Source organism: Clostridium sp. CX1 (genome assembly GCF_025398335.1).
GTDB lineage: Bacteria > Bacillota > Clostridia > Clostridiales > Clostridiaceae > Clostridium_AM > Clostridium_AM tanneri.
This window is the reverse complement of record NZ_JAODOO010000008.1, coordinates 115,344-173,014: the sequence shown is the minus strand read 5'-3', so window position 1 is coordinate 173,014 and position 57,671 is coordinate 115,344. Positions and strand designations below refer to the sequence as shown.

The 57,671-nt window shown below is 31.6% G+C and carries 60 protein-coding genes, 1 tRNA gene, 1 pseudogene and 1 riboswitch (1 of these 63 only partly in view); of the genes and pseudogenes, 41 read left to right on the top strand and 21 right to left on the bottom strand.

Annotated features, from left to right (window positions below; all coding sequences use genetic code 11):
* Together N4T77_RS11090 and N4T77_RS11085 are read left to right on the top strand one after the other, a co-directional pair.
* A protein-coding gene (locus N4T77_RS11090; RefSeq protein ID WP_261671856.1) for an ATP-binding protein crosses the window boundary here: on the top strand, window positions 1-459 show its end. The gene continues 2,895 nt to the left of window position 1, outside the view; only the last 459 of its 3,354 coding nucleotides appear in the window; its start codon lies off the left edge, out of view; it ends in the stop codon at window positions 457-459.
* Between the two features lie 152 nt (window positions 460-611).
* Entirely contained in the window at window positions 612-1,469 is an 858-nt protein-coding gene (locus N4T77_RS11085; protein ID WP_261671855.1) for a recombinase RecT, read from the top strand.
* A 150-nt stretch (window positions 1,470-1,619) separates the two neighbouring features.
* On the opposite strand, the gene N4T77_RS11080 is transcribed toward N4T77_RS11085, so the two are convergent.
* Complete coding sequence (locus tag N4T77_RS11080) at window positions 1,620-2,405, bottom strand: Cof-type HAD-IIB family hydrolase (protein WP_261671854.1); 786 nt, start codon at window positions 2,403-2,405, stop codon at window positions 1,620-1,622.
* 326 nt (window positions 2,406-2,731) lie between these two features.
* On the opposite strand from N4T77_RS11080, the gene N4T77_RS11075 reads away from it, so the two are divergent.
* From N4T77_RS11075 to lon, 3 genes are all read left to right on the top strand, one after another.
* Window positions 2,732-3,316 carry a hypothetical protein gene (locus N4T77_RS11075; RefSeq protein WP_261671853.1) on the top strand — a complete coding sequence of 195 codons (585 nt, stop codon included), beginning with the start codon at window positions 2,732-2,734 and terminating at the stop codon, window positions 3,314-3,316.
* 191 nt (window positions 3,317-3,507) lie between these two features.
* Complete coding sequence (locus N4T77_RS11070) at window positions 3,508-4,071, top strand: TetR/AcrR family transcriptional regulator (RefSeq protein WP_261671852.1); 564 nt, start codon at window positions 3,508-3,510, stop codon at window positions 4,069-4,071.
* 169 nt (window positions 4,072-4,240) lie between these two features.
* The gene (lon, locus tag N4T77_RS11065) at window positions 4,241-6,619 is read left to right on the top strand and encodes an endopeptidase La (RefSeq protein ID WP_261671851.1); all 2,379 of its coding nucleotides are present in this window, start codon (window positions 4,241-4,243) and stop codon (window positions 6,617-6,619) included.
* Between the two features lie 113 nt (window positions 6,620-6,732).
* On the opposite strand, the gene N4T77_RS11060 is transcribed toward lon, so the two are convergent.
* Together N4T77_RS11060 and N4T77_RS11055 are read right to left on the bottom strand one after the other, a co-directional pair.
* Window positions 6,733-7,257 carry a DUF3231 family protein gene (locus N4T77_RS11060; RefSeq protein WP_261671868.1) on the bottom strand — a complete coding sequence of 175 codons (525 nt, stop codon included), beginning with the start codon at window positions 7,255-7,257 and terminating at the stop codon, window positions 6,733-6,735.
* A 12-nt stretch (window positions 7,258-7,269) separates the two neighbouring features.
* Window positions 7,270-7,746 (bottom strand): annotated as a pseudogene (locus N4T77_RS11055) (DUF3231 family protein); the annotation flags it as partial.
* A gap of 140 nt (window positions 7,747-7,886) precedes the next feature.
* Between N4T77_RS11055 and N4T77_RS11050 the strand changes: the two are divergent.
* The gene (locus tag N4T77_RS11050) at window positions 7,887-9,224 is read left to right on the top strand and encodes a protease complex subunit PrcB family protein (RefSeq protein WP_261671850.1); all 1,338 of its coding nucleotides are present in this window, start codon (window positions 7,887-7,889) and stop codon (window positions 9,222-9,224) included.
* Between the two features lie 136 nt (window positions 9,225-9,360).
* Window positions 9,361-10,287, top strand: a complete 927-nt coding sequence (locus N4T77_RS11045; protein ID WP_261671849.1) for a glucosaminidase domain-containing protein — start codon at window positions 9,361-9,363, stop codon at window positions 10,285-10,287.
* Window positions 10,288-10,406: 119 nt separating this feature from the next.
* On the opposite strand, the gene ytaF is transcribed toward N4T77_RS11045, so the two are convergent.
* Complete coding sequence (ytaF, locus tag N4T77_RS11040; RefSeq protein ID WP_261671848.1) at window positions 10,407-11,030, bottom strand: sporulation membrane protein YtaF; 624 nt, start codon at window positions 11,028-11,030, stop codon at window positions 10,407-10,409.
* Window positions 11,031-11,550: 520 nt separating this feature from the next.
* On the opposite strand from ytaF, the gene N4T77_RS11035 reads away from it, so the two are divergent.
* Window positions 11,551-11,721 (top strand): hypothetical protein, encoded by a 171-nt coding sequence (locus tag N4T77_RS11035; protein WP_261671847.1) that lies wholly within the window; start codon window positions 11,551-11,553, stop codon window positions 11,719-11,721.
* 269 nt (window positions 11,722-11,990) lie between these two features.
* On the opposite strand, the gene N4T77_RS11030 is transcribed toward N4T77_RS11035, so the two are convergent.
* Window positions 11,991-12,572 carry a DUF6143 family protein gene (locus N4T77_RS11030; RefSeq protein ID WP_261671846.1) on the bottom strand — a complete coding sequence of 194 codons (582 nt, stop codon included), beginning with the start codon at window positions 12,570-12,572 and terminating at the stop codon, window positions 11,991-11,993.
* A gap of 206 nt (window positions 12,573-12,778) precedes the next feature.
* On the opposite strand from N4T77_RS11030, the gene N4T77_RS11025 reads away from it, so the two are divergent.
* The 8 genes from N4T77_RS11025 (at window position 12,779) to N4T77_RS10990 (ending at window position 18,629) form a co-directional block, all read left to right on the top strand.
* Window positions 12,779-13,096 carry a hypothetical protein gene (locus N4T77_RS11025; RefSeq protein ID WP_261671845.1) on the top strand — a complete coding sequence of 106 codons (318 nt, stop codon included), beginning with the start codon at window positions 12,779-12,781 and terminating at the stop codon, window positions 13,094-13,096.
* A 217-nt stretch (window positions 13,097-13,313) separates the two neighbouring features.
* Window positions 13,314-13,460 (top strand): aspartyl-phosphate phosphatase Spo0E family protein, encoded by a 147-nt coding sequence (locus N4T77_RS11020; protein WP_261671844.1) that lies wholly within the window; start codon window positions 13,314-13,316, stop codon window positions 13,458-13,460.
* Between the two features lie 334 nt (window positions 13,461-13,794).
* A complete protein-coding gene (locus tag N4T77_RS11015; protein ID WP_261671843.1) occupies window positions 13,795-16,062 on the top strand; it encodes a type IA DNA topoisomerase in 2,268 nt (755 codons plus the stop codon).
* 225 nt (window positions 16,063-16,287) lie between these two features.
* On the top strand, window positions 16,288-16,641 hold the full coding sequence (locus N4T77_RS11010; protein ID WP_261671842.1) for a DUF4363 family protein: 354 nt from the start codon (window positions 16,288-16,290) through the stop codon (window positions 16,639-16,641).
* A gap of 83 nt (window positions 16,642-16,724) precedes the next feature.
* A complete protein-coding gene (locus N4T77_RS11005; protein ID WP_261671841.1) occupies window positions 16,725-17,396 on the top strand; it encodes a DUF421 domain-containing protein in 672 nt (223 codons plus the stop codon).
* A gap of 126 nt (window positions 17,397-17,522) precedes the next feature.
* Window positions 17,523-17,599, top strand: a tRNA-Ile gene (locus N4T77_RS11000).
* A gap of 98 nt (window positions 17,600-17,697) precedes the next feature.
* A complete protein-coding gene (locus N4T77_RS10995; RefSeq protein WP_261671840.1) occupies window positions 17,698-18,177 on the top strand; it encodes a PTS glucose transporter subunit IIA in 480 nt (159 codons plus the stop codon).
* A 158-nt stretch (window positions 18,178-18,335) separates the two neighbouring features.
* Complete coding sequence (locus tag N4T77_RS10990) at window positions 18,336-18,629, top strand: hypothetical protein (protein WP_261671839.1); 294 nt, start codon at window positions 18,336-18,338, stop codon at window positions 18,627-18,629.
* 82 nt (window positions 18,630-18,711) lie between these two features.
* Here the strand turns inward: N4T77_RS10990 and N4T77_RS10985 are convergent, their stop codons facing one another.
* Window positions 18,712-18,993, bottom strand: coding sequence for a DUF503 domain-containing protein (locus N4T77_RS10985; protein WP_261671838.1), 282 nt, complete (start codon window positions 18,991-18,993; stop codon window positions 18,712-18,714).
* A gap of 110 nt (window positions 18,994-19,103) precedes the next feature.
* Here N4T77_RS10985 and N4T77_RS10980 point away from each other — a divergent pair, with 110 nt between their 5' ends.
* Window positions 19,104-19,730, top strand: a complete 627-nt coding sequence (locus N4T77_RS10980) for a hypothetical protein (protein ID WP_261671837.1) — start codon at window positions 19,104-19,106, stop codon at window positions 19,728-19,730.
* Between the two features lie 48 nt (window positions 19,731-19,778).
* Here N4T77_RS10980 and N4T77_RS10975 read toward each other — a convergent pair whose 3' ends face one another.
* Both N4T77_RS10975 and sigI read right to left on the bottom strand, forming a co-directional pair.
* Window positions 19,779-20,762 (bottom strand): anti-sigma factor domain-containing protein, encoded by a 984-nt coding sequence (locus N4T77_RS10975; protein ID WP_261671836.1) that lies wholly within the window; start codon window positions 20,760-20,762, stop codon window positions 19,779-19,781.
* The gene (sigI, locus tag N4T77_RS10970; protein WP_261671835.1) at window positions 20,755-21,438 is read right to left on the bottom strand and encodes an RNA polymerase sigma-I factor; all 684 of its coding nucleotides are present in this window, start codon (window positions 21,436-21,438) and stop codon (window positions 20,755-20,757) included. Before sigI ends, N4T77_RS10975 begins: the two co-directional genes overlap by 8 nt.
* Before the next feature lie 206 nt (window positions 21,439-21,644).
* Here sigI and N4T77_RS10965 point away from each other — a divergent pair, with 206 nt between their 5' ends.
* Window positions 21,645-22,736, top strand: coding sequence for a DUF5667 domain-containing protein (locus N4T77_RS10965; protein WP_261671834.1), 1,092 nt, complete (start codon window positions 21,645-21,647; stop codon window positions 22,734-22,736).
* 808 nt (window positions 22,737-23,544) lie between these two features.
* On the opposite strand, the gene N4T77_RS10960 is transcribed toward N4T77_RS10965, so the two are convergent.
* The 3 genes from N4T77_RS10960 to N4T77_RS10950 form a co-directional block, all read right to left on the bottom strand.
* On the bottom strand, window positions 23,545-24,393 hold the full coding sequence (locus N4T77_RS10960) for a methyl-accepting chemotaxis protein (protein WP_261671833.1): 849 nt from the start codon (window positions 24,391-24,393) through the stop codon (window positions 23,545-23,547).
* 58 nt (window positions 24,394-24,451) lie between these two features.
* A complete protein-coding gene (locus tag N4T77_RS10955) occupies window positions 24,452-25,324 on the bottom strand; it encodes a fumarylacetoacetate hydrolase family protein (RefSeq protein WP_261671832.1) in 873 nt (290 codons plus the stop codon).
* Between the two features lie 213 nt (window positions 25,325-25,537).
* Window positions 25,538-26,818, bottom strand: coding sequence for an Nramp family divalent metal transporter (locus N4T77_RS10950; protein ID WP_261671831.1), 1,281 nt, complete (start codon window positions 26,816-26,818; stop codon window positions 25,538-25,540).
* A 203-nt stretch (window positions 26,819-27,021) separates the two neighbouring features.
* Between N4T77_RS10950 and mntR the strand changes: the two genes are divergently transcribed.
* Complete coding sequence (gene mntR / locus N4T77_RS10945; protein ID WP_261671830.1) at window positions 27,022-27,501, top strand: transcriptional regulator MntR; 480 nt, start codon at window positions 27,022-27,024, stop codon at window positions 27,499-27,501.
* A 178-nt stretch (window positions 27,502-27,679) separates the two neighbouring features.
* Window positions 27,680-27,949, top strand: a complete 270-nt coding sequence (locus N4T77_RS10940) for a hypothetical protein (protein WP_261671829.1) — start codon at window positions 27,680-27,682, stop codon at window positions 27,947-27,949.
* Window positions 27,950-28,031: 82 nt separating this feature from the next.
* Here N4T77_RS10940 and N4T77_RS10935 read toward each other — a convergent pair whose 3' ends face one another.
* Window positions 28,032-29,159: an aldo/keto reductase gene (locus N4T77_RS10935; RefSeq protein WP_261671828.1), complete on the bottom strand. Its 1,128-nt coding sequence runs from the start codon at window positions 29,157-29,159 to the stop codon at window positions 28,032-28,034.
* 153 nt (window positions 29,160-29,312) lie between these two features.
* On the opposite strand from N4T77_RS10935, the gene N4T77_RS10930 reads away from it, so the two are divergent.
* The 6 genes from N4T77_RS10930 to N4T77_RS10905 all read left to right on the top strand — a co-directional run bounded on the left by N4T77_RS10930 (window position 29,313) and on the right by N4T77_RS10905 (window position 33,537).
* The gene (locus tag N4T77_RS10930; RefSeq protein WP_261671827.1) at window positions 29,313-29,801 is read left to right on the top strand and encodes a molybdenum cofactor biosynthesis protein B; all 489 of its coding nucleotides are present in this window, start codon (window positions 29,313-29,315) and stop codon (window positions 29,799-29,801) included.
* A gap of 29 nt (window positions 29,802-29,830) precedes the next feature.
* A complete protein-coding gene (locus tag N4T77_RS10925) occupies window positions 29,831-30,499 on the top strand; it encodes an ABC transporter permease (RefSeq protein ID WP_261671826.1) in 669 nt (222 codons plus the stop codon).
* A 34-nt stretch (window positions 30,500-30,533) separates the two neighbouring features.
* Window positions 30,534-31,235: an energy-coupling factor ABC transporter ATP-binding protein gene (locus N4T77_RS10920; protein ID WP_261671825.1), complete on the top strand. Its 702-nt coding sequence runs from the start codon at window positions 30,534-30,536 to the stop codon at window positions 31,233-31,235.
* 2 nt (window positions 31,236-31,237) lie between these two features.
* Window positions 31,238-31,720: a cyclic pyranopterin monophosphate synthase MoaC gene (moaC, locus tag N4T77_RS10915; protein ID WP_261671824.1), complete on the top strand. Its 483-nt coding sequence runs from the start codon at window positions 31,238-31,240 to the stop codon at window positions 31,718-31,720.
* Window positions 31,721-31,766: 46 nt separating this feature from the next.
* A complete protein-coding gene (locus N4T77_RS10910) occupies window positions 31,767-32,198 on the top strand; it encodes an MOSC domain-containing protein (protein ID WP_261671823.1) in 432 nt (143 codons plus the stop codon).
* A gap of 292 nt (window positions 32,199-32,490) precedes the next feature.
* Window positions 32,491-33,537 (top strand): HD-GYP domain-containing protein, encoded by a 1,047-nt coding sequence (locus N4T77_RS10905; protein ID WP_261671822.1) that lies wholly within the window; start codon window positions 32,491-32,493, stop codon window positions 33,535-33,537.
* A gap of 137 nt (window positions 33,538-33,674) precedes the next feature.
* Here the strand turns inward: N4T77_RS10905 and N4T77_RS10900 are convergent, their stop codons facing one another.
* Window positions 33,675-34,688 carry an AI-2E family transporter gene (locus tag N4T77_RS10900; protein ID WP_261671821.1) on the bottom strand — a complete coding sequence of 338 codons (1,014 nt, stop codon included), beginning with the start codon at window positions 34,686-34,688 and terminating at the stop codon, window positions 33,675-33,677.
* Between the two features lie 341 nt (window positions 34,689-35,029).
* Window positions 35,030-35,875: a DegV family protein gene (locus tag N4T77_RS10895; protein WP_261671820.1), complete on the bottom strand. Its 846-nt coding sequence runs from the start codon at window positions 35,873-35,875 to the stop codon at window positions 35,030-35,032.
* A gap of 219 nt (window positions 35,876-36,094) precedes the next feature.
* Between N4T77_RS10895 and N4T77_RS10890 the strand changes: the two genes are divergently transcribed.
* Window positions 36,095-36,760 (top strand): GlsB/YeaQ/YmgE family stress response membrane protein, encoded by a 666-nt coding sequence (locus N4T77_RS10890; RefSeq protein WP_261671819.1) that lies wholly within the window; start codon window positions 36,095-36,097, stop codon window positions 36,758-36,760.
* A 96-nt stretch (window positions 36,761-36,856) separates the two neighbouring features.
* On the opposite strand, the gene N4T77_RS10885 is transcribed toward N4T77_RS10890, so the two are convergent.
* Window positions 36,857-37,543 carry a DUF554 domain-containing protein gene (locus N4T77_RS10885; RefSeq protein WP_261671818.1) on the bottom strand — a complete coding sequence of 229 codons (687 nt, stop codon included), beginning with the start codon at window positions 37,541-37,543 and terminating at the stop codon, window positions 36,857-36,859.
* Between the two features lie 224 nt (window positions 37,544-37,767).
* Here N4T77_RS10885 and N4T77_RS10880 point away from each other — a divergent pair, with 224 nt between their 5' ends.
* The 5 genes from N4T77_RS10880 to N4T77_RS10860 all read left to right on the top strand — a co-directional run bounded on the left by N4T77_RS10880 (window position 37,768) and on the right by N4T77_RS10860 (window position 43,404).
* A complete protein-coding gene (locus N4T77_RS10880; RefSeq protein WP_261671817.1) occupies window positions 37,768-38,028 on the top strand; it encodes a hypothetical protein in 261 nt (86 codons plus the stop codon).
* 188 nt (window positions 38,029-38,216) lie between these two features.
* Window positions 38,217-39,023 carry an amino acid ABC transporter substrate-binding protein gene (locus N4T77_RS10875; RefSeq protein WP_261671816.1) on the top strand — a complete coding sequence of 269 codons (807 nt, stop codon included), beginning with the start codon at window positions 38,217-38,219 and terminating at the stop codon, window positions 39,021-39,023.
* A gap of 704 nt (window positions 39,024-39,727) precedes the next feature.
* The gene (locus N4T77_RS10870; RefSeq protein ID WP_261671815.1) at window positions 39,728-39,883 is read left to right on the top strand and encodes a hypothetical protein; all 156 of its coding nucleotides are present in this window, start codon (window positions 39,728-39,730) and stop codon (window positions 39,881-39,883) included.
* Between the two features lie 94 nt (window positions 39,884-39,977).
* Complete coding sequence (locus tag N4T77_RS10865; RefSeq protein ID WP_261671814.1) at window positions 39,978-41,783, top strand: sigma 54-interacting transcriptional regulator; 1,806 nt, start codon at window positions 39,978-39,980, stop codon at window positions 41,781-41,783.
* Window positions 41,784-42,132: 349 nt separating this feature from the next.
* Window positions 42,133-43,404 carry a serine dehydratase subunit alpha family protein gene (locus N4T77_RS10860; RefSeq protein ID WP_261671813.1) on the top strand — a complete coding sequence of 424 codons (1,272 nt, stop codon included), beginning with the start codon at window positions 42,133-42,135 and terminating at the stop codon, window positions 43,402-43,404.
* A 105-nt stretch (window positions 43,405-43,509) separates the two neighbouring features.
* Here the strand turns inward: N4T77_RS10860 and safA are convergent, their stop codons facing one another.
* The 3 genes from safA to amrA form a co-directional block, all read right to left on the bottom strand.
* Window positions 43,510-44,127 carry a SafA/ExsA family spore coat assembly protein gene (gene safA, locus N4T77_RS10855; protein WP_396125114.1) on the bottom strand — a complete coding sequence of 206 codons (618 nt, stop codon included), beginning with the start codon at window positions 44,125-44,127 and terminating at the stop codon, window positions 43,510-43,512.
* Window positions 44,128-44,254: 127 nt separating this feature from the next.
* Window positions 44,255-45,235 (bottom strand): AmmeMemoRadiSam system radical SAM enzyme, encoded by a 981-nt coding sequence (amrS, locus tag N4T77_RS10850; protein WP_261671812.1) that lies wholly within the window; start codon window positions 45,233-45,235, stop codon window positions 44,255-44,257.
* 35 nt (window positions 45,236-45,270) lie between these two features.
* The gene (gene amrA / locus N4T77_RS10845; RefSeq protein ID WP_261671811.1) at window positions 45,271-46,674 is read right to left on the bottom strand and encodes an AmmeMemoRadiSam system protein A; all 1,404 of its coding nucleotides are present in this window, start codon (window positions 46,672-46,674) and stop codon (window positions 45,271-45,273) included.
* A gap of 244 nt (window positions 46,675-46,918) precedes the next feature.
* On the opposite strand from amrA, the gene N4T77_RS10840 reads away from it, so the two are divergent.
* The 5 genes from N4T77_RS10840 (at window position 46,919) to N4T77_RS10820 (ending at window position 51,621) form a co-directional block, all read left to right on the top strand.
* Window positions 46,919-48,913, top strand: a complete 1,995-nt coding sequence (locus tag N4T77_RS10840) for a methyl-accepting chemotaxis protein (RefSeq protein ID WP_261671810.1) — start codon at window positions 46,919-46,921, stop codon at window positions 48,911-48,913.
* A gap of 143 nt (window positions 48,914-49,056) precedes the next feature.
* Window positions 49,057-49,425 carry a GntR family transcriptional regulator gene (locus N4T77_RS10835; protein ID WP_261671809.1) on the top strand — a complete coding sequence of 123 codons (369 nt, stop codon included), beginning with the start codon at window positions 49,057-49,059 and terminating at the stop codon, window positions 49,423-49,425.
* Complete coding sequence (locus N4T77_RS10830) at window positions 49,426-50,121, top strand: ABC transporter ATP-binding protein (protein ID WP_261671808.1); 696 nt, start codon at window positions 49,426-49,428, stop codon at window positions 50,119-50,121.
* Window positions 50,121-50,891, top strand: a complete 771-nt coding sequence (locus tag N4T77_RS10825) for a hypothetical protein (protein WP_261671807.1) — start codon at window positions 50,121-50,123, stop codon at window positions 50,889-50,891. Before N4T77_RS10830 ends, N4T77_RS10825 begins: the two co-directional genes overlap by 1 nt.
* Before the next feature lie 274 nt (window positions 50,892-51,165).
* Window positions 51,166-51,621, top strand: a complete 456-nt coding sequence (locus N4T77_RS10820) for a CBS domain-containing protein (RefSeq protein ID WP_261671806.1) — start codon at window positions 51,166-51,168, stop codon at window positions 51,619-51,621.
* A gap of 63 nt (window positions 51,622-51,684) precedes the next feature.
* Here N4T77_RS10820 and N4T77_RS10815 read toward each other — a convergent pair whose 3' ends face one another.
* Window positions 51,685-53,118 carry an NCS2 family permease gene (locus tag N4T77_RS10815; RefSeq protein ID WP_261671805.1) on the bottom strand — a complete coding sequence of 478 codons (1,434 nt, stop codon included), beginning with the start codon at window positions 53,116-53,118 and terminating at the stop codon, window positions 51,685-51,687.
* Window positions 53,119-53,181: 63 nt separating this feature from the next.
* Window positions 53,182-53,281, bottom strand: a riboswitch (purine riboswitch).
* Window positions 53,282-53,513: 232 nt separating this feature from the next.
* Here N4T77_RS10815 and N4T77_RS10810 point away from each other — a divergent pair.
* Together N4T77_RS10810 and N4T77_RS10805 are read left to right on the top strand one after the other, a co-directional pair.
* Window positions 53,514-54,365: a DegV family protein gene (locus N4T77_RS10810; protein ID WP_261671804.1), complete on the top strand. Its 852-nt coding sequence runs from the start codon at window positions 53,514-53,516 to the stop codon at window positions 54,363-54,365.
* Between the two features lie 6 nt (window positions 54,366-54,371).
* Complete coding sequence (locus N4T77_RS10805; RefSeq protein ID WP_261671803.1) at window positions 54,372-54,821, top strand: PadR family transcriptional regulator; 450 nt, start codon at window positions 54,372-54,374, stop codon at window positions 54,819-54,821.
* A 95-nt stretch (window positions 54,822-54,916) separates the two neighbouring features.
* Here the strand turns inward: N4T77_RS10805 and N4T77_RS10800 are convergent, their stop codons facing one another.
* Complete coding sequence (locus tag N4T77_RS10800) at window positions 54,917-55,621, bottom strand: TerC family protein (protein ID WP_261671802.1); 705 nt, start codon at window positions 55,619-55,621, stop codon at window positions 54,917-54,919.
* Window positions 55,622-55,887: 266 nt separating this feature from the next.
* Here N4T77_RS10800 and N4T77_RS10795 point away from each other — a divergent pair, with 266 nt between their 5' ends.
* Window positions 55,888-56,397, top strand: coding sequence for a DUF2179 domain-containing protein (locus tag N4T77_RS10795; RefSeq protein ID WP_261671801.1), 510 nt, complete (start codon window positions 55,888-55,890; stop codon window positions 56,395-56,397).
* 153 nt (window positions 56,398-56,550) lie between these two features.
* A complete protein-coding gene (locus N4T77_RS10790) occupies window positions 56,551-56,916 on the top strand; it encodes a response regulator (RefSeq protein WP_261671800.1) in 366 nt (121 codons plus the stop codon).
* Window positions 56,917-56,965: 49 nt separating this feature from the next.
* Here N4T77_RS10790 and N4T77_RS10785 read toward each other — a convergent pair whose 3' ends face one another.
* Window positions 56,966-57,646 carry a 5-methyltetrahydrofolate--homocysteine methyltransferase gene (locus N4T77_RS10785; RefSeq protein WP_261671799.1) on the bottom strand — a complete coding sequence of 227 codons (681 nt, stop codon included), beginning with the start codon at window positions 57,644-57,646 and terminating at the stop codon, window positions 56,966-56,968.
* Between the last annotated feature and the right edge of the window lie 25 nt (window positions 57,647-57,671).

Below are 57,671 nucleotides of genomic sequence, written 5' to 3'. Positions count from 1 at the left end.
AAATTTATATTGTTTGATGAAGAAAAAATTGAAAGAATTATACTAAATCTTTTATCTAATGCAGTAAAATTTACCGATATTAACGGAAGTATATTTATCAATATTTATGATAAAGGAGAATTCGTAGAAATTTCTATAAGAGACACCGGTATTGGCATACCTGAAAATAAGCTGGAATTTATATTTGAAAGGTTTGCACAAGTTGATAGGTCTACAACTAGAAAAAAAGAAGGAAGCGGAATAGGTCTTGCTCTAGTAAAATCTCTGGTAGAAATGCATGAGGGCACTATTTGTGCCAAAAGTGAGTTAGGTAAGGGAAGCGAGTTTATAATTACATTACCAGTAAAAAGTTCAAATGAGGAAGAGGTAGAGGGTAGTGCTTTAAGCAAAGAATTTGCTAAATCAAAATACGAAGAAAAGATGCAGATTGAGTTTTCAGATATCTATTTTGATAAATAAAAGACTAAGAGGTAGGAATTTTTTCTATAGATTACTGCCTCTTAGTTTTTTATATAAGAGATTATTATGGTTTTAAGAAACAAAGTCTTCTTTTTATTTCGGATATAAAAAATTAGAACAGGAGAAAATAAAAAGAAGGAGGTTGATAAATAATGGGAAATAAAATAGTTGAGTTACCACAGCAAAATAATGTACTTGCTTATGATAGTAGGCAGATTGAATTAATTAGAAACACAGTAGCTAAGGGAGCAACAGAAGATGAATTAAGCATTTTTTTATATCTTAGCAAACAGTATAATTTAGATCCATTTAAGCGAGAAATATGGTTTACTAAATACGGCAACCAAACTAATATAATGACCTCCAGAGATGGTTATTTAAAATTTGCTCAAACCAGTGTTGAATTTGAAGGTCTAATATCCTTCGTGGTGCAGGAAGGCGATGTATTTGAAATAGATGCAGCTGAATATAAAATTACCCACAGATTTGGTACAAAAAGAGGTAGAATTATAGGTGCTTGGGCAAGATGTGATAGGAAAGGGAAAAAACCCTTTATAAGCTATGTAGACTTTGGTGAATACAATCAGAATAATATGATTTGGAAGAAATATCCTTCAGCTATGATACAAAAGGTTGCAGAGGTATTTGTGTTAAAAAGGGCTTTTGGAATTAATGGATTAGTAACAAGAGAAGAAATAGGTGATGAAATTCGAGATGAAATATTTACCAGAAAATATAAGGAAGAAATTCCTAAAGCCCATGGAATGAAAAGAGAGCAGAAGGCAGAAATATGGGAACTAGCCAAGAATAAAGGAATGGAGGTAGATGAATTAAAACAGTATACTATGAAGGAATTGGGAATTCCATTAAGTAACCTTAATGATGAGCAAGCGGATGCATTGATAGAAACACTTTCTAAAGGGAAAAAAGAACTTAATGAAAACATGGAAGATAAAAACTCAGAAGAAAATGAAGAAATTAAAGAACTTGCTCTATCTAAGAAGGAGTAGTTTTAATAGTCTAGACAAGAAATTCTGAAAGTAAATATGTTAAAATGTGGATAAGCTGTGGAAAATGTGGAAAACTTTGGAAATAACGTTTAAGAATAGAGAAAAAATGCTCTATTCTTAAATTTACACAAATTAAGAAGGTTGTTAATTTTACAATATTTTATCTTTTATAACCTTTAGTACACCATTATCTCTATTACTTTCAGCTATAAATCTAGAGTGCTTTTTTACTTCTTCTGGAGCATTTGCCATAGCATAGCTGTAATATGCTGATTTAAACATCTCAATATCATTAAAATAATCCCCGAAAACCATTGTTTCTTCTGGTTTTATATTAAATTTTTCCTGTAAAAGCTTGATAGCTGTGCCTTTATTTACATCTTTATTGATAACATCAAGCCATATTTTTCCTGACACTGTAATTTGAAGTGCATCTCCGTAGGAAGCTTTAAAAATTTTGTTTGAGTTTTCCAAAGCTCCTTTAAAATCACATAAGGTAACCTTTAATATATCATCATCTACATGATCTAAGGAGTCAACTATTTCATATTTTAAATAGTATCTCTCAACTTCCTCTATAAATTTCTTGTGATTTTTTTCAACATAAGCAGATTTTTTACCACATATTATTAATTCGCAATCTTCAATCTGTCTTCCTAAGTCTAAAAGAGATTTAACTACAGTCTTATCTATAACACTGGAGTAAAGTTCTTCTCCTCTGAAGATTACGTAGCTTCCATTTTCCGCTACATACAATATATCATCTTTGGCCTTAGAAAACTTATTTAGAAGATTATAATATTGTCTGCCACTAGCTGCAGTAAATAGTATATTTTTTTCCCTAAGTTCATTTAATACATGGAAGAACTCCTCATTTATTTTATCCTGCTCATTTAATAGTGTACCATCCATATCTGTTGCGATAAGTTTTATCATAAGTTTTGTCCTCCTCTTTAGTAATTTCAATATCACTATAATAACATACCAACTGTATAAGAGTATCAAGGAATTTAATATTCTAAAAGTTTAGGCTTTTATCTTGTACAATTATTTTCTCCAATAAACTATATTAATATCAATAGTAGTTATTAGTGGAGTAAAGCTTACGTAATAATATACTTAAAGTGTAATGAAAAATGTTTAAATAAGAACAAAACTATCTTATAATTTATATATAAGTAATTAAATGAATTTAATAGTTTTTTAATTTGTATGTAGAAATACTACAGTATTCAACTGTACTTGAAAAGGACGTGAATTAAATGGAATTTTTGAATATTAATCAAATGATTTTAATTGGATCAACAGGAAGAAATAGTGGGAAGACTACCCTTGCTGTGGAGCTGATTAAAAAGTGGAAAAGTCATTTTCCTGTCATTGCATTAAAGATTACAACAATACAAGACAGAAGTGGAAAATGCCAAAGGGGAGGAGAAGGCTGTGGTGTCTGTACTAACATAAAAGAAGATTTTAAATTAGTAGAAGAAGGTAATAAGGATAGCAGCAAAGACACCTCTTTATTACTAGCATCAGGAGCAGAAAAAGTGTACTGGCTTAGATGTTTAAAGGATCATATTCATGAGGGAATAGAATTTTTCATGAGACAAGTTCCTGATAATGCTCTAATAATATGTGAATCTAACACTCTTAGAACTGCTGTTGTTCCAGGAACTTTTATAATGCTTAAAAATACAGAAAATGATGCTATAAAAAAATCTGCAGGTGAAGTAATAAATAAGGCTGATATTATCATAGAAAATGATTTTCAAAATAGCATTAAGAATATAGTTGAAAAAATAGAAGTTAAAGAAGAAAAGTCACAGTTTCAGATGAAAATACATAGTTAACAAAAGAAAAGAGTTGAGAAAGGAAAGTCTATAAAATAAGATGTTGTTTATAGGTATAAATAAAATTGGCTTATAAACAACATCTTTGGATTTTAGATAAAAAGATTAATTTCTAAATAATAAAAATTATTGATATTTTTCTTGACAATAAATGAATGAACATTTAGTATATATATACTAGGGGTGAGTAAATGAGAAAAAAAGATGATGAAAAGCAGAAAAATATAAAAGAAGCAGTTATCAAACTGATATTAGAAGAAGGGTTTCATGGTACATCTATTTCAAAGATAGCAAAGAAAGCCGGAGTTTCTCCAGCAACAGTTTATGTTTATTACGAAAATAAAGAAATTATGTTACATAAAATCTATCAGGAATATTCTGAAGAAATATATAGTCATTTACTCAGTAAAATTTATGAGGGAATCAGTGGGAGAGAACTTATCGAAGTATTTATTAGAAGTTATTACAATTATATAGAGGAACATGAAGAAATATTTAGGTTTGTGGATCAGTTTTCTAGTTGTCCTGCTTTAGCCAATAGATGCAAAAAGGAGAAGGGCAGTGAGGCCTTAAAGCAGTCCTTAGAACAAATGAAAGAAAAAAAGATTATTAAGAATTTTCATAGTGATAACTTAACTGCTATAATTTTTTCACCAATAAAATCAATAGCTATTAATCCCTGTTTAGAGGAAGAAGAAAAAATAAAAATGCTTGAGGAAATGATTAGTATTATACAGTATACTCTTCTTCTATAATTATTTAAAAACTATTAACCATTAGATTAAGTTTCTTTCTCTTGGTAATATGATTATTTGTTGAAGCGAGACTGATTTTGTGTAAGATATAAGCACAGAATACTCTCGCTATTAGTTGAAATATAATTAAATGAGCATTCATTTAAACTATAAAAGGAGTGAAAACAGTATGATGAATATTGAAAAAAGTAAATTCGCAATGATAGTTCCTATTTCAGAAGCTATTTTATTACCTAACATGGAACATACTCTTAAACTTAACCACTTTAGTGAAAGAGAACTTCAGCATTTGCAGAATGAGGATATGATAAATATTGCTCTACCCTTAAAAGAAAATTTTAATAAAAAGGAATTAAAAGAAGAAAACTTTTATCCAATCGGTGTTTTGTTTAAAGTTAATAGTATAGAAAAATTAGAATCAAGCCACCAAATCAAAATTAAAGTATTAGAACGTACAGAAGTTAAGAATATCATAATTGAGAATGATTTTATTCAAGGGGAATATAACATAGCTTCAGACATTATGGACTTAACAGAAGAAAATATAGAAGAAATGATTGAAGGTATAAAGGAACTTACCTATGAGATGAGTGAGCACTTTAAGGGTTCAGATATATTCATAAAGTCCATTGAAGAGATAGATGATTTAAATAGACTAATGGGATATTTAGCTCAGTTTATGTCTCTTTCTAATGATAAAAAATATGAATTAATTAATATTCAATCTGTAAAGGAAAGAAGTTTGAAATTCATGGACTACCTTTTGAGACAAAGGGAAGCTCTTAAGTTTCAATTTGAGATAGCAGAAAAGCTTTCAGAAAAAGCTAATAAAAACTATAGAGAATCTGTGCTAAGAGAGCAACTAAAGGCTATTCAGAAAGAATTAAATGAGGATAAAGATTCTAGCAAGGAGCAAGACTATGTTAAGAAAATAGAAGATGCCCAAATGCCTAAAGAGGTTAGGGAGGTTGCTTTAGAAGAATTAAGTAAACTAGAGAGTCAAAGTCCTAATAGTTCTGACTATAACATCATACGTAACTATTTAGAGTTACTTGTGCAGCTTCCTTGGAAAGAAGGGGAAACAAAGGATATTGACTTGTCAGAATCAAGAGCTGTTCTTGAGGAACAACACTATGGATTAGAAAAAGTGAAGGAAAGGATATTACAGCATCTTGCAGTTATGAAGCTAAAAAAAGATAAGAAAGGTTCTATCTTGTTACTTGTTGGACCTCCAGGAACAGGAAAGACAAGCCTTGGAAAGAGCATTGCAGAAGCACTTGATAGAAAATATGTCCGTTTAAGTTTAGGTGGCCTTCGAGATGAAGCAGAAATTAGGGGCCATCGTAAAACTTATGTTGGAGCTATGCCAGGCAGAATAATTCAAGCTATTAAAAGAGCAGGAGTAAAAAATCCAGTTATGGTTTTAGATGAGATAGATAAACTGGTAAGTGGCTATAATGGTGATCCATCAAGTGCCCTGTTAGAAGTTCTAGATCCAGAACAAAATGACAGCTTTACAGATCATTACTTAAATGTTCCTTATGATTTGTCAGAGGTATTCTTTATCGCTACTGCTAATTCTCTTAACGGTATACCTGGTCCTCTCCTAGATAGAATGGAGATTATTCAAATATCCAGCTATACAACTAATGAAAAGTTCTATATAGGAAAAAATCACTTAATATCTTCAGTGCTTCAGGACCATGGCTTAACAGAAGAGCAACTACAGATAGAAGATGAAACATTAAAGAAAATAATCAGCAACTACACTTTAGAAGCAGGAGTTAGAGGATTGAAAAAGCAAATATCTGCTGTGGCAAGATATGCTTCAGAAAAAATTGTATCTCAAAAAGTAGAATTACCTTTCAGGGTTTCAGAAGGACAATTAGAGGAGATATTAGGAAGACAGGTTTCCAGACATGATAAAGCTCAAATAGATAATCCACCGGGAGTTGTAACTGGGCTTGCTTGGACACCAGTTGGGGGAGAAATACTATTTATTGAAGCTACAGACATGCCAGGAAGTGGACAAGTTATTTTAACTGGAAAGTTAGGAGAGGTAATGAAGGAATCTGCTAGAATTTCACTAAGTCTATTGAAATCAAGGCTGCCAGTTAACAGTTTTAACTTTAAGGAAAAGGATCTTCATATTCACGTGCCTTCCGGTGCTGTTCCGAAGGACGGCCCTTCTGCAGGAATTGCTTTATTCACTGCACTAGCTTCACTTGCTACAGGTATAAAAGTAGATTCAAAGCTTGCTATGACTGGAGAGCTAACTTTAAGAGGAGCTGTATTAGCTATTGGAGGCTTGAAGGAAAAATTATTAGCTGCTGAAAGAGCTGGAATAAAGAAAGCACTAATTCCAAAAGATAATGAATTGGATCTTAAAGACGTGCCTGAGGAAGTAAAAAAAGAATTACAAATTATACCGGTGGGAACTATTGAGGAGGTTATTAAAGAAACTTTAGGAATATCTTTGCCTAAATTAGAACAGTTAGTAATCCCAAAGACAGCTATTGAAGAGTCTTTTAATTCTACCCAGGTGTAAAATGTTAATATAGAAAGATTAAGTGACTCTATAATTTTGGTGTAAATTAAAGAATGATAAAAATTTCATGTAAATGAAAGAAAAGGTGGCAGGTGAAACTGTCACCTTAATTTCTAAAGTTTTGCTAGTTTCTTTCTATCAACAGCTTCTGGATTTTTTTCTAGCCACCCCTCTTTAATCATAATATCCATTCCATCCTTTGCATATCCACCTATGTCTGATGCAATTTTAGCATAAGTGGCATAGATATCAGATCTCATACTAACTGCCATGGAGATACCAAATATTGCAGTTTTGTATCCCATTATAGAAACTATATGAAACATTATAAGCTTATCAGAAAAAGGAGCTTCTTTAGAGTCAAGTACTTCAGCTTCCAAAGTCATAGGTATTGGTAAATCACTTTCACTAAGTAGAGGACTAAGTGCTTCTATATGACTTGTAGATAAGTCTAGCCCTTTAGAAAGAAAGTTTTTAACTTGTTCCGACTTAGTTACTTGATTAAAGCCGAGAGTTAAGGCTCTTGTTAGAGAAACTACTTTAATATCGTGAAATATATTTGTGATTTCTGAAGAATTTAATGGTCTTTTCTCTGGTAATAATCCAGTTAGAAAACTTTTCTTAGTTACAAACTCTATCTTATCTGGTGTAGGTATATGAGGATAGTGTACATATACACCTTTTTTAAGTTCTACATCATCAAGCATATTAGAAAGCTTTGATGTAGTATCTATGCAATAGGTGAAAAGCTCACGGATATCTTTCCTAGGACAAAATGTTAGAGACATACCGTAATTAATCAATCCAAGTTCTGTTAAGTATTTCATGTAACGGAGCATAAAAACATCAGAAAATAGTTTCTTAGCTTTTAAGTTAACATCTTCTTCTGAAAAACCCTCTGGAATAGGAAAGTTGTCTTTGCTTAAGATATCTTTAATAATAGACATATAGTTACCGGATAAATTCAATGCATATTTTACTACTCAAGAAACCTCAGGATCTTCAGCAGTTTCTAAAAAGTATGAAAGCACGCAGTTACTCATAGAATTGGCAATATAAGTAATCCATAGTTGTGAAATTTCTGAGGAGCTTATTCCAAGATTTTTTTCGTCATATTCTGAACTCATAGTTTTTCCCCCTAAAATAAAATTTTATTAATAAAATTATTATTTTCTTTTAAAGAAAAAGTATTTATGAAATTTTTGAAGCAAAAGAGAATTACTGTACGTCTAAATATATGAGATAGTCAAATTTAGGAGGTTTAAACATGAATAAGAAAAACATATCAATTTTAACATTGATTTTAACTATTGTTTCAGCTATAGCATCACCAGGCATGACAAAGGCTGAAGGAATTGGCACTATACCAACATCAAAGGTGATTTATGCTCCAATTACTTCAGAGCAGGGAATAACAACAAATCAATTAAAACCATATGTATTGAATGAGAAAGAAGTACAAACTGTATTTGGAAGTTTTTCAGATGAAATTGAAAAACTTAAGTTGCAGAGAGGATATTATGTTTTCGATAATGAAAAATACGGTATAAAGGATTCTAATATCTATGTAATGATTTCCCTAGGACAGAGAAACACAACGGGATACGGAATTAAGCTGATTTCCACTGAAGATATAGAGGGGATTTCTCAAATAACCATAGAAGAAACAAAACCGCAACCAGATATGATGGTAGGAGAGGCAGTGACATATCCTTTTATTATTTTAAAATTTGCACAGGGAACTCCAAATGTTAAGGTAATAACAGACAGTGGTAGAGAAATATCGCCACTAGTAAATTCTGCAGAGTTGACAGAAAAGGGATGGAATGAATTAAAATCTTGGGAAGATGTTTCTGAAAATAAAGAGTGGCTCATTACCTTTAAAAAAGATATTTCTAAAGAGGATGTTAACAGTGATACAGTTTATGTAAGAGACAGTAGTGGTAAAAAGATTCAAACAGAACTTGTTGCTGGAGAAGATAAAAGAACAGTTAGAGTAATTCCTATAGAAAAGTACTCAGCAGGAGAAAGCTATTGTCTTTTTATTTCCGATAAAATAAGCCCACAAAAAAATACAGCAAGTAAAGGAGCTATGTATCGTATGAATTTTACCATTAAAGGGGACGTAGCTGCAGAAGATCCAATAAGGCAACAAGCTAATGCTTATGTTGTGTCAGGGGAATTTAAGAATGTACCTCTTTTCGATGGGTCTACAGATAAACAGGTGGGAACGATATCAGAGGGTTTTTCTCTTAACTTGACAGATGTAAGGGGGGACAAAGTGTACTTTTCTGTTACAGTAGAAGATTCTTCTAAGTCAAAGGAAAGATCTTCAAAAGATTATTATATTCCAGTTAAATATTTAGAGAAAACTTATAAGGAACCTTTTATCACTCTTGAAATTATATCTGCAGATAAGATAAAAGTAAAAGAAAGTGCATCTATATATACTATAGACAAGGGTGTCAAGCAATGCATAATGAAAACATCTCAAAATATAGGACCTTTATATTATATACAAAAAACAGAAAATGGTTATCAATTTGTACTTGGAAATAATCTTGTCTATGTACAACCAGAAGATATTGAACTTATTAAAAATTAAGTGAGTTAAATAGTATATGAATATTTCTAAAATAAAAAAATCTTATTAAGAAAATAATTCCCTGTAAAACACAAATTAGGATAGGTATAAATAATATATAACAACAGATTAGAGAATTGATAAGGGAAGTGTTTTAATGGCTACACCAATAATTGGACAATCAACTGTCACAGTGGATCAGTGTGAAGCATTTTTAAGGAAACAAAATCCTAATGCTCCAGCATTAGCAAATGTTTATAAGAAGTATTGTGATATTTATGGTATAAGGCTTGAATGTATTTGGGTTCAAATGTGTTTGGAAACAAATTTTTTAAGATATTCAAATACCTCAATAACCACCTTAGATATGAATAACTTTTGTGGACTAGGTGCAATTGATGGAAATGGAAGAAGACAAGCTTTAAGCTTTAGCACAGAAGATGAAGGTGTTAAGTGCCATGTACAACATTTATATGCTTATTGCACTAATAAACCATTACCGCAAGGACAATCAGTAATAGATCCAAGGTTTAAGTATGTAGCTAGGGGTATCGCTCCTAATATTGAGAATCTAGGCAATGGTAATTGGGCTAGTGATAAAAACTATGCCAGTAAATTATTAAGCTTACTAAGTCAATTGTTAAATAGCGGTAATATAACAAATAAAACAAACTCAGGGAGTAATAGTGACTTTATCAGGGAAATTCAACATGACCTGCAAAGGCTTAGCTGTCTGGCTGCTGGAGAATCAAATGCCACAGGTGAATTAGATGCTAACACCAAAGCAGCCATAAAGCAATTTAGATATATAGTAGATTTACCAAGTGGTGAAAGCATAGATACCAGTTTAGTAAGTGCCTTAAATTCAATCACTTCTAAGCCAACTATTGGAGCAGGTTGGACAATTAATATAATAGCAACCAAATTTATTCAGTGGTTTATAGGTATATCACCAAAGTCTGGGGTATTTGATAATAATACCGTAGAGAAGGTTAAACAGTGGCAAGTAACAGCAGGTATCTGGAGTGCCTCTGGAGCAGATGGAGTTATTCGAGAAGTAGATTGGAATAAGATTTTAAAATAGCATTAGAGAGCTCAAAAGGCTCTCATTTATTTCATAATATGAGAAGATTAAGGTTGTATTAATTTTCTTATATTATGAAATAAAAATCTTATTCCTAATAATATTACAATTTGTGAATCCTATATAAACAGCTCATATATACCAAGTAAGATTATTAAAATAGCAGATATGTTTTCGGAGTAATCAGATAACTTGCTGTGTGAAATTAAGCTGCCATAATGACATCCAAGTTTAATAAATAAGATGCTAAATAATAACGAGGATAAAGAAGTAATATAAATATTTAATCCCGTTATGCTTGCACCTATACCTAGGCCAATATTATTTATACAAAGAATAATTCCAAGAATAACCGCTTCCTTCAATTCAATTGTTTTAGAATCATTTTTATCTACTATCTCTGGATGTTGAATCATCTTATTGTAATCACTTATTTTTGAGTTGCTTTTAGATGTAAGTTCTTTACTTTCAGTTGGTTTCCGGTTAAAAGCATTAAATAACATAAAAACTCCGAAAAATACTAATATTAAGCTTCCAGACATATTCGCATATTTAGGGACTATGAAACTGCACAGTAATTTACCAAATAACATAGCAATAACAGTACCTGCACAGGAAATAAATGCTACAAGTAAGTTGCTTATAAGGTTTATTTTAATTTTTTTAGCCCCATAACCTAGCCCTATAATAAAGTTATCACTACTTGAAGATAAAGCAAATAATAAAATTGATAGAATGTGCATTATAATTTCTCCAATTTAATTTATATGTAAATAATATATGATTATATTAATAATAGTGTTACTAATGAAAAAGTTAGCGAAGAGAAGTATTAAAAGAAAGTCAGTATAAACTATATACTATGGATAAGTTATTTATAAAGTAAACAATAAAGTAACAATTATGTAATAGTCCTGTAACAATTACCCTTTATAATTATAAGTATCCTAAGATATTAAATCTTAGAGAAAAATATAGCAGAATTCCCGAAATCCTTTATCAAGCACTAGTAGAAATACTGGCGCTTATTTTTTTACAAAAAAGATGTGAGTATGTGAATCGGAATTCGTAGAAAAGTCAGAAAATAATAAAAGGAATATTAGCAAAATTCAGAAAAGTTAATATAATATTATTAAATAACAAGTCTTGTTAGCAGTTGATTTCAATTAAATCAATAGGCACCTTAAATCACATATTTCTATATAAAAATCCATTGGGTAAGGGTTTTATTTAGGTATAAAGTAAATTGTGGAGGTGTATAAAATGACAGGCTTAACATTTAAAGAACAATCAGATAAAGATGAAAATATAGATCAATCAGTTGAAAAAGTAACCAGCGATAATGATACATCACCAGAAAGTGAGGCAGGAACTGTATTATTAGCTGTATCTGCAACTATTATCATGGGTATATTAATATTTCTGTTTATATAGAGCCTTGCAAAGGGCTCTTTTTATTAAATGAAGCAACTGTAAGAAAACACATACAAGAAAAACAAGATTAAATGAAAGACAAATTAAGTGTTAAAGAGCATGAAGACCCTTTTAATGGTAGCCTGTAGTAAGTTTATCCATTAATGGGTAGCAAAAGTAACAAGAGTAAAGTGGTTTGAACAAAGTGAAAACCAGCGCCTTTAGACGCTGGCTAGAAAAAGAGGCTTATAGCCTTAGACCAAGCAACCCTTTTTACAGGTGGCTATAACTTAGTTATCAATATATTTTTTTTCACATCTTGGGTTTTCCCACCATCCAAATGCAACTACTACTTTATCAAGTTTTGAACTTGAGGACTTTATAATTAACATATAGTTTCCACCGGGAGGCTCTATAAATTTTCCATCTTCTTCACTTACTAATGTTGTATTTGGTGGTACTATTCTTTTATAGACATTAATTCCTTTTTCGGGAACCATAGTTGTAGATTTTATAAATAGAATATCTACCTTGTTTCTTGGAAGAGGTTTCAAAGCAGTATTTGTTGGAGAAACCTTAGTGGATATACGTCCTTTTTCAGGAAGATCAGTATTGAGCCATATTTCAGCAGTTAAATAGTCATTAGAGAAATTTGAAATAGTAAATACATTTGCATATAAGTTAATGCCAGAGTCACGTGGATTTACTAAACCAGCCCAAGCATTTGCTCCATTTCCTACGAGTAAAGTCTCTGTTTGACCTACAAAATATTTTCCTTGCTTTGATTCAAACAAAGAAATTGGAATATTAACTACCTTTTTAAATTTAGTATCTTTTCTATCCAGAATATAACTATTGTCCGCCTGTAACATAAATAACATCTCCTAAGAACTCTTTTATCATAGATAACAGCATAGCTTGTCTTCAATACATAATATTCAGTAAGAACTAAAATGTTTGTTAATTATATATAAAAAATGAGCAAAATACAGAAATGGTGGATTTGAAGATTTCAAGGAATAAAGTTATTAATAATACATAAACTCTTAGAAGATTGTATGAAAGGAGTTTATACTATATGAATAATTTTAGTCCAGATGATTTTGAAGAGATATTAGATCATATAAAGCATAATATAAATGACTTTGTTGATTGTAATGATATAAGGTCTATTGAAAGTAATTTTAATACTAAAGCGATGGTTTTTAATGGCAAAGAAAATAGAGATGGAACAGTTATAGTTGGAGAAGATAACGGGGTAATTGCAGTAGATATAAGTGTCACTGACAACGCTGTAAGAAGTTTTATATTAAAAGATAAGAGTGATACAGGTGGAATTGAAAATATAATAGGATGGTTTAAAGAAAATTATAAACTAGAAGAGAGTCTAAGATAAGGCTCTCTTTTAATTTTTATATAGTACTTATCTAGAAGCTTACACTTAAGAATATTTATCTCTTTCTTAAAGTTTCTTATTTTTGGTAGGTATAAATTTACTAAATAACATCTATTTAAATACAAAATGTCAGGTGTGAAATAAAACATTGAATTATTAAAAAGTTTGTACTATAATTTCTAATGTTGTTTAAATTTGTAAGTATGGGGATGGAATTATGGAAAAAGAAATTGAAACACTAAGAAAAGAATTGAATCAGTTGGTGGAAGAGGCTAGTCATCTGTATTCAGAGGAAGTAGTAAAACTTAGCCAAGAATTGGACAGGCTTATATATAGATATTATGAAAAAACTTTGATAGTGTAGATATATATTAAAATGTCAGTGAACATATGCTATTTATTATGAAAGAAGATATAAGTGTAATAAATTATGACTATTTGAAGATGATTCTAAGACTTTAATAATAATTATCGTATAATTGGTTATACTAATTATAACCCTTACTAGTACTGGAATTTTATTATAGCAACGACAAGATTTCTGTCCGATTTTCAAAGTGTTTTATCTGATTTTGGGGTAGTGAGTTTGTATAAAAGCTGTTTTTTTGATATAATAAGCTATAGAGATGTTGGTGGAAATATAAATATACCAATATCTCTATTTATTTATTAAAAAGTTAAGATTGCGAGGATTATTAATGGGTAAATGGTTGTTTGTTACAGAAAAGCCCTCTGTAGCTATGGAATTTGTAAAATTACTAAATGTAAAAGGAATAAAAGCAGATGGATATATAGAATCGGATAAAGCAGTTTTTACTTGGTGTGTTGGACATTTGGTAACAATGAGTTATCCAGAGGCTTATGATGAAAATCTAAAAAGATGGTCCTTAAGCACGCTGCCATTTTTACCTAAAGAATATAAGTATGAAGTTATTCCTGCTGTAAAAAAGCAGTTTAACACAGTTGCCAATTTGCTTAAAAGAGAGGATATAGATAGAATCTATGTATGCACAGACTCAGGGAGAGAAGGAGAATATATATATAGATTGGTTGACAAGATAGTTGGAGTTGAGGGTAAGGAAAAGAAGAGAGTGTGGATTGATTCTCAGACAGAGGAAGAAATAAGGCGGGGAATTAGTGAGGCAAAGGATTTATCAGAATATGATTCCTTAGCCCATTCAGCTTTTTTGAGAGCTAAGGAAGATTATTTAGTTGGAATTAATTTTTCAAGGCTTTTAACCTTAATTTATGGTAAAACTATATCAAATTTTACCGGTGAGGACAGAGTAGTGATTGCAGTAGGTAGGGTTATGAGCTGCGTACTTGGCATGATTGTTGAGAGGGAAAGAGAAATTAGAGGTTTTGTTAAGACTCCCTTTTATAAAGTAATAGGGGAGTTTAATGTAGGAGATAATGAATTAGAACTTACTTATGACGGTGAATGGAAGGCAGTGGAAGGTTCCGAATATTTCCAGTCACATTACTTATATAATGAAAGTGGTTTTAAAAGGAGAGAAGATGCGGAAAAATTAGTGGAAAAGTTTAGAGAGCTTTCGAAAAGTAGTAAAATAATTATAGATAAAATAACTAAAAATAAGGAAATAAAAAAAGCACCTCTTTTATTTAACTTAGCAGAACTGCAAAATGAGTGTTCGAAAAAATTTAAAATCAGCCCAGAGGAGACCTTAAATAAGGTTCAGTCATTATATGAAAAGAAAATGCTTACATATCCAAGAACCGATGCCAGAGTTCTATCTAAGGCTGTATCAAAGGAAATAGGAAAAAATATAAGAAAATTAACTTCATATAAAGGAGACAGTGATGTAGGGGCTATAGCAGAAACTATAGTTAACAACAATTGGTTTAAGGATTTAGAAAAGACAAAGTATGTAGATGACAGTAAAATAACAGACCACTACGCCATAATACCTACAGGAGAAGGTCTTCAAAGTTATGAAAAACTTAATGATTTAGAAAAAAAAATATATAATTTAGTAGTGAGACGTTTTTTATCCATATTTTATCCTCCAGCAAAATACAATAAAATTGAGGTTGTGACTAAGGTTGGAAATGAGAGTTTTTTCACATCTGATAAAGTCTGTGTAGAAAGAGGATATTTAGATGTTTTAAACTGGGAAAAAGACTCAAAAGAAAATAAGAAGGTAGAATTTCTAAACAAATTAAGAAAAGGACAGGTAGTAGATTTAAATAATTTGACCATAAAAAATGGTGAAACTACGCCGCCTAAAAGATACACTGGCGGTTCAATTATAATTGCCATGGAGAATGCAGGAAAGCTTATAGAAGATGAGGAATTGAGAGAGCAGATCAAAGGTGCAGGAATAGGAACCTCTGCAACAAGGGCGGAAATTCTTAAAAAGCTTGAAAAGATTCAGTACATAGCTTCTAATAAGAAGACACAGATAATAACTCCTACTACCAAAGGTGAAATGATATATGAAGTTATAAAGGCTTCTATTCCTACTTTACTGAATCCGACGCTAACGGCAAGTTGGGAAAAGGGACTTAAAATGGTTTATCAAAGAGAAATAACGCCGGAAATCTTTATGGATAAATTAGAAAATTACACTAGAACCAATATTCACAAAGTGCTAAGTAATAATAAAGTAGTTAATGGAGAAAATTTATTTTCGGAGGTTATTGAAAGTAAAAACATTACTATAGCTGAAAAGGCAATAGAAGATGTATTAGGTATTTGTCCTATTTGCAGCAAAGGACAGATAGTAAAGAATAAAAAGGGATATGGTTGCACTAATTGGAGTAATGGCTGCAAGTTTTTTGTAAGTGAGATTTGCGGTAAAAAAATATCTACAGTACAAATTAAAAAGATAATAGAGAGGGGCAGGACTGATATCATAAAAGGCTTTAAATCGAAAAAAGGCACAGATTTTGATGCAGCACTTATCTTAAAAGAAGGTAAAATACAATTTGATTTTTCTAAATAGGGTAAAATCCAGTTTGCTATAAAGCTACTGGATTATTTTATTATCATTTTTACACTATAGTCTCCTTGATATATTTTATTTCTATATTTATTGTATAAGTTAAAATATCCATCAAATAATAAAGAAAGTTAGTAATTTTAAAGCTTACCAATACTTTTGTTAACATAAGTAAAATCTAATAAGGCAATACTGATGGGAGTGATAGATACGTTTGGCTATAAAAATATGGGATATAAGGTAGCGGTTGTTTGGTTACTTTCTTTTATTACTGTATGGATTGTTTTTGAAAATATAATTCCTAGAGATAGTATTCTTTTGCAGCTAAATAAAATAGAAGAAAGCATTCAAGATAGAAATTGGAATGAGGCAAAGGCGGAGATGAATATACTGAAAGATACTTATAAAAAAAATAGGCTATTTGTTCAAATGAACAATGCAACAGAAATATTTACAACCTTTGAACATACTTTAGGACAGCTAGAAATCACAGTAAAACATGAACAGGAGGCCGCCATTGAATATGTAGGAGCACTGAAAGAAACTCTAAACTTGGTTATGAAACCCTTTAGTGGCCCATAAGAACTTCAAAGTGGTTTAGCAAAAATATTCGGTTAAAGGAGGAAAGTTACGTTTTAGTTTAGTTTTCGTAACTATAAAGAATTATGAAGGATGTCTTAGCTTACTCTATAAGAGTTATACTAGTTTATTTTTTTACATATTTATGCTCTAGAATATTGACTAAGAAAGCTATATCTGAAATGACTGCTTATGAAGTAGCTGGTGTTATGATATTGGCAAATGTTGCTGCGGAACCCTTGGTAGATAAGGTAGTTTTAAAATCAGTTTTTGGCTCAGGAGTTCTAGTGTTGCTTATGTCAATAACTTCTCGTTTGGCTATGATAAATAGACTTACACCAGTTCTAGAGCATACAGCTACAATAGTAATTAAAAATGGACAGATTGATAAGGCAGCTTTAAATAGGTTAAGTCTAAGTTTAAACCAATTGGAGGGCCTTTTAAGAGAAAAGGGCTTTGATAAAGTTTCAGAGGTAGAAACTGCTATTATAGAACCTCAGGGAACCCTATCTGCATTTCCTAAGGAACAAAACAGACCAGTTCAATTAAAAGATTTGAATATAGAGAGTTCTACAAAAAGTTTAACTATACCACTAGTGATGGATGGCAGTATAATTATGCCTAACTTAAAACATATTGGCCGTTCTAAGGAATGGATAATTGAAGAAATGAAAAAGCAAGGAATAAATAATTATAAAGAAGAGGTATTTCTAGCAGAGTTAGATTCTTCAGTAAACTTAAGTATTTTAAAAAAATAAAACTCTTAGAATTAACTGGCTTGGCTTGCAATAATATTGATGCAAGTCTTTACTTTCTTGTAATAATAATTCATAAGTATATTGACATTTATCTCTAAGTATGCTATCATATAGCTTGTAAATTACGGGCTTATAGCTCAGCTGGTTAGAGCGCACGCCTGATAAGCGTGAGGTCGATGGTTCGAGTCCATTTAAGCCCACCAAATGATGGAAATACCAAGTAGTATCTATTACTTGGTATTTTTTTCGTTCTATTAGAGATATTAAAGAATTCCACAATTAAATAGGAGGCGTTTAAGTAATGTTTGGCTTTTTAAAAAAAGAATTTAAACTAGTTGCTCCAGTTTCAGGAAAGGTTATAGATTTGTCAGAGGTGCCAGACCCAGTTTTCTCACAAAAAATGGCTGGAGATGGGGTTGGAATTGACTCTACCGGTGATGTTGTAGTAGCGCCTGCTGATGGCGTTATATCTATAATATTTAAAACTAATCATGCTTTTGGTATGCTGCTAAACAATGGAGTAGAGTTACTAGTTCATATAGGAATTGATACCGTTGAGTTAGATGGAGTTGGTTTTGAAAGGTTAATACAAGAAGGAAGTAAAGTTAAAGCAGGAATGCCGGTTATAAAAATTGATAGGAATCTTATAAAAGATAAGGGATATTCACTAATTACACCTGTGCTGGTAACTAATCCAGATAACTTAAAGGAACTGAAATATGATATTGATATGCTGGTTCAGGCTGGCAAGGAAGCAGTTGTGACTTATAAAACAAAATAGAAACCTGAAAAAATAAGTAAATATTATTCTATATGATAACTTATAGAGAAATACAGGCTGATAAACAAAGTTTTAAACTTAGTTATTAAATATGTTCATATATGTATATAAGCAACATATATATTTCTTGATATTAACAATTTTAGCCGGAGGTATAAATGAATCTTATCCAGTATGTTGTCGCTGCATTAATAGTTGAGGCTTTATGGGAAACTACAAAGTTATTCTGGCAAAATGGAAAGTTTAGCTATGATAGGGTAGGCTCTGTAGCTTTTGGTGAACTTGTAGCTATTGGTGCTAATATAGACTTTATGAATTCCGTAGGACTACCTATCCATATACCTTATGTTGGAATGATACTTACAGGAATTTTAATATCAAGAGGATCAAATTTTATGCATGATCTTTTAGAAAATACTAATAGAATTTGTAGCAAAAATAAAGATTCATAGTGGAAAAAGTTCCAGAAACACTGCTAATAAACAGTATTTATCAGCAGTGTTTTTGTCCATGGGAAATTATAAAGTTAAGTCTTTAGAATACCTCTGTCTCCACACTTTGAAGAACAGCATCGGTGTTATCTTCTATAAAATTAATTACATTTTGCATTGTACTATCCGCATGTCTTTTATCATTGCTAACACAGGCTATACCTATAACTATGGATTGATGTAAATCCTGATTTTCTATTTCAGCAATAGATACATTAAATTTGTGCTTCACTTTATCAATAATGCTTTTAACTACCATTCTTTTTTCCTTTAAAGAATGAACCCAACCTGCAAATAAATTAATTTTTGCTGTGCCAATTATCAAAACAATCACTTCCTTACAAATAGTATATGCCAATTCCATTAAGTATAAAATAGAATTTCCGGGAAAATATAATACTTGTAAAAGTATTGGTGCTAAATTGAGGTGAAGAAATGCTTAGAATATTTACAGACTTACCAGCAACCCTTATTTCCTCTATATCTATTTTACTTGGTGCAATAGTGGGAGGAATATTCAGCTGGATTATAACTAAGAAATCTACGGATAAAACTATTGAAGTTCAAAATAAGATAGTGGAAGATAATAGAAAATATGCAGAAGATACTAGAATGAGAAGAAGCAGAGAATATGCAAATATTATAAGGCTAGATATTTGTACTGCTTTATTTAGTAGTGCAAGAGTTTTACAGAGCTTTAAAAACAACGGGGAGGTAGAGTTGTATCCTGTTCCAATGGATAGGGAATACTCTAGCGGTGTAGCCTATCTGAAAAATGGTTTCAAGTTAAAGGAATTAAGTTACATATATCAGCTCTATGGGCTTATAGAAAAGCTAAATAGAGACACAAATAATTTTAACTACTTTGATAATAAAAATTATGATTTAATAAAAATGGATTGTCAAATGTTCCTAAAAAAGCTCTATGGAGACAACTGGAAAAAAATATTAGATGTAAATATAGATGACACCTGTTATGAAGATTTATATGATAATGATGCAATTAAAGAGGGATATAGACAGGTGCTAAAAAAGTTGGATAAAATTTGTAATATAGACTGATAATGGGCAGATGATTGTTGTCAACTGCCCATTAGAAAAGTGTATTATTTAATACTCTTTTTTATCATTATCACTCTTTTTAACTTTTTTATCATCCTCATAGTGCTTACTTTCTGATTGATTATTTTTTTCTTTTTTATGAGAATCTTCGTATTTATCATCATCGCTAGCTTTATTATAATTATTTTTATTTTTTGAATTCTCTTTGTAGTAGTTGTCATCCTTTAAGTTTTTTGAAGAGGGATTAGTGCTATTGTTTTTCTTATTACCATTATTATTAGAATTATTTCCTTTACTTTTACCGGCAGCATTATTTTCATCTAAATCTGCAGATCCATTAGATCCACTTTTATCCCTATTATTAATCATATTATTATTTAAGCTATCTTTACCTGACTTAGCATCTTTGTTATCAGTAGAGGATGGATTATCATTTGTTTTATTAGAAGAATTATTAAAAATATTAGTGCCATTAATATCTATACTTGTATTTAGATTATCTTTTTTCACTTCTTTTTGAAAAGAAGAAAGTTTCATATCTTTTCCAGATATATTTATAGTAATAACTTTATTGTCTTTTTTATAATTATCGTTTATAAAATTGTCTTTTTTAGCTTGCTCCAAAATGTTTGTTAACGCATCGTCTACAGCTTTATTCTTAACAGAGATTTCCTTAAGTAGTTTATTACCATCTTCATTTAATGGACTAACATAAATCACCCTATTCCAGAGATTTGATTTAAGTTCCATTGATGGGTTTATACTTACTGTGACCGTAGACACAGGCTTGTAGTAAGTATATGCGGTGCCGCCGCTTAAAAATATTACTAGTGCTAAACAGGCTGCAGAGGTGTATCTTAGTAAATTATTATTCATAAAAACATTTTGTACAGGAAGACCGCTATACTGAGAGCCTATAGAAGGAATAGGCTTACTTTTATCTACTTTTACCTTCGTAAATTCACCAGTAGAGGTCATTAAATAAGCGATATTTTTTTTGATTTCCATTACAATTCCAGTTGTATTATCCATTATAAACACCTACTTTTATATTTAAATAAGACCTTAGATAAATGTATTCTTTATTTGAAAAAATTAAAATTAAAGTTAAGATGTATCGCCTCCATTTCTCTATAAATTTTCTATTTGCTCCAGCTAAAATGCATATTTCCTTAACAGGCAACTTTTTAGAACTTTTGATATATTCCAGTATAGAAGCTTCATTTGAGCAGGCTAAGCATAGATTTAGCAGTTTATCCTTTGTGTCCTTATGACTAGGAGATGATTTTACCAAATCCTCAAAGGAAAGCTTGTATCTCTTCAACTCATTAGAAAAAGCAATTATTTCCTCACTTCTTCGCAAATTTTCTTGTTCAATTTCATAATTAGTCAAGGAATCTTTATCATATATGTATTCTGTATCCTCATCCTCAGAGTTAAAAATCAAATATGGGTTGTTAGAACTTTTTCTGAAATAGTCTATAAGAGCATTTTTTATTAAAACCTTAGCATAGCTAAGAAAGTTACCTTTATTTTCTACATATGTATCACAGGCATTGTTAAAAGCTATTAGTGCAATACTAAGTTCATCATCATTTTCCCACTGAAGAGTTCTTTTACAGATTGATGCAGTAGTATTATATATAAACTTTTTATTTCTTTCTATAAAATCATTTCTGTTATCAATTAATTGTCCATTCAGGTTCATTTGATCACCTCATTCATAAATACGAGAGTCATAGTTAATTTAAAGGGGTATATAAACTATATATATTTTTTCGTTAATATTAATGAAAAGTTTATTTACACTTAATAATAACTTAAAAAGTTTTTGAAAGTACCCCCTAAAATGTAGGAAGCTTAACCGTAAATATCTATGACAAGAATATAAAAGAATCTTAAGGAGGAATTTACATGAAAAAGTTAATATTATTTATTACAGCATTAACAGTATCTTTAAATATTACGGGGAAGGTACTAGCTGATGGAAGTGTTGAAACTTTAAAAGAACAGGCAGGAGTAACTCCCGATAGTACAATTTTATACCCAATAGACAAAGCCATAGATAACATAAAGATAAATCTAAGTACTGGAGAAAACAAGGCAGAGGTATTGATAGAAGTTGCAGAGGAAAGACTAGGAGAAAGTGAAGTAATGGCTGAGAAAGAAAAAACAGATCTTTCCAATGAAGCTATTAATGACTATAACAATAAGATGAATGATGCTGTTGACAAGGTTCAGGAAACGGTAGAAAAAACCACTGTAGATAAGGAACAAGATAGTGAAAAGCTAGATAAATTAAAGAATTTAGAAGAAAAAATAAGCGAAAGACAGGAAAAATCTATAGAAGTACTTAAAAATTTGCAAAGTAAGCTTCCTGATAAGGCAAAGGAAACTATAGCTCTAGTTATAGAGATGCAAACTGCTAAGAAAGAGGCTATAATAGCAGTTGCAAAAGAAAGACAAGCTTTAATAGAGGAGAAAAAAGCAGTAAAAGAAGCAGAAAAGAAGTTGGAAGAGGTTAAAAAATCAGGCAATGCAGAGGAGATAAAAATAGCTGAAAACACATTAAAAGAAAAACAAGAAGCATTGACAGCACAAAAAGAGAAATTTTCTAAGATAGTAGCAGAGAAGAAAGAGGTAATGAAGGGCGGAGTAGGTCAGCTAAAGAAACAACTTAAAGCAGAAGTTAAAAATGGAACTATAACTAAAGAAGAAGGTAAAGAAGCAGTAAAAGCTGCAGAGAGCATTAAAGAAGATAGCAAAGTTTTAACCAATGAGCAATTAAAGGCAAGTAATAGTGAAGCAAGCAAAGACAGTTCTAAAACTTTGAACAGTACTGGAAATAGTTCTACTGCTCCAAAAGCTGTAAATAATACAGGAAGCGTTGAAATAAATGTTAAAGTAGAAAAGGAACATAAGGATGAAAAAAAAGATAAAAAAGAAAAAATAAAGGAAAACAAGAAAGAGAATAAGGACAAAGATAAGGAAAAGAATGAAGACTAAGAATAAGTATTATACGTAGCAAAAGTTTGAAGCACTGAACACCGGTGTGTTAAGCAGAGTCATACTGCTTAAAAGCCCTCATTTCAGCAAGAAGGTCTAATGCTGGCTCATCTTTGAAAATGAACTACAACTCAATGCTTTCTTCGAAAGCTGAGTTTCCGTTAACATTTTCAAAATCACCAGCATAAGGCCTTCTAAGCCTCATTCGAAGTTTTCTACGCAGTATACCTCTGCCTACACACCTATTTTTAGTGCTTTCAAAATTTTTGTTATGTGAATAATACAGTCAATAAAAATATGCGGAGCATGTGTAAATGATATTTGTGTAATTATAAGAGTATAAAACATTCCTTGGAATGATAATAAATTAATATAATAAAATAATTTATACAGTGAAGAATTCTGAAAAGGGGCTGGTAAAAGTCTTGCGACATAAGGACCTACCAGTCCTTTATATAAGCACATATATTTAATATTTATATTACGATGAAGTGAAGACTTGAGTCAGAGGGGGTTTCAACACCATCTGATTCTTAGTCGAACGAATCCAGGGACGTAGCCGCTCGTAACGTACACTTTGGAGAAGATGGGAGTATTAGAGCAGGTAGTCATCGGATAAAAAAGCAACTTAGAATAAGAATTAAAACTTTGTAGCCTGTGTGTTGATAGATGTGAGAGCTAACAGAGCACTACATAACTGCCTACATGCACAGGCTGCCAAGTCTAATTGCTAAGTTCCCTTTGTGTCGCATAATACTTATATAAACTGTCTTAATCCTCTACTAAGTAGAATAGGTTGTCCTATTTTTTAGTAGGATTCTGCTATGCCTTCTAAAACCTCAGCACTGGCAGATAGTTCTTGAATCAAGGCATTTATCTCCTGGAAAGAGGATGCTTGTTTATTAAAGGTATTATTAATTTCATTTATACTATCAGATATGCTTAAAACAGAACTTTGAATTCTTTTTAAAACCTCATCTATCTTTTTTATAGATTCACTACTTGAGGTAGAAAGTTTCCTTATTTCTTTTGCTACCACGTTAAAGCCTTTTCCCATATCACCAGCTCTCGCAGCTTCTATTGAAGCGTTTAAACCTAAAAGATTTGTCTGCCTAGCCACATTTCTTACAAAGTTTAGTATCTCATCTGTATTTTGCACCTCTTCATTAGTATCTAAAATATTTTGTGTTATTGCATAATTGGCATCAGCGATAGTCTGTACGCCTAAAGATAGTTCGTTTGTACTCTCGCTAATTTGCTGCAGTGCAGAAGATAGAGTTTTTGAGAGATTAGAGACTTGGTATTGTCTATTTAGGTTTTTACAAAGGGATACACAGCCTACAACTTTATCATTGTCATCTAGAGCAGGAATGGATATAGATTGGATTTCCATGCCAAAGATATCCTGAGGTATCCTTTTTATAACTACCCTTTTTGTTTTTATAGCTTCTTGGTCTCCTCCATCTTTGCTTATTAAATCTCCAGCTTTTACGTCTAAATTCAATTTTTCATTGCCATAAATGTCTAAGTATTTTTCAGTATCTGCAATGGATAGAAGAATATCTTCACTAAAGAAGTGCTGGAAAAAAGGAATCAGTATGCTATAAGCGTTTAAAAATTCATTTCCATAATCTTTTCTATTATTTATCTTATTCATAATTACCTCCTGGTACAATCTAAAAAAATGTTAACTAGATATTCTTCTAGTATAAAGGTTAAAGTACTTCATTTTTTAAGGAGCCTATGCCTTCAATATAGCAGTGGACCTGATCTCCAGAATTTAGATATTTAGGAGGAGTAAATCCCATGCCTACGCCAGCGGGAGTTCCTGTGGCGATTACATCGCCAGGTTTTAAGGTTATACCTTTTGAAAAGTCCCTTATTATGTATGGTATATCGAAGATAAATTCTCTTGTATTAGAGTTTTGTCTTAACTCACCATTAACAAAGCATTTGATATCTAACTCTAAAGGAAGCCTTAGTTCATCTTTGGAAACTATCCAAGGCCCCATAGGGCATGTCCCATTAAAACTCTTTCCTTTAAACCATTGACTATGTTTCCATTGAGAATCTCTTACAGAAATATCGTTTAAAATGGTGTACCCAAATATATAATCTTCTACTTTATCCATAGGTATATTCTTACCTTCTTTACCGATTATAATTGCCAGTTCTACTTCATAGTCTAGCTTCTCCGTTAAGCCCTTGTGAGACGGTATATTTGAATTATGTCCAACACATCTATCTACAAGCTTGGAAAAGTATATGGGAAACTCAGGAATATCTCCTTCTTTTTCTACTGCCTTAGCAACTTCTTTTACATGATCCTTATAGTTTTTACCAAGGCATATAATTCCCCTTGGAGGATTTGGAATAGGCGACTCTAAAATAATACTGTTTAGTGATATTCTTTGTAACTTACTTTTCATAGTATTAATTTTATTTTCTATTTCACTATTAAAATTAGCTATAAGCTCCATCATTGATAAACCAGGAAATAATTCCTTTAAACATAAAATTGAATTTTCCCCATCTAAAATAATGCCTATTTGTTCACAATCTTGGTAAACAAAAGTAGCAAAACGCATAGAATCTCCCCCTTATAACAAAAATTTAAAATATTTTAACATATTAATTATAACATATCAAATGAATTTTAAAGTGATAAGTTTCAAAATTGTGGAATTAATTACTACAAGTGCTAAATAACTGTTAAAACAAGTATAAAGAAACAGAACCTATTCCCAAATTTTAAAGTCCACCAGATTTTTACTAGTGGACTTTTTGATGTATTTTGATTTTTAATTTTTACCGGTGAAGGTAAGGAACAATAGTACTAAATTTAAAGAGATTATTATAGAAGTTATAATCCAACCTATAACCTTAGTAGAAGGTCTGTTTACCATTTCTCCCATAATATCTTTTTTACTGCTTATAATCATAAGAGGAATAACTGCTGCCGGAAGTGCAAAGCTTAAAATAACTTGACTTGAAACTAAGGCCTTCATTGGGTTTACCCCAAGTAATATTATAATCATACCAGGAGCCATTGTTATTATTCTCTTTAGGTTAGTATTGATTTTCAAGTTAACAAAGCCATCCATAAGACTTTCTCCAGCCATAGCACCTACCGCAGAAGAGGATAGCCCAGAAGCCAGCAGAGCAATGCCAAAGGCACCACTAGATAAGCTTCCAAGGAGGGGCTGTAGGGATTTATGGGCTTGCTCTATTGAATCTACAGCAATTCCTTGACTAAAGAAAACTGCAGCGGATACGATTACCATAGCAGAGTTTACTAGAAAAGCTATATTCATAGCTATAGTTATGTCTATTTTTTCCATTTTCAAGTGTCTTGCTTTTTCTTCTTTTGTGGAATTTTTATTCCTAGATTGGACTAACGCGGAATGAAGATAGATTACATGAGGCATAACTGTGGCTCCTAGCATTCCCACTGCTACATAAAGAGCATTGCTATTTGGAAGTGAAGGGACTAGAGCATGAAGAGCTACAGATGTCCACTTTGGATCTGCCAAAATAACTTCAAAACCATAGGCGATACATATTACTGACACTAATACAGTGATTACAAGTTCCACAGCTCTCTGTCCATATTTTTGAAGGTTAACTATAATAAAAGTTAATATTACAGTAATAACGCCGGCATAAGTAAGTGGTATTCTAAAGAGAAGATATAGGCCTAAAGAAGCTCCTAAAAATTCTGCTAAGGTTGTAGCCATAGCTGTAATACAAGCTATTGTCCATAAAAACCAGTTAACTTTTTTTGAAAATATTTTTCCGCACATTTGAGATAGATTGAAGCCAGTAGCAATGCCTAGCTTAGCGGAAAGAGTTTGGAGAAAAATTGCCATCAGGTTACTCCATAATATTACCCAAATTAAATTATAATTAAATACGGATCCGCCGGTTATATTGGTAGCAAAGTTTCCAGGATCTACATATGCAACACTGACTATAAAAGCAGGGCCTAAATACTTAAGAACTCCTTTAACTTTAGTTGCCAAGTCCCATCTATATTTAGATTTAGTTAGTGTTAAATCTTTAAACTCTGTTTCTGGATACATAATAGTTCCTCCTGATTTATATTATCTTAGTTTATTTTAAAATCATTAATGCTAAGTAACATTTTTAGCCTATACTAACTTTCCTAATTTACAATATGAATAATACTGAAAAAAAGTGATTAATAAGTTCTACTTTTAATATTTATTTCATATAATTGATGTAGGGTATAAGTTGCATGTAATTCCACAAGGCAGGTGATTCTATGGCTGATGAAGATTTTTTTACTTTTAGTGAGTATATGAAAAAAGAATATGACACTTTAACGGCATCTATGGAGGATTATTTGGAAATGATCTACAGGCTTTCGGAACAGATAGGCTTTACTCGTATACATGATTTAGCTAAGTCTCTAAATGTTCAACCACCATCTGCAACAAAGATGGTTCAAAAATTAGCTGAATTAAAGTTTGTAAAGTACGAGAAATATGGCATAATAATTCTTACGGAAGATGGGAAAAGTATGGGTAAATACTTATTAAAAAGACATAACATCATTGAAGGTTTTTTCAAGGTGCTTGGAATATCAGACGGAATTCTAGAACAAACGGAAAAATTGGAACATACTATAAGCAACGAAACTGTGGAGTACTTAGAGGATTTTATTAGCTTTATACAGGAGAATCCTGAAGTAATAAGCGATTTTGATTTGTTTAGAAAAAAGAAAAGAAAAGATGAGCAATAGACAATAAGATGTAACACATAGATATACTTTGTGTTGCATTTTATTTTTATGAAAAATAAAAGCTCCTTTTAAAGTTTACAATTTATTAATACTCCTTAAGGTGATATTTAATACCATTTAATTTGGTTTTATGATATAATAATTACATAAACATATTTAAGGAAAAGAGGTTTAAATTATGGATTTTGTAAATAAGAATTTTTCAGGAGCATTTAAGATAGTTTTTGGAATATTAGCTATATTTGTCCTTATAAAAATTATTCCACTGCTTGTTGTGGCTGGTATAGCAATATGGGGAGGGGCTAAAGGTATTAAGTACTTTAAAAGTTGGAAAAATAGAAAAATAAATAAAAAAGAAAAAACAGTAGATTATGTGAATGTGGAGAAAGAATTCTTTGACTTAAGTGATAAGAAAATAGTAGATGTAGATTATGAAGAGCTAAAATAGAGTTAAACTTAATTGAAAAACATATCCTTATCTGACTTGCCTTATTAGTTGTAATAAGGCAAGTTTAATTTTTAAGACCCTATTAAAGAGTTACAGCTACATCCTTAAGTAGCTTTCTAATTTCCAAGTGCTGAGGACAGACATCTTCACATTTTCCGCAGGAAATGCAGCAAGAAGCTTTGGCTTGCTCAGGCATCACTCCATATATATTTTTACAGCCTTCTAAATCGTCATACATAAAGGCTTGGTTGTATAAAGCGAAATTCCTAGGGATATTTACTCCAGCAGGGCAAGGCATACAGTATTCACAACCTGTACAGCCTACCTTCATAAGCTCCTTAAATTTATTCTTCACTTTGTCCATAATTTCAACTTCTTTTTCAGTAAAGGAATTTGGAAGTGACTTTTCAGCTATTTTTATATTCTCATCTATTTGCTCAATAGAGTTCATACCGCTTAGCACTACAGAAACTTCTGGGTGATTCCAAATCCAACTCAAAGCCCAGTCTACAGCACTTTTATTTATAGGTGAATCCTTTAAAAATTTTTCAACTTCCTGTGGCGGCGTTTTAGCTAAGGTTCCTCCTCTTAGAGGCTCCATTATAACTACAGCAAGACCTTTAGAAGCAGCATATAGAAGTCCTTCTTTTCCAGCTTGATAGGCTTCATCTAAAAAATTATATTGTATTTGACAGAAGTCCCAAGAGTATAAGTCTAGGATATGCTTAAACACATCTAGCTTATCGTGAAAAGAAAAACCTACATGTTTTATTCTGCCATCCTTTAGGGCCTTGTCTAAAAAATTAAAAACTCCTAATTTCTCCATTTTATCAATACGTGATTTATCCAAAGCATGAAGCAGATAAAAATCTATGAAATCTGTCTGAAGTTTTGAAAGTTGTTCATTTAGATACTTGTCAAAATCCTCATATTTCTCCACTAACCAAACAGGCATTTTAGTAGCAAGTTGGACTTTCTCTCTATAGCCATCTTTTAGAGCTTTACCTACTATAAGCTCACTATTTCCACCATGATAAGGATAGGCGGTGTCTATATATGTTAGTCCTTTATCAATAGCATGTCTTATAAGTTTGATAGCTTCAGGTTCATTAATATTTGAATTATCTTCTTCTAACACAGGCAGTCTCATACACCCAAAACCTAGTGCTGATGGCTTAATATTGCAACTACCAAATTTCCTATATTGCATAAAGAAACCTCCCTTGTATATTTTTCTATTACATTATATACTAAAAATTATTAATAATAAATCCGTTATGCCTTAAACATTCTAGTAATTGCCATTCTTGTGGTATATAATGGTATATAGAATAAATGTGATTTTGAGAAATGGGGGATAAAAATGATCAAAACAGCAATTTTAACTATAAGTGACAAAGGATCCAAAGGTGAAAGAGAAGATGGTACAGGACCAGCATTAAAAAATGAACTGGATAAACATGTATATTGTGTAGAGTATTATAAAATTATACCAGATGATTTAGATAAAATAGTGGAGGAGCTAATTTACCTTTGTGATGAATTAAAAGTAAACTTGATTTTAACCAATGGCGGTACAGGTTTTTCTATGAGAGATGTAACGCCAGAGGCTACTATGAAGGTAATAAAAAAATATGTTCCAGGAATTGGAGAGGCAATGAGAAATGAGTCCTTAAAGGTAACTCCTAAAGCTATGCTTTCAAGGGCTGTTTCTGGAATTAGAAATGAAACTCTAATTGTTAATCTTCCGGGAAGCCCAAAAGGAGCAGTGGAAAATCTAAGAGTAATTCTACCAGCACTACCTCATGGTATAGATATATTGACTGGAAAAGCATCAGAGTGTGCTAGATAGTTAATAAAATCTAGATGAGGGAAGAATAAATGATTAATGACGCAATAGGGTTCCTTTCACAACATAAAGACATATTAAAGGTAGTTTGGATGTCTTTATTGGTATCTGTATCATCAACCTTTATAGCAGCTATCGTTGCACTAATATGTGCGGTTCCAACAGCATTAAAGAATTTTAGAGGCAAAAAGGTGATTCTTAGAATAACCAATACATTGATGAGCCTGCCGCCAGTACTTATGGGATTGATAGTTTACTTAATGTTATCAAAAGAAGGTCCTCTAGGTAATCTAGAGCTTCTATTTACACCTTTGGCAATGATAATATCGCAGACCCTTTTAGTGCTGCCTATAATATTTGGAATTGCTGTAACATCATTATCGAAAAATATTGGGGAAATTCAGGCTACCTGCATTTCTTTAGGTGCAGGCAAAAGAGATACCTATATAACTATAATAAAGGAAACTAAGACTCAAATGCTTTCCTCCATTACTGCAGGATTTGGACGAGCTATATCAGAGGTAGGTGCAGTGATGATGGTTGGGGGCAATATTCAGGGTGAGACTAGGGTTATGACTACTTATATAGCACTGGAAACTGGAAAAGGTAATTTTCAAGAATCTATAACTATAGGAATTATACTACTAGCTGTTTCATTTATTGTAAATTATTTTTTACATAGATTTCAGGAAGCGAGATAGTAAAAAATTCTTTGTTTTAGCTTTGGAGGGTAAAATGCAGGTTCATATAAAGGGAGCGTTTAAAGAATATGACGGAAGAAAAGTTTTAGGTATAGATGAATTAAGCTTTTTAGGCGGAAAAGTGTATGTAGTACTAGGTCTTAATGGCAGTGGAAAAAGTACGCTATTAAACTGTATTGCTGGTATTAATACCTTAGACAGAGGAAGTATTCTTTATAATGGGGAGTCAAGAATAAATAGTATAAGGAAAAATATTTCAATAGTGACTCAAAGTCCTTATTTGTTTAACAGCACTGTGCTTGAAAATATAATAAGTGGCTTAAAGTATAGAAAGATAAATAAAGAGGATATTCACTTTAGAGTGAAGAAATACATGAATTATTTTCATATTGACAAACTATTTTCCAAAAATGTAAGAAATATATCTGGAGGAGAAGCTGCAAAAACTGCTATAATAAGGGCAGCTGTTTTAGAAACAGAACTTTCGATTTTAGATGAGCCTACTGCTGCAATGGATGTGGAAAGTACTTTAGAGGCTGAAAAGCTAATCAAAGATATGACGTCGAATAATAGAACTGTAATCATGGTCACTCACGATATGTATCAAGCTGAAAGAATTGCAGATTATGTCATATTTATGGATAAAGGAAAAGTAATTGAAAGCGGCAGTAAAACCAAAGTCTTTAAGAATCCAGAACATCCACTGGTAAAAACGGTGTTGAATAGGGGGAATTAGTATTGGAATTTACTCATATAAATGAACAAGGAAGAGCCAAGATGGTAGATGTTAGTAAAAAAGAGGACACGGAAAGAGAAGCAGTAGCCATAGGATCTATACACATGAAAAGAGAAACAATTGAGAGAATTATGGAAGGAACCATTAAAAAAGGAGATGTTCTTTCTGTGGCTCAGGTGGGAGGTATAATGGGTGCTAAGAGTACACCAAACATTATTCCTATGTGTCACCCAATAAATATTTCAGGCTGTGATATTGCCTTTAAAATAGATTTAGAAGGCTTGAAGATAGATATAGAAGCAAAAACCAAAACTGTAGGGAAAACAGGAATAGAAATGGAGGCGCTAACAGCAGTGTCCGTAGCAGCCCTTACTATCTACGATATGTGCAAGGCTGTAGATAGAGAAATGACTATATCAAATATCATGTTAGTAAAGAAAAGTGGGGGGAAATCTGGAGACTTTCAAAGGAATGTAGACAGATAATCTCCAAAATTAGATACTATCTATATAAAAGAAATGGAGGGTTAATATGGCTAGAGTTTTAGCAGTTAACATTAGTGAGAAAAAAGGAGTAATAAAACATCCAATTGAGAAGGGGTATTTTAGGGAAAATCATGGATTAGAAGGAGATGCCCACTCTGGCGAGTGGCATAGACAAGTTAGTCTTCTTGCTCAGGAGAGTATAGATAAGATGAAGGCTAAAGGTGTAGAGGGGCTTTGCAGTGGAAAATTTGCAGAAAACCTAACAACAGAGGGTATTATATTATATGAGCTTCCTGTTGGAACTAAGTTTAAAGTTGGGGAAGTACTAATGGAGGTAACACAAATAGGAAAAGAGTGTCATCAGGGCTGTGCAATCCGCAGTCAAGTAGGAGACTGTATTATGCCTAGAGAAGGTATATTTGCTAAGGTACTACAGGGTGGTTGGATCAAGCCAGAGGATGAAATTGTCATAGAATAACTTTTATATAAGCATTTATTTATAAACAATTTTGATGTAGCCGTCTTTTTAGTGTTTAAGTATTTAAATCTAAAAAGGTAAAGTACATTTCAGATTCTTTATAGATAAGTGCTTTTTAATTTAAAATTTGGTCTAATTAAAATAAAGGAAAGTATGTATTTTACGATAATATATTTATAGCATAAATAATCAAAGTGTTTTGATTGATGATTTTTGCAATATAGTTGCTTAAAGAGTAATTGTAGATGCATAAGTAATAACATAATTATCAATAAAGGAGGGAAATGACACTATGCGTTATGTTCCTACTTTTTGCTTGCACGAGGGAATGAAGCTTGGAAGAAATATCTACTCCAGTGATGGAATTGTACTGCTTGCAAAGGATGTAATATTAAATAACGAATATATACAGGGACTTGTTAAGGTAGGAATTAATGGGGTATATATTGAGGATACAGTATCCCATGATATAGTAGTTAAAAATGTAATATCAGACGAATTAAGAATTCATGCAGTAAAATCAATGAAAAATCTATATAATCAGCCTGGGGATATTGTTAAAGCTTTAAATACAGTTGAATACTTGGCTAAAAGTATAATTTTAGAGATAGTAAATAACAAGAGTATAATGATAAATATGGTAGACATAAAAACTTTTGATGATTATATATACAGCCATTCTGTAAACGTGGCAGTGTTATCTTCTGTTATCGGCATTGCGATGCATCTTGATAATAGAAAGATTGAAAAATTGGTAGCCTCTGCACTTCTTCACGACATTGGAAAGGTATTTATACCTATAAATTTACTGAATAAAGAGGAACAACTTACCAAAGAAGAGGAAGCTTTAATCCACAGTCACGCAGAAAAAGGATACAGATATATAAAACAGCATTATAATATACCGGTAACTACCTACGTGGGAGTTCTTCAACACCATGAGCGTTTTGATGGTAAAGGATATCCAGATGGGAAAAAGGGAGAAGATATATCCCAGTTCGGAAGAATAATATGTCTTTGCGATGCTTACGATAATCTTATTAGTGAAAAGGCCGATAAAAAAGCTTATATTCCCTCTGATGCTATTGAATATATAATGGCAAATAACGGACTGATTTTTGATCCCAAACTAGTTAAAGTATTCCTTAGAAGGGTTGCACCCTATCCTTTAGGTTCAATATTAAGGCTTAGCAATGGAGAAAAGGTTATAGTAATTGAAAATAATGAGCATTGTTCTACACGTCCAAAGGTGAGAAATTTGGAAAATAACAAGATCTATGATTTGACTTACGATACCAACTTGAAAAATATTACTATTATTGCTGTAGAAAATAGCTAAAAGGTTTTTCCTTTTTTGGTAAATAAAATAGCATCCCGCTGTTAGAATGCTGCGGGATGCTATTTTTATACAAATAATTATCGTTCAGTGTTAAAGTTATCTCTAAAAAGTATTTAGTATTATTTTATGTTTTACCCTTAGATTTTTACCTCTAACAGATCCAGGATAAACATAACTAAAGGAATACCTATTAAAAGTCCCCAAACTCCCATAAAATGTTCTGATGCTATAAGTATTACAAAGGTAAAGAATATAGGAAGCTCAACCTTTGCAGACATAAGCTTTGGATTTAATACGTAACTTTCAAAGGCATGAATCACCGCAACTAACACTAAAACATAAAAAACTTTAGTAAGACCGCCAATTTTGAATGCAATTAGTGTAAGGGGGATAAGTGAAACTATCACTCCTGCTACCGGAATCAGGCTCAATATGAATATCATAAATCCTAAAGTAATTAACTGAGGGAATTTAAGAATATAAAGCATTACTACGGATATAATGGTATTTACAAAAGCTATAACAATTTGAGCCTGAATTACCTTTCCAAAGGAATTTAAAAAATTATGACCAAAGTATGCGAAGTATTTGTATACTCCGGATATTTTACTAGTTTTAAATTTTTCCAAAAAGTTTAGTATCTTTTTCTTTTCCAACATAAAAAATAAGCTTAGCATAATAGCAATAAAAAGATTTATGCTCCATTTTCCTATATCTGTGGCTAATTGAACAGTAAAATTAAAACCTGACTTTAAGTAACTCTGTAAATCAATTTGTTGGAACATAGCCATTAGGTATCTTTGTATTACATCAGTGTCTGGATCTGTGGAGAAATCAAAGTCTGCAGCTTGGTTTATTATAAATCTACTTTGAGTTACAAGCACCGGTATATACTTAACTATTAATAAAACTATAGAGGCAAATAAAAGTGCATATAGAACCACTGTGATAAGCTTTTCTTTTACCACTGTTATCTTTTTTAACTGTCTTACAACTAAGCCATGAAGGCTGTTCATAAGAAAGGTAAGTAAGAATGTTAATAAAAATAGATCAATTAATGATTTAGCAGCATAAAAGCACAAAATAATGACGATAAAAAACAAAACTCTTTTAGTGGATTCCCTGGAAAAAAAATCTTTTAAAAAACTCATAAAACTTCTCCTTAAGTTTGCTAGAAAATTTTGCTGTAATTACGCAACGTACAATTTATTATAAAAACTATGAACACAACTTTTCAAGTACTATTTGACAAAAAAACGTATATTAACTAAAAGTTCAAAATTTCTGCGGAGTATTTTAGACATTTGCTGTTTATAAGCTATGGATAAAATAGAATCCTTGAATTTTCAGTGTATTAAAATGTAAATGTTATTTTATATTAGTATATAGATTATAATTATACCCAATGTAATATAATTTAATGCTAGTTTTTACCATGCGTGAATTTAATAGCTAAATCTTGCTAAATAAATATAGGGTTTCATTAGAAACCCTATATTTCATGCATTACTACTATTCCAATAAGTCCAGGACCGGTATGAACACCAGCTACAGGACTTATGTCTCCGAAGCCTAAGTAGGTTACATTTGGATTCTTAGAAAAGAATTCATAAATTTTGGTTCCTTCCTCTTCTGCTGCTCCGTGCATAACCCATACTCTGCTTTTAGTTTTTAACAAAATTTCTTCCGCTATCTCTGATAACTTATTTAGTGCTTTTTTCTTTCCTCTAACCTTTGTATAAGTATAGTATACGCCATCGGAGTCTATGGATATTATAGGTTTGATATTTAATAACTCACCTACTGTACCAGAAACTTTCCCTATCCTACCACCTTTAATAAGATATTTTAGCGTATCTACTACATAGAAAACTGAGATGCTATCTCTAATTTTTGGAAGCAACTCTACAATTTCCTCATAGCTTTTTCCTTGATGCAATAATTCAGCACATTTTATTATAATAGCTCCAGTACCAAGGGTAAGAGCCTTTGAGTCGAATACGGTAGTAGTTAACTTTGGATGATTTTCACTTACAAGTTTTATTGTATTATAAGTACCAGACAAGCCGGAAGAGATAGGCACACAAATAACATGAGTGTATTCTTCCTTTTCTAATTCTTGAAAAAGGTTTTCAATGTCCTCCATAGAAGGCAGAGAAGTATGAGGAATTTCCTTATCTAAACTATTGTAAACTTCTTTTGGAGTTATAGTTACTCTATCTATATACTCTCTATCTTTGTATACGATTCTCAGAGGAAGTACCTTTATGTCATACTTATCTATTATACTTTTTTCTAAATCAGATGTACTATCTGTAACTAACGCAACTTTAACCATTATATACCTCCTTACTTACAAATATATTATATCTCATGTAATAGGTTATTATCAATACTGATATATGTCAATATTGATATGCACAAAGAATACTAAGCCTAAATAACTAAATAAGTACTATTTGTAAAATCCAAAATATGTTTATTTTAACTAAATAAAATGATATCATAAAAACTATAGATGTAAGTAATTTTGTTTCAGTAAGAAGGGGTGAGGAGTATGGATTTTACTATTATTAAAAGGGAATTACAGGTGTTTACAGACAAGTTATATGAAAATCTAAATGCAGACTTGAAGCAGTGCACTACAATTAAAGAAATAAATGAGATTTTAGAAGAAGAGTATGACAATATAACAGATTATAAAAAGGCATTAGGATTTAAACTTATAGAGAATATAAAAGGAGAGTTAACAGATAAAATTCATTCAGAGGATTCAATTAAAAATGCTATAGAAATTGAAAATAGAATGGAGAATCTTTATATTCCTCCTATAAAAGTAGAGGAAAATAAAATGTATATAACAGAAGAGGATATACCTATAGACAGTAAAGAGGAGAATAGGAATAGTAAGTCAAAGACAGTTATGGTTATACTGGGAGTTATAATTGGAGCTGCTGGTGGGGCCATTGTGAAAAAGAATATACTTGATGCTATAGTTATAGGAATAATAGGGGCAGCAGCAGGAGTGGCAGTTTATGAAGTAACTGTAGGAAAAGATAATAATAACTTGGAAAAGGTTATAAAAAAGGATAGACAAGTTAATAAAAGAATAAATAGAGATTATTTTGACAAGATAGTTCATGGAAGAAAGGCCCAAGTGGAAAGCATTTTTTTAGAATACATAGACAAGATTGATAATTTATTTCAGCAAGTAGTGTCATAGATATATTTTATTAAAGTTTATTTTCCTTATTAATAGACAGTTGTCAGTAAAAAATAAAACAAGTTAACTTCACTGGCAACTATCTATGATAAGATATCATTTTATAATATTAATTAGCACTTGATAAATAATCGGTATAAAAACTGCTGGCAGCAGATTAGCTGCTTTTATTTTTGTTATATTAAGAATATTAAAGCCTATACCTATAATTAAAATACTTCCAATTGCGGTCATTTCATTTACAACAGACTGTATTAAGACACCCTTTAATAGAGAAGCAGCAATAGTAATAGCACCTTGATATATTAAAACAGAAATTGATGAAAATATTACTCCAATTCCTAGGGAAGAAGCAAAAATAATAGAAGATACACCATCGAGCATTGATTTAGCATAGAGTATCTTATGATTTCCTTCTAATCCACTTTCAAGAGCACCGACTATAGCCATGGAACCTACACAAAAAAGTAAACTGGCAGTTACAAAACCTTCAGAAACCTTCACTCCTTTTCCTTTGAATTTGTTCTCAATTTTATCTCCAAGCTTCTGAATCATATTATCTAAGTCAACTAGTTCTCCAATAAATCCACCTACAACTATAGAGATTATTATTAAAAGGATGTTATTTCCTTTAATGGCACCGGTTACACCGATAAATATTACACATAAACCTAACCCCTGCATTATAGTGTTGCTAATCTTTTCTGGTATACCATTTTTGAATAGTATGCCTATTATACTTCCAATTATTATAGCAGAAAAGTTTGCTATAGTTCCTAACATATTAGTTCCCCCTCCTATAATCAACTATAAAAAAATTAATTAGTTATATTTTATCAAATAAATACAATCTTTCATAATATAATTTAACTTATTATGCATATTTTTCACTGCATAATAATAAACATAGAGGGAAGGGTTAATAACTTTTAGTTGACAACAGAACCTATGTTCGGTATAATCAAAATATAGATTTTACCCAAAGAAACTTATGGGGGTAGGTATAAGTGGATAATTATAATATTTTTGTAAGAATAAATTATAAAACAGCAGAAAGAGAAGAAGCTATATGTAGGACAAGAGTAAATAATGGCAATATTAAATCCAGCAGATACTTGATTGGCGGAGGAGTATACAATAGGAGAGGCGGAACAGTAATATTTACTGCTAAGAATTTAGAAGAGGTTCAAAGCATAACCAAAGAAAGACCTCTATTAAAGGATTTATCTATGAATTACAATGTGGCAGTTATTCCTAAGGAAATATAGTGTTGTAAATAGTTTTGAAAAAATAATCTAATAGATAGAATTATATTAACCATACATAATGATCCAATATGGAAAGGAGCTAGCGAAGAAGCTAGTTCCTTTTTTATAAAATTTTTTATTAATATGTTGCATAATTATAATTTTAGCTGTATAATTATAAACAAGTAAATGATGAGGGGGAAAATAAAATGAAAAAAATATCAGCATTAATTTTAACAGCAGTAATGACTGTATCTGTTTTTGCAGGCTGCGGTAAAAGTACCGAGACAACTAGTTCTAAAAACGTAAATTCACTTCAGGCTATTAAAGACAGTGGTAAAATAACTATAGGACTTGACGACTCATATCCACCGATGGAGTATAGAGATGAAAAAAACAATTTAGTTGGTTTTGATATAGATTTTTCTAATGAGCTAGCTAAAAAATTGGGAGTTAAAGCAGAATTTGTAACTACAGATTTTAATGGAATAATTTTAGCTCTTAAATCAGGAAAGTTTAATGCAATAGTTTCTGCATTAAGTATTACCGATGCTAGAAAACAGGAGATAGAGTTCTCAGTTCCTTATATTGATGGCGGTCAGATAATTGTTACTAAAAAGGATACTAGCAGTATAAATACTAAGGAAGACTTAAAAGGAAAAATAATTGGATGTCAGCTAGGATCTACAGGGGAACAGGCAGCAGCTAAGCTTGAAGGAACTAAAGAGGTAAAAAGATATGATAAAATAACAGAAGCCTTCCATGACTTATCTATAGGAAGAGTTGAAGCAATAGTAGTTGACTCTCAAGTTGGAGGCTATTACATGAAAAAAGACGGTGGTGGGTATAAAATATTAAATGAAAGATTAACTAAAGAACCTCAAGGAATAGGTTTAAAGAAAGAGGATAAAGAATTGAAAGAAGCAATTGACAAGGCATTTAGTGAATTAAAAGCAGATGGAACTCTTACTAAGCTTTCTATTAAGTGGTTTGGATACGATATCTACAGCCAATAAATACACATATTAAGTATGATGGTAACACAAAGGGAACTTAGCAATTAGACTTGGCAGCCTGTGTATGTAGGTAGCTATGTAGTGCTCTGTTAGCCCTCACATCGACAACAGCCTCTAATGCTGGCTCGATTTTTAAAAAGGTCAAATTTTTCAATGCGTCTCTTCGAGAGCCGAAAAATTTGAATCCTTTTTAAACTCGCCAACATAAGAGGCTGTAGTCTTGTTCGAAGCTAACTGTTGCACTACATATCTACCCACACACAGGCTACAAAGTTTTAATCTTTATTCTAAGTTGCTTTTTATTGTAGCATAAATATTAAATATATGTGATTATATAAAGGACTGGTAAGTCCTTATGCCGTAAGGCTTTTAGTAGATCCTTTTGAAAATTCTCCCCTGTATAAACGATTTTATTATATTAACTTATTATCATTCCTAGAGATATTATACTCTTATAATATAAGGCGATAGCCCTTATACTGTGATACTTTCAATAAATTTTTATTTGGTTTTAATAAATAAACTATATTTATTCATGCTGCGCATTTTTATTTCTCAAGCTTGCTTATTAATATATTTCATTATAGTCCCTATACTTTATCTTACTAGTTACGCCCCCGCGCAAACTCTTATTTGTGATAAAAACTTTTGAGTGCACTAAAAACAGGTGTGTAGGTAGAGGTATACTGCGTAGAAAGCTTCGAATGAGGGTTAGAAGGTCTTATGCTGGCGATTTTGAAAATGTTAACGAAAACTCAGCTTTCGTAGAAAGCGTTGAGTTTAAGTTCATTTTCAAAGTTGAGCCAGCATTAGACCTTCTTCTCGAAATGAGGGCTTTCAAGCAGTATATCTCAACTTAACACACCGGTGTTCAGTGCTCCAAACTTTTGTTACGCATTAAGATGCTTTTTTCTCCTTATCTTTACGTGGAATAAATGATATACTAAATAATAAATGAGTAAATTGATAAACAGTATAGAAAGGGGACGTTCCATGATACATCAGGTAAAGGATGAGCTTCAGGAAATCGCTGAAACGGTAAATGCTGTCATTGGTATTGACATTACTATTATGGACAAGGATTTATTAAGAATAGCTGGTACTGGCAGGTTTAAGGAGAAAGTTGGGGTTTATGGTCCTAAAAACTCAGTTTTTGAAAAGTGTGTATTAACAGGTCAACCCTATTTTATTGAAAATCCAAGGGCTTGCAAGGAGTGTATAATATGTGATGCTATAGATATATGTGATGAAAAGGCAGAGTTATGTTTTCCTATTATTATAGATAAAAAAGTGGAAGGCGTAATAGGAATGATAATTTTTGATGAAAGTCAAAGGGAAGCTTTTTTAGAGAAACAGGATAGTTATAAGGATTTTGACAAAAGAATGAGTGAATTAATTTCTTCACGAATTAGCGAAAAGAATATTAATACTAAATTAGAGTATAAGTCTAAGGAACTGCTAACAGTTATTGACTCTGTAAATGAAGGTATAATAATAATCGATAAAGACAATAACATACTAAGTTTAAATAAAGCTATTAAAGAAAAGTTTAAGCTTAAGAATTTTCATATAGTTGGAGAGAATATAAGTAATCTGCTTCCAGATAAATTAATAACTAAATTTATAAAGACAAACTACTCTATAGAAGAAGAACAGGTGACTATAAATATAGAAAACCAAAGACAGGATTTTCTTTTGTCCATAAAAGCAATAGCTCTTAATGATGAATTTTCTGGTGCGGTAATAACCTTTAAAGACTTTGATAAATTACAGAGATCAGTATTTAATATAAGTGAGAAGCATTCTATTTTTACCTTTGATAATATAATAGGAGACAGCCTTATATTTTCACAGGTTAAAGAACAGGTAAAAGAAGTATCTAGGCAAAATGTACCTGTTCTTCTTTTAGGTGAAAGCGGTACAGGGAAGGAACTTTTTGCAAGAGCTATACACTTTGAAAGTAATAGAAAAAATGAAATATTTATGGCTATAAACTGTGGAGCTATACCTGAAAGTTTGGTAGAAAGTGAACTCTTTGGTTATGAAAAAGGAGCTTTTACAGGAGCTAATAGTAATGGTAAAATGGGCAAGTTTGAGATAGCAAAAGATGGTACTGTGTTTCTAGACGAAATAGGTGATTTACCTTTACACATGCAGGTAAAATTACTTAGAGTCCTTGAGGAAAAGGAAATCATGAGGGTTGGTGGCTTAAATACTATTAAGGTTAATCCTAGAATTATTGCTGCCACTAATAAAAGTCTTTATAAAATGGTAGAAAGAGGAGAATTTAGGGAGGATTTGTTTTACAGATTAAATGTGATACCAATTAATATTCCATCCTTAAAGGAAAGAGGCTCCGATATTTTGAAACTTTCTACTCATTTCTTGAATAGGTATAATAAGATATATATTAAGGATATAAAAGGCTTTACAGACAGTGCTAAAGAAGCGCTGCTTAGATATTCTTGGCCTGGTAACGTCCGTGAATTACAAAATCTTATAGAATATGCTATTAATTTTGAAAAGGGAGATCTAATTAGTTTAGACACTATAAGCAAGAGAATAAGTGGTGATAAAAGTATTGTTGGTGAAGTTAAAAGTTTAAAAGAAATGACAGCAGAGTATGAAAAAAGTATTATAAATAAATTACTAGAACATTATGGTTCTGATACTGAAGGAAAAAAATTAATAGCTAAAAAGCTAAAAATTAGTACAGCTACACTATATCGAAAACTAGAGGAAGCTGATTCTCAAAAATGATAATTAATTATTATTTTTGAGAAAAGAAAGGCTTTTAGTAACATTGATACTGTCTCATTTTAAATTTAATATATAAATTTATTATCATTTTTGAGAATTTTGTGAAGCACAGAATAAAAATAACTTTTTTATCTGTGCTTTTTATGTTGCATATTTCTATTTTTTTCATATTTAGACCTTTATTTTATACAAGAGAGTAAATTAATGTACTTATAAATAAAGATTTGCTGCTAATTATTAGCTATTTTAAAAAAATAAATAAATAGCATAGGGTATTTTAATTATTTAGAGGTAGTTGGCATGGTAATTGCTAGTATTAATTGTAGATAAATATGGGAGGGATAGACCTATGAAAAATAATGAGCTATTAATTAGTATTCTTAAAGATCAGGTAGTTCCAGCACTTGGCTGCACTGAGCCAACTGCTGTTGCATATGCTACAGCTAAAGCTAAAGAATTATTAGGAGAAGATGTTGAAAAACTACAAATCTATGTTGATCGTAACATTTTAAAAAATGGTAAGGAAGTAGGAATACCTGGAACAAAGGAGAAAGGAATCGTAGTTGCAGCAGCTTTAGCATTAGTTGTTGGAAAGTCAGAGTATAAGTTAGAGGTTTTGAGAGAAGTAACAAATGAAAGTCTAGCAGAAGCATTAAAACTTATAGATAGAAACCTAATTGACTTAGCCTTGAAAAAGGATGTAGATGGATTATATATTGAAGTAGAAGCTAAAGGTAAGAACAATAGCTCAAGAGTGGTAATTAAAAAATCTCACTTAAATATAGTTCTTCTAGAGAAAAATGGACAATGCATTTCTTCTCAAGAAGAAGAGGAAGAGAAAGCAAAGCCTTCATTAAGAGAAAGAATTAAAGAATTTACTATTGCTGGCTTAAAGGAGTTTGTTGATACTATTGATTATAGTGAAATTGAATTTATAAAAGAAGGCATAGTTATGAATAAGAGGATGGCGGAGGATGATATAAAATATAACTTAGGTATTGGACTTGGCAATATGCTTAAAGATGAAAAAGAAGATATAGAGCAATATGCAAAAGCGATAACCTCTGCTGCATCAGAAGCTAGAATGTCTGGACATCCATTACCGGTAATGAGTAGTGCAGGCAGTGGAAATCATGGCTTAGTTGCTGTACTACCAATTGCAATTATTGGTGAAGGATTAAAAGTTGACGAGGAGAAAATAATTAGAAGTGTAACTTTAAGCCATTTAGTTACTATATATATAAAAAGCTATACGGGAGCATTATCTCCAGTATGTGGATGCGGAGTTGCAGCTGGGGTAGGTGCAAGTGCTGGTTTATCCTATCTTCTAGGAGGCGATCTTAAGCAAATTAAAGGAGCTATCAAAAATATGATTGCTGGAATTAGTGGAATGATATGTGATGGGGCAAAGATTGGATGCTCTTACAAGCTTGCTATATCTGTAAATGCAGCTTTAGATGCAGCTAAAATGGCAAATAAGAATATTTTTATTCCTAGTGGAGATGGTATTTTAGACCAGTCAGTGGAAAAAACCATACAAAACTTAGGAAGAGTGTCTAATGAGGGAATGTCAAATACAGATGACATAATTTTAGATGTAATGATGGAAGGTTGCAAGTAGTATTTATATTAAAAATTTAAATTTTTATACTAAAATAAGCACTATGAATTTAGATATATTCATAGTGCTTTTCCTATCTATATTATATCTTCCCGAGTTTTATTTCTAATAAAGTGGTTTTATGAACATTTGAGTCCAGTATAATCTTCCTTGAGCATCCTTAGCAACCCCAACTCCAATTTGGCTATAGGACGGACTTAAAATATTAGCCCTATGTCCAGGAGAATTCATCCAAGAGTTCATAACCTCCTCAGGAGTTCTTTGACCCATAGCTATGTTTTCACCAGCAGATGAGAATCTTATGCCAAAGGATTCCATCATTTTAAAAGGAGAACCATAGGTTGGGGAAGTATGGGAGAAGTAGCCTTTATTTATCATATCTTGGGATTTATATCTGGCAACTCTAGAAAGTTCCCAGTTAGCTTTAAGAGGCTGTAGGCCAGCTCTTGCTCTTTCCGCGTTAACTAACTGCATAACTTTACTTTCAGTAGTTTTAGCATCCACGTTTGGAATATTAATTTTTTGTCCTGGATAAATTACTGATGCATTGCTTATTTGAGGGTTTGCAGCAATAATTTCGCTAAGACCTACCTCGTATTTTACAGCTATTTTCCACATACTGTCGCCGGGAACAACTGTATGAACTGTAGCCTGTGCATGAACTTTACTGCTAACCAACATTAAGGATAAAAATGTACTTGCTAAAATAGTTTTTTTATTCAATGTAATCACCTCAGTTATTATTCTGTGAAAGTAGGACTAGTTTTATGTTAAGTATATAGTGTAATAAATACAATAATCGTTAAAAAGTTGCATATTTTTTCAAAATTAATAGTGATTAACTTAAAAACTATATTATTATGTTGAGATTAAAACCACAGTTTTTACAGTTATTGTCTTCTAAATATACTTGCGAAGCAAAATTATCACGTTTAACTAATAATTTACTACATTTTGGGCAATAAGTATTTCTATCCATTCCAGGAACGTTTCCAATATAAACAAAGCTTAGGTATTCCTTAGCTATATCTCTGCAAAAAGTGATTTTTTCTATGGAAGTAGCAGGAGCATCAAACTTGTAGGAAGGAAAATATCTTGATAAATGTAGTGGAATATTAGGATTTAAGTTAGATATCCATTTACATAGATCTCTTATCTCCTCTTCAGAATCATTATAACCTTCTACCAACAGGGTAGTTAATTCTAAATGACATTTACTATGGATCCTTTCTATGTTATTTAGGACTGGTTTCATATCTCCTGCACAGATACTCCTATAAAATTTATTATTAAAGGCTTTTAAATCAATATTTGCTGCCTTTATATATGGTAACAAACTATCTAAGGGTTTTTCACTAATGTATCCATTGCTTACTAATACCATATCTAAGTTTTCATTAGCTGACCTTTTGCAGATATCATAAATATATTCATACCAAATAGAAGGTTCGTTATAAGTAAAAGCTATTCCTATATTGTCCTTTTGTTTTAAAGCAAAAGTAATTAGCTCATCAGGCTCTACATATTGTGTGTCTGGTTTAACTTGAGATATAGAATGGTTTTGGCAAAAACCGCACCTAAAATTGCAACCGAAACTTCCTACCGATAGTATGAAGCTTCCAGGCTTAAAGTGATAAAGAGGCTTTTTTTCTATAGGATCTAGTGAAATAGAGCTTATATTACCATAGTTTAGACTGTATAAAGTGCCTTCTTCCACCTTTCTAGCTCCACAAAAACCTATACCACCTTCCTTAATATGACACCGCTGAGGACAAAGTTCGCATAAAATTTTCCCGTATTGGTCCTTTGTATAAAAAAGCGCTTCCTTCATTTTATAAATCTCCTTATAGAATATAAAAGATTATATTAACTATGTCTTACAACTTCAAATCTTTCAATACTGTAGGGTTCATCTTCTCTAATTCCTGCCTTTCTCAGTGCGATTTCAATCTGCTCATCTACAGTATCAACTCCACTTAAGTCTGGCAAAAGCAACCCACTTCTGCTTCCGCTTCTTACAATTACACCATATTTCTTAGGGTCTAAGGTTTCTCTTGATGCCTTTTCAGCAGGCATTAGAACATCTACAGAATAAATAATATCCTCTAATTCTTCATCTTCAACAGGATTAAATCTAGGGTCCCTTTGGCCAGCTTCTACTGCGTTATGGATTATCTCTTCAGCTATATTATCATAGGCAGGAAAAATAGTACCTATACAGCCTCTTAGCTCTCCATCTTTTTTTAGTGAAACAAAAACCCCTCTTTCCTCTTTTAACATTTCCTTTGTAACATAAGGTGGTATATTTATAAGATTATCGGTTTTTACGTAGTGCTCCAAGGTTTCTCGTGCAAGTCTCACGTATTCATCCTCGTTATCTCTTATTTTTTTCAAAGATTCCTTTCTAATCTCAGAAATTTTTTGCAGTAAGTCTTCTCTATCACCTTCTGATGTGTCAAATCTCATTACTCCATATCCAATTCCAAAAGGTGCCTCGTAGGACAAGAGTTCACCTCTAATTTTGTATCTGTCCATGGTACCTAACAAAATATGAAAGGATCTTAAGCCACACTCTCCGGCACATTCAATCATATTTTTATCCATTTTAAATATGCTAAGCACATCGCCATTTTCCAGGTGCTTCATAACTTTTTCATCAAATTCTTTGCCATGAGGACTATAGCCATAAGGTGCAGCTTCTGTAACTTTATGAGATAAATCACCGGAGGCTATAATGACAGTTTTATTATTTGACAGATTCACTGCCTCCTTTATGGCTATCCCAAATCTATATAGTTCTACTTCTGATAAAAGTCCGTAGGTTATGTGGACTAATTTATAATTGGTATATTTTTTATTTATAAAATATAGGGGTACCATGGCACCGTGATCAAGTTCATAGTCTATATCAAAGTTATCTGCAGCTTCCTCAGTAATGGAGACTATAGGAACCCCCATACCGTAAGCATAGGTTACTATACTTTCCGAAAGAGGAGCATTTATATTTAAGTCTAATTGTACTTCTGGTGCATTGAAATTACCGAAGTTACCAGATATATAAGTTCCGTCTGTAATAGCTATGGCGTCTCTAAAAAGGGGGCCGTGTGGAGTAATAACAATTATTGTATCTGGTTCTAAGGATTGTATCTCATCGGCAACTTTTGAACAGGCATTTACAGTGGATAGAGCTTGGTTTTCCTCACCTTTTCCTACTTCAGATACTACTATAGGAGGATGAGGCATTATAAAGTGTCCAATTATTTTTCCCATAAAAAAACCTCCAAAAAATATAAATATAAATAAAGTTTTTCACTATATTTATATTTAATGCAAAAATAAATTGAAAACAAGTATTTATTAAGGAAATTTACAAAATAGTAGTCTGAATAAAGTTAAAATTGTGTCAAGTCGCACAATTAATTATACAAATAATAGATTATATGTAATATAATAATTATAAGGGCAAGGTATTGTAATTATTTATAATTAAACATTAAAGGGGGATTAAATTGTTATGGGAAAACAAAGTTTGAAAAGGGTTCTGATAACATTGCTGTGTGTAGCTGGAGTAGTACCGCTTTTGGCAACAGCAATTTTTACTTATGTATCTCAAACTAAAATATTTAAAGATGATTTTGGTATTTTAATTAGAGACAGCTTAAGTGAAATAACAGCATCAGCACAAAATACATACAAGAATAATGTACAAATTGTAGAAATGCTCTCTATTGATCCTAAGGCACAGTCAATACTGAAGAGCCCAGAGAATGCTGAAGGATTTTTAACTTCTGTGGATGGATTAGTTAAATCCCATAAGGGAATAACAGGTGCCTACATGGGAACAGTAGAAGGGAAGTTTTTAATAGCTCCAAAGCAGGAATTGCCAGAGGGATATGATCCAAGAAAGAGACCATGGTATAAGGATGCTGTAAATAAAATAGGGGAAGTTATAGTTACTGAACCTTATGAAGATTCACTGGAAAAGGGAAGAATGATGGTGACTTTTGCCAAAGCAGTTAAGGATCCAGAAACAGGAGGATTAGCAGGGGTAGTTGCTATAGATATAAAACTAGATGAAATATCTAATATAGTAGCTTCAAAGAAGATAGGTGAAAGTGGATATGCTATTCTTGTAGATAAGAAAGGTATAGTAATAGGTAGTAAGGATAAAAGTACAATATATAAAAGCCCAAAAGATTTAGCATGGCTAAAAAATATAGTGAGTAATAAAAAAAGTATATATGAGGATGAGATTAATGGGACAAAGCACTTCATATATACATCTAAGAACACTTCTACTGGTTGGATAGCCGCCGGCTTCATACCTGAAGATGAATTAATAAGTAAGGTAAATAAGGGAAGAAACATAATTTTAATAATTTGTATTATAGCTATTGCAGTTTCACTAATACTAGGAAACATATTTTATAAAAAAATAGAAAAAGCTATAAGTAAAGTGGAAAAAATACTACATAAAATGAAAAATGGAGATTTCACTGAAAGTATTACAGAAGAAACTACTTTAGACGAAATAGAGAGAATTACAAGCAGTGTAAATGCTGTGCAAAAACAGATGACTGAAATCATTAGCAATGTTCATGGAGTTGCAGAAAATATAAAGAGTTCCTCTATTTTATTAAAGGATGTGTCCAATCAATCTAATATGGCAGGAGATGATATTGCTAAAGTAGTAGAAGAAATCGCAGCTGGCACAGGTAAACAAGCAGGAGCAATGAGCGAAGGAGAGGAAGTAGTTAATGACCTAGGGTGTGAGGTAAAAGGTTCCTTATCCTTAGCGGAAAACATGGTTGAAATATCCAAAGAACTTAAAGATTCTACTTCAAAGGGTATATATGTAGTTAAGGAGTTAAGTGAAAAGTTTTCTCTTACCTCTAAGTCTAGCATGGAAGTTTCAGATAAAGTAAAGGAGCTTGCAGAAAAGTCTGATAAAATAGGACAAATAACAGAAACTATAACTGCAATAACAGAACAAACCAATCTTCTAGCTTTAAATGCTAGTATAGAGGCAGCAAGAGCAGGGGATTCTGGTAAAGGTTTTGCGGTAGTTGCTGATGAGGTTAGAAAACTTGCAGAACAGTCTGCAGTTTCTGCTTTTCAAATAAGCAATATGGTCAACGAAATAAAGGAGAGCATTAAAGAACTTATATCTAAGAATGAATATGCTATGGTATTGGAGGAAACTACAGGAAAAAGTGTAGTTACCACTAATAAAGCCTTTGAGAATATTGCAGCAGCTATTGATAAACTGGAACTAAGTGTTGAAAGCACTAGTACGTCTTTAAATAAAATAAATAAGGTTAAAGAAGTTGTTACACTAAAGATAGAGGAAGTATCCTCAGTATCTCAGGAAATTGCATCAGTTACAGAAGAGGTTAACGCATCTGTTCAAGAGCAGTCAGCAGGTCTTCAAGAGATAGTGTCTGCTGCAGAAAAGTTGGAGGATTTATCCGGCAAGCTATATACCTTAGTTAGTAAATTTAAGATTTAAGTATAATTAAAAGCATTTATCTTTGTAAGGTAGATGCTTTTTAAATTTTCACAAATATATTGACAGTATCTATGTAGTGGTGTACTATGTAATTAGGTCACTAAAACAACAGATACCTATTGTAAGAACAAGGAGGTGGCATAGTGGGTGTAGATTTTAATACTAAAATACCTATATATATGCAGATAATGAATTTAATAAAAAGAGACATTGTTACTGGTAAGCTAAAACCCGGTGATAAGATACCTTCTGTTAGAGAAATGGCAACAGAGCTTCAGGTAAATCCAAATACACTGCAGAGAGCTTATCAAGAGTTAGAGAGGTTAGGCATAACCTATACACAAAGGGGAATGGGAACTTTTGTAAGGGAGGATATGAATATGATAGATGGGTTAAAAAAGGAAATGGCTAGGGAGATTATAAATAGTTTTATAGAAGGAATGAAGAATCTTGGGTTCAATAAAGAAGAGATTGTAAAAATTGTTGAAGACAAAGTTAAGGAGGAGTTTTAAATGGATACTGTGCTGAAAGCTTCCAATTTAGAAAAAGGATATTTTAATAAAAAAGCTTTAGCTGGGCTGGATTTAGAAGTGAAAAAGGGAAGAATTGTTGGGTTACTAGGACCTAATGGAAGTGGAAAAACAACCTTTTTAAAAATAGCTGCAGGACTTTTAACTCAGAGTAACGGAGAAATGCTTATAGATGGTCACAAACCGGGGGTATATACAAAATCTATAGTATCCTATTTACCAGATAAGGATTACTTATACAGGTGGATGAAGATAAAGGATGCTATAGAATTCTTTAAAGATTTCTATAGAGATTTTGATGAAAACAAAAGTAAAGAGCTTTTAGACTTTATGAATTTAGATATTAACAGTAAGGTTAATGCTCTTTCCAAGGGAATGGCAGAAAAGTTATATCTTACTTTAGTGCTTTCAAGAAAAGCAAAGTTATATATACTAGATGAACCTTTAGGAGGGGTAGATCCTACTACCAGAGAAAAGATATTAGATGCTATATTAAAGAACTATAGTGAAGATAGTTCCATGATTATTACAACTCACTTAGTCGCTGATGTTGAAAGATTATTTGATGACGTTGCTTTTATTTCTCAAGGTAAGATAGTGCTCAGCGGCAATGCTGAAGAATTGAGAAATGAAAGGGGAATGTCTATAGATGGAATATACAGGGAGGTTTTTAAGTAATGTTTAATCTGGTTAAATATGAGTTAAAGGGATATTATAAAGACTTTATTATTATATTAAGTGCAATAACTCTTGCTAATTTATTTCTTTTTACTGTAGCCCAGTGGCCGCCACAGGGTAAATTCTTTTTTTCAACATTGATAACTTTTGCTGCTATGATAGTAGTTTTTGTGTGGAATATAAAATTGTTTAGCAGAGATATGTATGAAGACAGTGGTTATTTACTATTTACTTTGCCTCAAAGTGGGTACTCTATACTAGGAGCAAAGCTTGTTACCACAATTATTCAAGTTGCAATAGTAGGTTTAGTAGCTGGGGTTTTTAATTTAATACATCTTAGAAATATTGTTAATTTTAAAGAATTTTTTAGTAGTCTACCCAACTTGATGAATAACGTAAATATAGGTTTCCTTATATTTTTAGCTATAATTAGTATACTAGAGTATGTTTATTTTCTATTAAGTATATATTTTTCAATATCTTTAAGCAAAGTTGCAATAAAAAATAAGAAAATGGGTAAATTAGGTGGGTTTGTAATATTCATAGTGCTGTCTTTAATAGTAGGAAAAATAACTCAATTGTTAACTGTTACTTTCCCAGAAGTCTTTAATATAAATATACTTACAGCACAGGGAGAGCTTAACTTAGGGGTTGGACTGGGTATCATGGTGGTACCAGTAAATATAGCTGCTGCAGCTTTTAATATTTTATTCTTTATGGTTATGTATATAGCAACTGCTTTTATTTTAGAAAAGAAAGTAGACTTTTAGTAAGTCTAGAGTATGGAGGGACACATTTTAGCGGAAATGTCTAAAATGTGTCTTTTATTTTATAGGTTAGTTATGAATTATTATGTTTAGTAATTATTTTAGATTATATTTTATTGATTAAACTTTTTTATTGAAAAGTATTCACAATAAGTTGTATAATTAAAACATATAGTTATGTAATAATAATTACTAGTTAAAGGTATATAAATGAAGTTATTAAGTTTAAGGATAACAAAGTTAGCTGATTTAATTTATTTATGGTAGGAGGGTTATTATGGAAGCTCATGAAATTATGATTACGGAAGTATATAAAGTTACAGAGAAGGATACTGTCCGTTCTGTTATCAAGAAATTTATTGAATATCGTATCAGTGGTGTTCCTATAGTAAATGATAGAAATGAAATCGTAGCTTATGTAAGTGATGGGGATATCATGAGGTATATTGGAAAACATGAAAATCTGGTCTTTGATTTTTTTTACTATGTTGCCGTTATTAGAGGTGATGATGAAGAATTTGAGGATAGGGTTAAAAAGATATTAGATTTAAATATTCTTGATATTGCTCAGAAGAAGGTTGTAAAGGTTTCTAGAAACGAGAAAATAGAAAATGTTGCCGCCATTTTAGCAAAAAAGAATATTAAAAAACTGCCTGTAGAACATGATGGAGTGCTAGTGGGAATCATTAGTCGAGGAGATGTTATTAGACATTGTTTCAAGTCTATAATTTAAGTTATAAAGTAAAAAAGAAGAGAACTTAGATAGGCGTTATCTAAGTTCTCTTCTTTTAATATGCTATTGTGGCAATAATACAAATCTAATTATAAATAATGCTGCAAGTATATAAATAATAGGATGAACTTCCTTATGCTTTCCTGTGAAAACCTTCATTATAGGATAGAATATTATTCCTGCTGCTATACCATTTGCTATACTATAGCTAAAAGGCATAATTGCTATTGTAAAGAAAGCAGGTACTGCTTCTGTGAAATCATCGAAGTTGATATTTTTAACTGCTCCAAGCATTAGAACTCCCACAATTACTAAAGCAGGGGCAGTTGCTTCTGCAGGAACTATTCCAACAACTCCGCCTAAAAATAATGCTAATACAAATAAAATTCCAGTAACTAGTGAAGTAAGGCCCGTTCTTCCACCTTCGGCTATACCAGCAGTAGACTCAATATAAGTTGCAGTAGTTGTAGTACCGAATAAAGAACTTATAGTAGTAGCTAAAGCATCGGATAAAAGAGCTTTTTTCATGTTTTTTATCTTACCATCTGGCAAAATCATGTCCGCTTTTTGAGCCGTTCCAACCAAAGTTCCTATAGTATCAAATAAATCTACAAGACTAAAGGTTAAAACTACCATTACTATACTAGTCAAGGCTCCTATAAAACCAGCACCATTATGAGATAACAAACCATTAAAATCAAAGGCCATGAAAGTTGGTGCTATTGATGCTGGAGCACTTAATAATTTTAAACCAGAGATATTTGTTATACCCATAGGTATACCAATTAAAGTAGTTACACATATAGAGATAAGCATTGCACCTTTAACGGCTCTAGCCATTAAAATACCCATAATTATAATACCTATTAAGGTAAGTATAGTGTGTGGGTCTGAAAAGTTTCCAAAAGCAACTAGTGTAGATGGATTAGAGACTATAATACTTCCACTTTTTAGACCTATTAAAGCTATAAAAAGACCTATACCTCCAGTTATAGCAATTTTTAAGTTCTCTGGTAGGCTGTCCACTATTTTTTCACGGATAGAGGTAACTGTTATAAGTATAAATAAAATACCTGAAAGAAACACTGCTGCTAAAGCTTGTTGCCATGTGTAGCCTAAAGTTAAACATACGCTGTAGGAAAAGAAAGCTGTAAGTCCAATTCCTGGTGCAACTGCAAAAGGCAGGTTACCGTAGAGTGCCATAATTATAGTACCAATAGCTGAGGTTAGGCACATACCTACATAAGCTGAAGCAATAACAGGGTCATTTATAGCAGTAAGACTAGCAGCCGCATCTCCTTTTGCACCGACAGCATTCATACCTGAAAATTTTAGAACATTTGGTATTACAAGAAGGGCATAAGCCATGGTTACGAAAGTAGTAAAACCTGCTAAGATCTCAGTTTTAACATTAGTTTTATTAGCTGACAATTGAAAAAATGACTCAAATATTGATTTTTTTTCTTTCTTAGTTTCTTTTGAAAATGATGTATCCATTTTTATCCTCCATAAAACAAAAAGTTCTGCCATCGAATTATGAGTAAACCCGATAACAGAATTATTTTATGCGGATTCACCCATAGTGAGAAATTTACGGCTTCTCGTAGAAACTTCTGAACCATATTATCAGAAATATATGGATGGCTTGTTTTAAATATATTAATAAGTATGTTATCATCGTGAATAATAAAAGTCAATAAACAATTAAAAAGATGTAATTGTATGAAAATTGCACTTATTAAAGCTTCATATAATATAAAGGTATAACTAAGATGTTTTGATGGATAATTATCAATAGTGATAGGTATCAATGTTGATAATTAAACATATGGTGTTATAATTAATAGTAGAGTAAAAATTTTACTTTTAGGTTATTGTTAGGAGGAGTAGAAGTGAGTAAAATTGCTTTAATTACTGATACTACAAGTAATTTATCAAAGGAGAAAATAGAGAAGTATAATGTGAAGATACTTCCTTTTAGAATTATATATAAGGATAGAGAATATAGAGATCAAATTGATATTTCACCGGAAGAAGTATATGATGATTTAGAAAAAGAGATACCTACATCTTCAATGCCCTCTATGGAGGATATGGAAAGCTTGTATAATTCTTTAGAAGAGCAGGGATACACTCATGCTATAGCGGTGGTGCTGTCTACAGGTTTATCTGGAATATACAATGGTTTAAAGGTAGTAAGTGAAAATCATTCAAAGATAAAAACATTTATATTCGACTCTAAATCAATTGCTATTGGAGAAGGGGTAATAATAGAGGAATGTGCAAAGCTTATACAACAGGGGGAAAGTTTTGAGGAAATAGTTTCTAGGATTCCTTCTATTAGAGAAAGAATTAACTTATTTTTTGTAGTAGGTACATTGGAATACTTAAAAAAGGGCGGAAGAATAGGAAAGGTTTCAGGCACTATAGGAGAACTACTAAATATAAAGCCTATTGTTTCTGTTGATATTAAGGATGGAAAGTATTATACTTATGATAAGGTTAGGGGACGAAAACAATCCTTGAATAGAATCGTTGAGATTTGTAATGGAATTGCAGATAAAAAGAAATGTAGGCTTTATGCTATGCATGGTAATTCGCTGGAGGATTCTAAAAAAGTTTTCAAAGATATAGCTAATCACCCAAATGTTACAGAAGCGGAATTTATTGGGTGTATCAGCCCAGTAGCAGGGGTACATAGTGGCCCAGGTCTGGTAGGCGTGGTATTATTTGAGGAAGAATAGGGGTTTATGAGTAAGATAGATATGGGTAGGGATACAAGGGAAGAAGAAAAACGATTATACGAAGAATATAAAAGAAAGTTAGCAGAATTAAAAAAGGTTCAGAAGGAAAAGGAGGCAGTAGGTCAGGTTTTTACTAAAGGACTGCTTCCTCTTTATGTATTATATATATTAAGCAATGGAGCTACAAATGGAAATGATATAGCCCATAAGATAGGTGAAAGAACTAAAGGAAGATGGATACCCAGTACAGGAGGAATATATCCACTTTTAAAAAAATTAGAAAAGGAAAAAATGGTTGTAGGTAAATGGGATGATTCTAGCAAAAAGATGCAGAAGATATATACCATTACAGAAATAGGACTTAAAGAATTAGAAGAAAGAAAAGAGCTTTTAAAAGGAAAGATACAAGAGGCGTTAGAGGTTTTTAAAATAGTATATAAGGACTTATATGATTAGGGAGTTGAATTTATAGAATTGGACTTCCTTTTTAGTTTAAGAAAATAAGCTCTACTTTTGCAATGGATTCAAGTAGAGCTTAAAGCTTGGTAGTTTTAAAGTTTTTGTTGCCTATAATCTTTAAAACTAATTTTTTTTGGTTTATTTATTATATAGATGCCATAAATAAGTGTAAGTAACGCAGCTACATAAGGCACTACTAAGCTGAAAATGTGAGGAACATAGTTCGCTAGCAGCTTGTCTTCTAGTAGCATTTTAAAAGAAGTATGTGCAAGCACTGCACCACCTATATAGATTACTAGCGGATGCTTGTTCATTAGTTTTGCAACATACTGACTTCCGAAAAATATTATAGGAATGTTTAAAAGCAATCCAAATACAATAAGTCCAATGCTTCCCTGAGCGGCTCCAGCAATGGCTAACACATTGTCTAAGCTCATAGTTATGTCAGCTATTATAATACTCCAAACAGCTCCCATAAATTTATTTGACACCTTTACATGATGATCCTCTTCTGCCTTTTCTGGTCTAATAAAATTCCAAGTTATCTTTACTAAGAGTATACCGCCTACCAGCCTTATTGGCAGCCACTCAATCATTAAAATATATGTAATAAGGGATGCGAAAATAATTCTTAGTGACACCGCACCAAAGACCCCTATAGCAGAAGCTCGTTTAGCGTACTTTTCTGGAAGGTTTCTTGTAGCTAATGCAATTACACCTATGTTATCACCACTTAATACTATGTCTAAAAGGGTTATTTGAGCTGCACCTATTAAAAATGTTATAAAGTTATCCATATATCTACTCCTTTTTTTAGTGTTAGTAAAATTTAATGTCTCCATATTATTTTAACATAGAAAAAGAATAATTCAAAATAACTAAAAGGAAATGATTTCAAAATATATTAATGTAATTTTACTAGATTTATTAAATTATATTAATTTAACTTAATTTGTATAACTATGATTTTTAAGTAGACATAATTAAAATTTAATGGGAAATGTGTACATATGGTCAACCTATGTAATATAATATATAGGATATAGGGAATGGAGGAGAGAGGATGGGAACTTATTTATTTATTTTTTTTGCTAAAATTGTAGAAGTAGCTTTAATGACAGTTAGGACAGTAATGATAACAAGAGGTGAAAAACTATATGGCTCAATAATTGGGTTTATTGAAGTTTCTATATGGTTATACGTAGTTAGTAAAGTACTTGTAGGTATAGATCAAGACCCAATAAAGATGGTTGTCTACGCTTTTGGCTTTACCTGTGGAAATTATATTGGTTGTATTTTAGAGGAAAAGCTTGCTATAGGAGTTTTAACTATAAATGTTATAACTTCAGAACAGGATGGAGAAGAATTAGCTCAAATATTAAGAGAGCAGAAAATTGGTGTTACCATAATAGATGCTGAAGGATTAAAAGATGAGAAGAAAATTTTAGTTATACATGCAAAAAGAAAGAGAAGAAAAGAAATAATAGATTTAATACACAGTTCTGACATAAAGGCTGTAGTTTCTATAACAGATACTAAAACAGTATATGGGGGATATGGAATCAGAAAATAAATACCAGAAAATACCATTCCATATAGCTTTAAAGATTATTACTAAAATTTATAGGTGTTATTTGAAAAAATAATTAGAATAGTAGGTAGGTTTATATAGTATAATATTTATGTTATATAATTTAAATTATAACAAAGGAGAACTAGTTTAATTATGGGAGTACTAATAGTAGATGATTCTAAATTTATGAGAAATATCATAATAGAAATATTAGAAAAGAATAATATTAAGGTATCTGGAGAAGCCTCAAATGGAAGGGAAGCTGTAACAAAATACAAGGAACTAAAACCTACTGTAGTTACTATGGACTTAACTATGAGAGAAATGACAGGGTTGGAAGCCGTTAAGGAAATCATAAAGATAGATTCAAAGGCCTACGTAATTGTATGCTCAGCTATGGGGCAGCAGCAAATAATAAGAGAAGCTATAGAAGAAGGTGCCAAAGGATTTGTAATAAAGCCCTTTGATGAGGATGAGTTATTAAAGGAAATAAACAAAGCCTTCAAATTGAAAGGCTAGGAATAGCGTTGAAAAGGTATTATAAAGGAATTCTAGAATAGGCTGCATTTTATGCGCAGCCTATTTTTTTTATGCAAGAATCTTCATTGGACTCAGAAGTATTTCTCATGCTGCAGGTGGTATTGAAACAAGTATCGCAGCTATGATCTTTTTGTTGGTTTAAAATCAGACTTTCATCGGCGCCATATACATAAGACATGGACTTTGATGGAGACAATAAACAGCCATTAGAAATACTAAGATTAAGTACATTCTTACACTGTAACTTATTTACTATTTCCTTTTGATATTCAAGACCAATTTCCCCATCTCCAGGAGCTATTTTTCTTGTGAGACCTAGACCTATATCATGTGCTTTCTCACAAATTTCTCTAAAAAGTTGTGAACTTACATCGAAGAGGTAAGAACTGGTCATAGAATCGAATAATATTGCCTCAAAAAACTTTCCTTCGTTAAAAAGGTCATCTATCTTTTCTGAGGAACTTTTTCCAAGAGTAACGGCACAATATAGTATAAATTTGCAATTTTCTAACAAATCTAAATTTAAGTCTTCGGTTTTTTTATCTAATTTAAATATACCCATAGGTTTAGAATATTCTCTTACTAAAGGAAGTAGGTTATCGTACATTTCGCTTAGCGTCTTAAAGGGAGGTGTCTCGCAATAAGATTGTACTGAGGTAATGATCTTATTTTTATTTAATTCAAATTTAAAATCTGATACTATATTCATGAGCTAAACCTCCTACTTTTAATAA

Coding starts and splice junctions, on each gene's coding strand:
- N4T77_RS10935 (WP_261671828.1), bottom strand. CDS start 29,159: ATGCAATATAGGAAATTTGGTAGTTGCAATATTAAGCCATCAGCACTA.
- N4T77_RS10895 (WP_261671820.1), bottom strand. CDS start 35,875: ATGGTTAAAGTTGCGTTAGTTACAGATAGTACATCTGATTTAGAAAAA.
- N4T77_RS10890 (WP_261671819.1), top strand. CDS start 36,095: ATGGATTTTACTATTATTAAAAGGGAATTACAGGTGTTTACAGACAAG.
- N4T77_RS10980 (WP_261671837.1), top strand. CDS start 19,104: ATGCTTAGAATATTTACAGACTTACCAGCAACCCTTATTTCCTCTATA.
- N4T77_RS10930 (WP_261671827.1), top strand. CDS start 29,313: ATGATCAAAACAGCAATTTTAACTATAAGTGACAAAGGATCCAAAGGT.
- N4T77_RS10870 (WP_261671815.1), top strand. CDS start 39,728: ATGAGGGTTAGAAGGTCTTATGCTGGCGATTTTGAAAATGTTAACGAA.
- N4T77_RS10800 (WP_261671802.1), bottom strand. CDS start 55,621: ATGGATAACTTTATAACATTTTTAATAGGTGCAGCTCAAATAACCCTT.
- N4T77_RS11070 (WP_261671852.1), top strand. CDS start 3,508: ATGAGAAAAAAAGATGATGAAAAGCAGAAAAATATAAAAGAAGCAGTT.
- N4T77_RS11050 (WP_261671850.1), top strand. CDS start 7,887: ATGAATAAGAAAAACATATCAATTTTAACATTGATTTTAACTATTGTT.
- amrS (WP_261671812.1), bottom strand. CDS start 45,235: ATGAAGGAAGCGCTTTTTTATACAAAGGACCAATACGGGAAAATTTTA.
- N4T77_RS10905 (WP_261671822.1), top strand. CDS start 32,491: ATGCGTTATGTTCCTACTTTTTGCTTGCACGAGGGAATGAAGCTTGGA.
- N4T77_RS11035 (WP_261671847.1), top strand. CDS start 11,551: ATGACAGGCTTAACATTTAAAGAACAATCAGATAAAGATGAAAATATA.
- N4T77_RS11030 (WP_261671846.1), bottom strand. CDS start 12,572: ATGTTACAGGCGGACAATAGTTATATTCTGGATAGAAAAGATACTAAA.
- lon (WP_261671851.1), top strand. CDS start 4,241: ATGATGAATATTGAAAAAAGTAAATTCGCAATGATAGTTCCTATTTCA.
- N4T77_RS10920 (WP_261671825.1), top strand. CDS start 30,534: ATGCAGGTTCATATAAAGGGAGCGTTTAAAGAATATGACGGAAGAAAA.
- ytaF (WP_261671848.1), bottom strand. CDS start 11,030: ATGCACATTCTATCAATTTTATTATTTGCTTTATCTTCAAGTAGTGAT.
- N4T77_RS10950 (WP_261671831.1), bottom strand. CDS start 26,818: ATGTATCCAGAAACAGAGTTTAAAGATTTAACACTAACTAAATCTAAA.
- mntR (WP_261671830.1), top strand. CDS start 27,022: ATGGCTGATGAAGATTTTTTTACTTTTAGTGAGTATATGAAAAAAGAA.
- N4T77_RS10875 (WP_261671816.1), top strand. CDS start 38,217: ATGAAAAAAATATCAGCATTAATTTTAACAGCAGTAATGACTGTATCT.
- N4T77_RS10885 (WP_261671818.1), bottom strand. CDS start 37,543: ATGTTAGGAACTATAGCAAACTTTTCTGCTATAATAATTGGAAGTATA.
- N4T77_RS10830 (WP_261671808.1), top strand. CDS start 49,426: ATGGATACTGTGCTGAAAGCTTCCAATTTAGAAAAAGGATATTTTAAT.
- N4T77_RS10825 (WP_261671807.1), top strand. CDS start 50,121: ATGTTTAATCTGGTTAAATATGAGTTAAAGGGATATTATAAAGACTTT.
- N4T77_RS10940 (WP_261671829.1), top strand. CDS start 27,680: ATGGATTTTGTAAATAAGAATTTTTCAGGAGCATTTAAGATAGTTTTT.
- amrA (WP_261671811.1), bottom strand. CDS start 46,674: ATGGGAAAAATAATTGGACACTTTATAATGCCTCATCCTCCTATAGTA.
- N4T77_RS11015 (WP_261671843.1), top strand. CDS start 13,795: ATGGGTAAATGGTTGTTTGTTACAGAAAAGCCCTCTGTAGCTATGGAA.
- N4T77_RS11020 (WP_261671844.1), top strand. CDS start 13,314: ATGGAAAAAGAAATTGAAACACTAAGAAAAGAATTGAATCAGTTGGTG.
- N4T77_RS10820 (WP_261671806.1), top strand. CDS start 51,166: ATGGAAGCTCATGAAATTATGATTACGGAAGTATATAAAGTTACAGAG.
- N4T77_RS10840 (WP_261671810.1), top strand. CDS start 46,919: ATGGGAAAACAAAGTTTGAAAAGGGTTCTGATAACATTGCTGTGTGTA.
- N4T77_RS10815 (WP_261671805.1), bottom strand. CDS start 53,118: ATGGATACATCATTTTCAAAAGAAACTAAGAAAGAAAAAAAATCAATA.
- N4T77_RS11025 (WP_261671845.1), top strand. CDS start 12,779: ATGAATAATTTTAGTCCAGATGATTTTGAAGAGATATTAGATCATATA.
- N4T77_RS11010 (WP_261671842.1), top strand. CDS start 16,288: ATGGGATATAAGGTAGCGGTTGTTTGGTTACTTTCTTTTATTACTGTA.
- sigI (WP_261671835.1), bottom strand. CDS start 21,438: ATGAACCTGAATGGACAATTAATTGATAACAGAAATGATTTTATAGAA.
- N4T77_RS10995 (WP_261671840.1), top strand. CDS start 17,698: ATGTTTGGCTTTTTAAAAAAAGAATTTAAACTAGTTGCTCCAGTTTCA.
- N4T77_RS11005 (WP_261671841.1), top strand. CDS start 16,725: ATGAAGGATGTCTTAGCTTACTCTATAAGAGTTATACTAGTTTATTTT.
- N4T77_RS10925 (WP_261671826.1), top strand. CDS start 29,831: ATGATTAATGACGCAATAGGGTTCCTTTCACAACATAAAGACATATTA.
- N4T77_RS10960 (WP_261671833.1), bottom strand. CDS start 24,393: ATGAATAAGATAAATAATAGAAAAGATTATGGAAATGAATTTTTAAAC.
- N4T77_RS10910 (WP_261671823.1), top strand. CDS start 31,767: ATGGCTAGAGTTTTAGCAGTTAACATTAGTGAGAAAAAAGGAGTAATA.
- N4T77_RS10805 (WP_261671803.1), top strand. CDS start 54,372: ATGAGTAAGATAGATATGGGTAGGGATACAAGGGAAGAAGAAAAACGA.
- N4T77_RS11085 (WP_261671855.1), top strand. CDS start 612: ATGGGAAATAAAATAGTTGAGTTACCACAGCAAAATAATGTACTTGCT.
- N4T77_RS10785 (WP_261671799.1), bottom strand. CDS start 57,646: ATGAATATAGTATCAGATTTTAAATTTGAATTAAATAAAAATAAGATC.
- N4T77_RS10965 (WP_261671834.1), top strand. CDS start 21,645: ATGAAAAAGTTAATATTATTTATTACAGCATTAACAGTATCTTTAAAT.
- N4T77_RS10955 (WP_261671832.1), bottom strand. CDS start 25,324: ATGCGTTTTGCTACTTTTGTTTACCAAGATTGTGAACAAATAGGCATT.
- N4T77_RS10865 (WP_261671814.1), top strand. CDS start 39,978: ATGAGTAAATTGATAAACAGTATAGAAAGGGGACGTTCCATGATACAT.
- N4T77_RS10975 (WP_261671836.1), bottom strand. CDS start 20,762: ATGGATAATACAACTGGAATTGTAATGGAAATCAAAAAAAATATCGCT.
- N4T77_RS10795 (WP_261671801.1), top strand. CDS start 55,888: ATGGGAACTTATTTATTTATTTTTTTTGCTAAAATTGTAGAAGTAGCT.
- N4T77_RS10990 (WP_261671839.1), top strand. CDS start 18,336: ATGAATCTTATCCAGTATGTTGTCGCTGCATTAATAGTTGAGGCTTTA.
- N4T77_RS10860 (WP_261671813.1), top strand. CDS start 42,133: ATGAAAAATAATGAGCTATTAATTAGTATTCTTAAAGATCAGGTAGTT.
- N4T77_RS11075 (WP_261671853.1), top strand. CDS start 2,732: ATGGAATTTTTGAATATTAATCAAATGATTTTAATTGGATCAACAGGA.
- N4T77_RS11045 (WP_261671849.1), top strand. CDS start 9,361: ATGGCTACACCAATAATTGGACAATCAACTGTCACAGTGGATCAGTGT.
- N4T77_RS10790 (WP_261671800.1), top strand. CDS start 56,551: ATGGGAGTACTAATAGTAGATGATTCTAAATTTATGAGAAATATCATA.
- N4T77_RS11080 (WP_261671854.1), bottom strand. CDS start 2,405: ATGATAAAACTTATCGCAACAGATATGGATGGTACACTATTAAATGAG.
- N4T77_RS10900 (WP_261671821.1), bottom strand. CDS start 34,688: ATGAGTTTTTTAAAAGATTTTTTTTCCAGGGAATCCACTAAAAGAGTT.